The sequence below is a fragment of the Rhodopirellula europaea 6C genome (assembly GCF_000338295.1).
Classification (GTDB): domain Bacteria; phylum Planctomycetota; class Planctomycetia; order Pirellulales; family Pirellulaceae; genus Rhodopirellula; species Rhodopirellula europaea.
On sequence record NZ_ANMO01000173.1, the window covers coordinates 1 to 57,671 of the forward strand.

Annotated in this window: 49 protein-coding genes and 1 pseudogene (1 of these 50 running past the window's edge); 23 read left to right on the forward strand and 27 right to left on the reverse strand. The window is 55.9% G+C overall.

Translation table 11 applies throughout. The features are described 5' to 3' along the window. The 4 genes from RE6C_RS17965 to RE6C_RS17980 form a co-directional block, all read left to right on the forward strand. Nucleotides 1–776 (forward strand): putative inorganic carbon transporter subunit DabA (locus tag RE6C_RS17965; protein WP_039962468.1); only part of this gene is annotated, 776 nt, incomplete at its 5' end. After that, nucleotides 773–2,182 carry a proton-conducting transporter transmembrane domain-containing protein gene (locus tag RE6C_RS17970; RefSeq protein ID WP_008658797.1) on the forward strand — a complete coding sequence of 470 codons (1,410 nt, stop codon included), beginning with the start codon at nucleotides 773–775 and terminating at the stop codon, nucleotides 2,180–2,182. The genes RE6C_RS17965 and RE6C_RS17970, both read left to right, overlap by 4 nt. Before the next feature lie 12 nt (nucleotides 2,183–2,194). Beyond that, nucleotides 2,195–3,655: a proton-conducting transporter transmembrane domain-containing protein gene (locus RE6C_RS17975; RefSeq protein WP_008658799.1), complete on the forward strand. Its 1,461-nt coding sequence runs from the start codon at nucleotides 2,195–2,197 to the stop codon at nucleotides 3,653–3,655. Between the two features lie 126 nt (nucleotides 3,656–3,781). After that, a complete protein-coding gene (locus tag RE6C_RS17980) occupies nucleotides 3,782–5,122 on the forward strand; it encodes a sugar porter family MFS transporter (protein ID WP_008658801.1) in 1,341 nt (446 codons plus the stop codon). A 6-nt stretch (nucleotides 5,123–5,128) separates the two neighbouring features. Here RE6C_RS17980 and RE6C_RS17985 read toward each other — a convergent pair whose 3' ends face one another. The 3 genes from RE6C_RS17985 to RE6C_RS17995 all read right to left on the reverse strand — a co-directional run bounded on the left by RE6C_RS17985 (nucleotide 5,129) and on the right by RE6C_RS17995 (nucleotide 7,530). Further along, the gene (locus tag RE6C_RS17985; RefSeq protein ID WP_008658802.1) at nucleotides 5,129–6,055 is read right to left on the reverse strand and encodes a GGDEF domain-containing protein; all 927 of its coding nucleotides are present in this window, start codon (nucleotides 6,053–6,055) and stop codon (nucleotides 5,129–5,131) included. An 82-nt stretch (nucleotides 6,056–6,137) separates the two neighbouring features. Then, nucleotides 6,138–7,187 (reverse strand): threonine aldolase family protein, encoded by a 1,050-nt coding sequence (locus tag RE6C_RS17990; protein WP_008658803.1) that lies wholly within the window; start codon nucleotides 7,185–7,187, stop codon nucleotides 6,138–6,140. A gap of 40 nt (nucleotides 7,188–7,227) precedes the next feature. Next, nucleotides 7,228–7,530 carry a DUF2853 family protein gene (locus tag RE6C_RS17995; protein ID WP_236618315.1) on the reverse strand — a complete coding sequence of 101 codons (303 nt, stop codon included), beginning with the start codon at nucleotides 7,528–7,530 and terminating at the stop codon, nucleotides 7,228–7,230. 173 nt (nucleotides 7,531–7,703) lie between these two features. Here RE6C_RS17995 and RE6C_RS18000 point away from each other — a divergent pair, with 173 nt between their 5' ends. Then, nucleotides 7,704–10,802, forward strand: coding sequence for a DUF5060 domain-containing protein (locus tag RE6C_RS18000; protein WP_236618316.1), 3,099 nt, complete (start codon nucleotides 7,704–7,706; stop codon nucleotides 10,800–10,802). Here RE6C_RS18000 and RE6C_RS18005 read toward each other — a convergent pair. Then, on the reverse strand, nucleotides 10,791–11,990 hold the full coding sequence (locus tag RE6C_RS18005; RefSeq protein ID WP_236618317.1) for an ATP-grasp domain-containing protein: 1,200 nt from the start codon (nucleotides 11,988–11,990) through the stop codon (nucleotides 10,791–10,793). The genes RE6C_RS18000 and RE6C_RS18005 overlap by 12 nt on opposite strands. Nucleotides 11,991–12,204: 214 nt before the next feature. Between RE6C_RS18005 and fae the strand changes: the two genes are divergently transcribed. Both fae and RE6C_RS18015 read left to right on the forward strand, forming a co-directional pair. Then, nucleotides 12,205–12,702 (forward strand): formaldehyde-activating enzyme, encoded by a 498-nt coding sequence (fae, locus tag RE6C_RS18010; protein WP_008658809.1) that lies wholly within the window; start codon nucleotides 12,205–12,207, stop codon nucleotides 12,700–12,702. A 63-nt stretch (nucleotides 12,703–12,765) separates the two neighbouring features. After that, nucleotides 12,766–13,692, forward strand: coding sequence for a bifunctional NADP-dependent methylenetetrahydromethanopterin dehydrogenase/methylenetetrahydrofolate dehydrogenase (locus tag RE6C_RS18015; protein ID WP_008658810.1), 927 nt, complete (start codon nucleotides 12,766–12,768; stop codon nucleotides 13,690–13,692). A gap of 110 nt (nucleotides 13,693–13,802) precedes the next feature. Here RE6C_RS18015 and RE6C_RS18020 read toward each other — a convergent pair whose 3' ends face one another. After that, nucleotides 13,803–15,548, reverse strand: a complete 1,746-nt coding sequence (locus RE6C_RS18020; protein WP_008658811.1) for a hypothetical protein — start codon at nucleotides 15,546–15,548, stop codon at nucleotides 13,803–13,805. A 586-nt stretch (nucleotides 15,549–16,134) separates the two neighbouring features. Here RE6C_RS18020 and RE6C_RS18030 point away from each other — a divergent pair. Beyond that, complete coding sequence (locus tag RE6C_RS18030; RefSeq protein WP_008658813.1) at nucleotides 16,135–17,046, forward strand: dihydrodipicolinate synthase family protein; 912 nt, start codon at nucleotides 16,135–16,137, stop codon at nucleotides 17,044–17,046. A 131-nt stretch (nucleotides 17,047–17,177) separates the two neighbouring features. Here the strand turns inward: RE6C_RS18030 and RE6C_RS18035 are convergent, their stop codons facing one another. The 3 genes from RE6C_RS18035 to pyk form a co-directional block, all read right to left on the reverse strand. Beyond that, a complete protein-coding gene (locus tag RE6C_RS18035; protein ID WP_008658814.1) occupies nucleotides 17,178–17,558 on the reverse strand; it encodes an Hsp20/alpha crystallin family protein in 381 nt (126 codons plus the stop codon). 104 nt (nucleotides 17,559–17,662) lie between these two features. Further along, nucleotides 17,663–18,088, reverse strand: a complete 426-nt coding sequence (locus RE6C_RS18040) for an Hsp20/alpha crystallin family protein (protein ID WP_008658815.1) — start codon at nucleotides 18,086–18,088, stop codon at nucleotides 17,663–17,665. Between the two features lie 302 nt (nucleotides 18,089–18,390). Further along, on the reverse strand, nucleotides 18,391–19,821 hold the full coding sequence (pyk, locus tag RE6C_RS18045; protein WP_008658816.1) for a pyruvate kinase: 1,431 nt from the start codon (nucleotides 19,819–19,821) through the stop codon (nucleotides 18,391–18,393). A 196-nt stretch (nucleotides 19,822–20,017) separates the two neighbouring features. On the opposite strand from pyk, the gene RE6C_RS18050 reads away from it, so the two are divergent. The 9 genes from RE6C_RS18050 to RE6C_RS18090 all read left to right on the forward strand — a co-directional run bounded on the left by RE6C_RS18050 (nucleotide 20,018) and on the right by RE6C_RS18090 (nucleotide 29,378). Then, the gene (locus tag RE6C_RS18050) at nucleotides 20,018–20,641 is read left to right on the forward strand and encodes a hypothetical protein (RefSeq protein WP_236618318.1); all 624 of its coding nucleotides are present in this window, start codon (nucleotides 20,018–20,020) and stop codon (nucleotides 20,639–20,641) included. A gap of 37 nt (nucleotides 20,642–20,678) precedes the next feature. After that, nucleotides 20,679–21,758 (forward strand): biotin synthase BioB, encoded by a 1,080-nt coding sequence (gene bioB, locus RE6C_RS18055; RefSeq protein WP_008658819.1) that lies wholly within the window; start codon nucleotides 20,679–20,681, stop codon nucleotides 21,756–21,758. Between the two features lies 1 nt (nucleotide 21,759). Beyond that, complete coding sequence (locus RE6C_RS18060; RefSeq protein ID WP_008658820.1) at nucleotides 21,760–22,584, forward strand: SDR family NAD(P)-dependent oxidoreductase; 825 nt, start codon at nucleotides 21,760–21,762, stop codon at nucleotides 22,582–22,584. 102 nt (nucleotides 22,585–22,686) lie between these two features. Then, nucleotides 22,687–23,163: a ribonuclease HI gene (gene rnhA / locus RE6C_RS18065; protein ID WP_008658821.1), complete on the forward strand. Its 477-nt coding sequence runs from the start codon at nucleotides 22,687–22,689 to the stop codon at nucleotides 23,161–23,163. Nucleotides 23,164–23,270: 107 nt separating this feature from the next. Continuing rightward, nucleotides 23,271–24,821, forward strand: coding sequence for a phytoene desaturase (locus RE6C_RS18070; RefSeq protein WP_008658822.1), 1,551 nt, complete (start codon nucleotides 23,271–23,273; stop codon nucleotides 24,819–24,821). A gap of 163 nt (nucleotides 24,822–24,984) precedes the next feature. Further along, nucleotides 24,985–25,863 (forward strand): phosphatidylinositol-specific phospholipase C/glycerophosphodiester phosphodiesterase family protein, encoded by an 879-nt coding sequence (locus RE6C_RS18075; protein WP_008658823.1) that lies wholly within the window; start codon nucleotides 24,985–24,987, stop codon nucleotides 25,861–25,863. Between the two features lie 201 nt (nucleotides 25,864–26,064). Beyond that, nucleotides 26,065–27,627: a Gfo/Idh/MocA family protein gene (locus RE6C_RS18080; RefSeq protein ID WP_008658825.1), complete on the forward strand. Its 1,563-nt coding sequence runs from the start codon at nucleotides 26,065–26,067 to the stop codon at nucleotides 27,625–27,627. Between the two features lie 30 nt (nucleotides 27,628–27,657). Further along, entirely contained in the window at nucleotides 27,658–28,728 is a 1,071-nt protein-coding gene (gene mtnA, locus RE6C_RS18085; RefSeq protein WP_008658827.1) for an S-methyl-5-thioribose-1-phosphate isomerase, read from the forward strand. A 404-nt stretch (nucleotides 28,729–29,132) separates the two neighbouring features. Beyond that, complete coding sequence (locus RE6C_RS18090; RefSeq protein ID WP_039962482.1) at nucleotides 29,133–29,378, forward strand: carbon storage regulator; 246 nt, start codon at nucleotides 29,133–29,135, stop codon at nucleotides 29,376–29,378. Between the two features lie 273 nt (nucleotides 29,379–29,651). Here RE6C_RS18090 and surE read toward each other — a convergent pair whose 3' ends face one another. From surE to RE6C_RS18110, 4 genes are all read right to left on the reverse strand, one after another. Beyond that, a complete protein-coding gene (gene surE / locus RE6C_RS18095; protein WP_008658830.1) occupies nucleotides 29,652–30,497 on the reverse strand; it encodes a 5'/3'-nucleotidase SurE in 846 nt (281 codons plus the stop codon). A gap of 49 nt (nucleotides 30,498–30,546) precedes the next feature. Next, nucleotides 30,547–31,269 (reverse strand): hypothetical protein, encoded by a 723-nt coding sequence (locus RE6C_RS18100; RefSeq protein ID WP_008658831.1) that lies wholly within the window; start codon nucleotides 31,267–31,269, stop codon nucleotides 30,547–30,549. A 167-nt stretch (nucleotides 31,270–31,436) separates the two neighbouring features. Then, nucleotides 31,437–32,450 (reverse strand): mechanosensitive ion channel family protein, encoded by a 1,014-nt coding sequence (locus tag RE6C_RS18105; RefSeq protein WP_008658833.1) that lies wholly within the window; start codon nucleotides 32,448–32,450, stop codon nucleotides 31,437–31,439. Nucleotides 32,451–32,559: 109 nt separating this feature from the next. Further along, nucleotides 32,560–33,675 carry a GNAT family N-acetyltransferase gene (locus RE6C_RS18110; RefSeq protein WP_008658834.1) on the reverse strand — a complete coding sequence of 372 codons (1,116 nt, stop codon included), beginning with the start codon at nucleotides 33,673–33,675 and terminating at the stop codon, nucleotides 32,560–32,562. 98 nt (nucleotides 33,676–33,773) lie between these two features. Between RE6C_RS18110 and RE6C_RS18115 the strand changes: the two genes are divergently transcribed. Continuing rightward, complete coding sequence (locus RE6C_RS18115; protein ID WP_008658835.1) at nucleotides 33,774–35,294, forward strand: PDZ domain-containing protein; 1,521 nt, start codon at nucleotides 33,774–33,776, stop codon at nucleotides 35,292–35,294. A gap of 9 nt (nucleotides 35,295–35,303) precedes the next feature. On the opposite strand, the gene RE6C_RS18120 is transcribed toward RE6C_RS18115, so the two are convergent. The 3 genes from RE6C_RS18120 to RE6C_RS18130 all read right to left on the reverse strand — a co-directional run bounded on the left by RE6C_RS18120 (nucleotide 35,304) and on the right by RE6C_RS18130 (nucleotide 38,853). Next, a complete protein-coding gene (locus tag RE6C_RS18120; protein ID WP_008658837.1) occupies nucleotides 35,304–36,203 on the reverse strand; it encodes a triphosphoribosyl-dephospho-CoA synthase in 900 nt (299 codons plus the stop codon). Then, nucleotides 36,193–37,128: an alpha/beta fold hydrolase gene (locus tag RE6C_RS18125; protein ID WP_008658839.1), complete on the reverse strand. Its 936-nt coding sequence runs from the start codon at nucleotides 37,126–37,128 to the stop codon at nucleotides 36,193–36,195. Before RE6C_RS18125 ends, RE6C_RS18120 begins: the two co-directional genes overlap by 11 nt. A gap of 126 nt (nucleotides 37,129–37,254) precedes the next feature. Then, nucleotides 37,255–38,853: a CehA/McbA family metallohydrolase domain-containing protein gene (locus RE6C_RS18130; RefSeq protein ID WP_008658840.1), complete on the reverse strand. Its 1,599-nt coding sequence runs from the start codon at nucleotides 38,851–38,853 to the stop codon at nucleotides 37,255–37,257. Between the two features lie 157 nt (nucleotides 38,854–39,010). On the opposite strand from RE6C_RS18130, the gene RE6C_RS18135 reads away from it, so the two are divergent. Further along, nucleotides 39,011–40,003, forward strand: coding sequence for a DnaJ C-terminal domain-containing protein (locus tag RE6C_RS18135; protein WP_008658842.1), 993 nt, complete (start codon nucleotides 39,011–39,013; stop codon nucleotides 40,001–40,003). Between the two features lie 10 nt (nucleotides 40,004–40,013). Here the strand turns inward: RE6C_RS18135 and RE6C_RS18140 are convergent, their stop codons facing one another. From RE6C_RS18140 to RE6C_RS18155, 4 genes are all read right to left on the reverse strand, one after another. Continuing rightward, entirely contained in the window at nucleotides 40,014–41,444 is a 1,431-nt protein-coding gene (locus RE6C_RS18140) for a DUF1559 domain-containing protein (protein ID WP_008658843.1), read from the reverse strand. 95 nt (nucleotides 41,445–41,539) lie between these two features. Beyond that, nucleotides 41,540–43,264 carry a DUF1559 domain-containing protein gene (locus RE6C_RS18145; RefSeq protein ID WP_008658845.1) on the reverse strand — a complete coding sequence of 575 codons (1,725 nt, stop codon included), beginning with the start codon at nucleotides 43,262–43,264 and terminating at the stop codon, nucleotides 41,540–41,542. Nucleotides 43,265–43,346: 82 nt separating this feature from the next. Next, nucleotides 43,347–43,892 carry a cysteine hydrolase family protein gene (locus tag RE6C_RS18150; RefSeq protein WP_008658847.1) on the reverse strand — a complete coding sequence of 182 codons (546 nt, stop codon included), beginning with the start codon at nucleotides 43,890–43,892 and terminating at the stop codon, nucleotides 43,347–43,349. A gap of 227 nt (nucleotides 43,893–44,119) precedes the next feature. Then, a complete protein-coding gene (locus RE6C_RS18155; protein ID WP_008658848.1) occupies nucleotides 44,120–45,562 on the reverse strand; it encodes a sulfatase family protein in 1,443 nt (480 codons plus the stop codon). Nucleotides 45,563–45,891: 329 nt separating this feature from the next. Here RE6C_RS18155 and RE6C_RS18160 point away from each other — a divergent pair, with 329 nt between their 5' ends. Both RE6C_RS18160 and RE6C_RS18165 read left to right on the forward strand, forming a co-directional pair. Continuing rightward, nucleotides 45,892–47,535 carry an FG-GAP repeat domain-containing protein gene (locus RE6C_RS18160; protein ID WP_008658850.1) on the forward strand — a complete coding sequence of 548 codons (1,644 nt, stop codon included), beginning with the start codon at nucleotides 45,892–45,894 and terminating at the stop codon, nucleotides 47,533–47,535. Continuing rightward, nucleotides 47,532–48,857: a tetratricopeptide repeat protein gene (locus tag RE6C_RS18165; RefSeq protein WP_008658852.1), complete on the forward strand. Its 1,326-nt coding sequence runs from the start codon at nucleotides 47,532–47,534 to the stop codon at nucleotides 48,855–48,857. The genes RE6C_RS18160 and RE6C_RS18165 overlap by 4 nt, the downstream gene beginning before the upstream one ends. 15 nt (nucleotides 48,858–48,872) lie before the next feature. Here RE6C_RS18165 and RE6C_RS18170 read toward each other — a convergent pair whose 3' ends face one another. Then, nucleotides 48,873–50,144 (reverse strand): thymidine phosphorylase, encoded by a 1,272-nt coding sequence (locus RE6C_RS18170; protein ID WP_039962473.1) that lies wholly within the window; start codon nucleotides 50,142–50,144, stop codon nucleotides 48,873–48,875. A 261-nt stretch (nucleotides 50,145–50,405) separates the two neighbouring features. Here RE6C_RS18170 and RE6C_RS18175 point away from each other — a divergent pair, with 261 nt between their 5' ends. Then, nucleotides 50,406–51,608 (forward strand): type IV pilus twitching motility protein PilT, encoded by a 1,203-nt coding sequence (locus tag RE6C_RS18175; protein WP_037253787.1) that lies wholly within the window; start codon nucleotides 50,406–50,408, stop codon nucleotides 51,606–51,608. Next, nucleotides 51,609–52,949 carry an ATPase, T2SS/T4P/T4SS family gene (locus RE6C_RS18180; protein WP_008658857.1) on the forward strand — a complete coding sequence of 447 codons (1,341 nt, stop codon included), beginning with the start codon at nucleotides 51,609–51,611 and terminating at the stop codon, nucleotides 52,947–52,949. Between the two features lie 341 nt (nucleotides 52,950–53,290). On the opposite strand, the gene RE6C_RS18185 is transcribed toward RE6C_RS18180, so the two are convergent. The 7 genes and pseudogenes from RE6C_RS18185 to atpA all read right to left on the reverse strand — a co-directional run. Continuing rightward, nucleotides 53,291–53,590, reverse strand: coding sequence for a hypothetical protein (locus tag RE6C_RS18185; RefSeq protein WP_039962475.1), 300 nt, complete (start codon nucleotides 53,588–53,590; stop codon nucleotides 53,291–53,293). Further along, nucleotides 53,580–53,789 carry an addiction module protein gene (locus RE6C_RS18190; protein ID WP_008658860.1) on the reverse strand — a complete coding sequence of 70 codons (210 nt, stop codon included), beginning with the start codon at nucleotides 53,787–53,789 and terminating at the stop codon, nucleotides 53,580–53,582. The genes RE6C_RS18185 and RE6C_RS18190 overlap by 11 nt, the downstream gene beginning before the upstream one ends. Before the next feature lie 71 nt (nucleotides 53,790–53,860). Further along, a pseudogene (locus RE6C_RS32965) lies at nucleotides 53,861–54,109 on the reverse strand (hypothetical protein); the annotation flags it as partial. A 271-nt stretch (nucleotides 54,110–54,380) separates the two neighbouring features. Continuing rightward, entirely contained in the window at nucleotides 54,381–54,767 is a 387-nt protein-coding gene (locus RE6C_RS18200; RefSeq protein ID WP_007327186.1) for a F0F1 ATP synthase subunit delta/epsilon, read from the reverse strand. A 3-nt stretch (nucleotides 54,768–54,770) separates the two neighbouring features. Further along, nucleotides 54,771–56,210 (reverse strand): F0F1 ATP synthase subunit beta, encoded by a 1,440-nt coding sequence (gene atpD, locus RE6C_RS18205; RefSeq protein ID WP_007327184.1) that lies wholly within the window; start codon nucleotides 56,208–56,210, stop codon nucleotides 54,771–54,773. A 149-nt stretch (nucleotides 56,211–56,359) separates the two neighbouring features. Continuing rightward, entirely contained in the window at nucleotides 56,360–57,250 is an 891-nt protein-coding gene (atpG, locus tag RE6C_RS18210; protein WP_008658863.1) for an ATP synthase F1 subunit gamma, read from the reverse strand. Between the two features lie 21 nt (nucleotides 57,251–57,271). Then, a protein-coding gene (atpA, locus tag RE6C_RS18215) for a F0F1 ATP synthase subunit alpha (RefSeq protein WP_007337274.1) crosses the window boundary here: on the reverse strand, nucleotides 57,272–57,671 show its 3' portion. Its footprint extends 1,124 nt past the window's final position; only the last 400 of its 1,524 coding nucleotides appear in the window; the start codon falls outside the window, past its right edge; the stop codon is at nucleotides 57,272–57,274.

A 57,671-nucleotide genomic window follows, 5' to 3' on the forward strand; every position in this document is an offset into this window, starting at 1 on the left:
GAGCCCGCAACGCTCACGAACGAGCCCGCCGGTTTGAATCGGCACCGTTGGATTTGACGCCGCACGAAGCTCTCGAACATGTCGAGGAACGCGCGGAAGATTTGTCGCAAGCACGACCGGAATACAACCACGCGACCAGTGCATTGGTCACGGTGGGTCGGCGTGATTGGTCACGAGGTTTGTTCATGGACCGCCGAGCATTCGTGACCGAATACGATCCGGCGGTGGACGACGAAAACGGACACATTCTCACTCGCATTTTGCAAGCCGCGATTCCTGTATGCGGTGGCATCAGCTTGGAATACTACTTCTCGACCGTGGACGTCGAAGGGTACGGGTGTGGTTCGAAATTGCCGCACAATGTGGCTTCCATGGTTGGCGTGATGACGGGTGCGGCCAGCGATTTGCGACCGGGGCTGTCGCAGCAAATGGTTGAGATTCACGAACCGATGCGAATTTTGTTTGTCATCGAAACCACCCCGGAGATGCTGCGAAGAATCATTTCCGAAAACGAAGGCATCCGGCGAATGGTCGAAGGCAACTGGGTTCAGCTCGCCATCCTCGATCCATCGACCTCCACCGTTCAGCGATACATCAACGGACACTTTGAACCACACATCGTCGCCGATCGTGAGATCCCAACGGTCCAGTCTTCGATGCATTGGTACCGTGGTCAGCGCGACCACCTCGGGTTTGCGACCGTCCAAGAACCAGAGATCAAAACACCTGTGAGTTCATCCGAATCCGACGCAAACACATCGGAGGTTCTGGTATGAACACCCTGGACATCTTCTTCCATGTTTTGGGCACCGCCGTTGTCGCCAGCCCCGTGCTGCTGCTTGCGGTCATGGGTTTGACATTGCTGTTCAATCGACCGCTCAGCGAAACAACGACGGTTCGAATCACCCAGACCTCGGTGTTGCTTTCCCTGATTCCCGCGATCGCGATTTTGATCACGATGTTGGCGACAGGGATCCGCAACGTTCCGATCGAGTTTGGGAATTGGGTGACGATTCCCGAACAAGCCTTTCACTTTCACTTGAAGTTCACCTTCGATCGCCTGAGTATTCCGTTCTTGATGCTCTCGTGTGTGTTGTGCGGTGTCGTCGGAGAGTTCACGCGACGATACTTGCATCGCGAACAGGGCTTTGCGCGGTTCTTCTTGTTCTACGCCATCTTCTATTGCGGGATGGTTTTGTCTTCGTTGGCGGGCACCATCGAAACGCTATTCGTTGGATGGGAGATGGTGGGACTGTCGTCGGCTCTGTTGATCGCCTACTTCCACGAACGTGAAAATCCGGTTCGAAATGGCCAACGCGTTTGGACGATTTATCGGCTCTCGGATGCCGCCTTGTTGATCGCCGCGATCACGATGCATCACATGGTCGGTGAGGGCGACTTTGGCGGGCTGATGAATTCAGGAATCTGGCCGGAAGGAACCGCGGCAGTGACTTCATCCCAAGCTTTGCTGGTTGGAACGTTGCTACTGATCGGTGCAGCGGGGAAATCGGCACTCTTTCCATTCAGTGGTTGGTTGCCGCGTGCGATGGAAGGACCAACTCCGTCGAGCGCAATCTTTTATGGGGCTTTGTCGGTGCACTTAGGTGCCTATCTGTTGCTTCGTCTCAGTCCTTTGTTGGAAGCATCTCTCGCATTGCAAATGATGGTGCTATCCCTCGGAGCGATTTCGGCTATCGGAGGTGCCTTGATGTCTCGAGTACAAACCGATGTCAAGACATCGCTCGCGTATGCGTCGCTGACTCAGGTTGGGATCATCGTCGTCGAAATCGGATTGGGTCTGCGTTACCTCGCACTCATTCACATCATGGGACATGCGACCTTGCGAACGATGCAGTTGCTCAGGGCCCCCACTCTGCTTCGCGACTACAACGACCTCGAGAACAAGATCGGGTCTCGCTTGCAGCAACAACCCTGGTCAGGCGTGGGCTGGTTGCCAAAACCAATCCAACGTTGGTGTTATCGATTCGGATTTGACCGAGGCTTCATGGACATCGCTCTGGATCGCTGGATCGCCGGACCTTTCGTGGGTTGCTTCCTCGCTTGCAATCGAATGGAAGAACGGATCACTCGCTTTCTTTCGCGAGAACCTGAGCCGAACGTAGATAGTGATGAGTCAGGTTTCGACGACAGCATGCCACAAGACATCACCACCGCCGCATAGGAATCTCCTTCGTTGTCCGAACTGCATTTCCCATGGATCGAATGTTCGATTCTCGTTCCGCTGCTCGGCGCGGTGTGGCTGCAACTTCGCAGTAACAATGAACGCGAGCTGCGCGACACAGTTGTCATCTGCGTTGCGACATTGTTGCTGACGATCGGCGAACTGGTCGACTTCACCATGGTCGGCACGTTCGAAGCGCACGATCACTGGCAATTCCTCAGCTGGATTTTTCCTCCAGACGTTTTTGTGATCGACGAGCTGAGCGCGTTTCAACTTCCGTTGGCTGCGTTGATTTTCATGGTCATCGTGCTATCGACGCTCCGCACCAAAGCCCCGCGTTTCTCGCTTGAGTTGGCATTGATTTCAGAATCATTGGTGTTGGCAACGTTCAGCTGTCGCGCGTCATGGGCATTGATCGCATTGCTGATCGCTTCCACCATTCCGCCTTTCTTAGAACTGCGACGTCGCCAGCGGTGCACACGCATCTATTGTTTGCATATGGGCCTTTTTGCCGCTCTGTTGGTCGTTGGCTATGGATGGTTGATGCTGTCCGACTCCGGCACCACCGCCATTCTGATTCCGGGTGCGTTGCTGACCGCCGCGGGACTGCTTCGAAGCGGCATTTTCCCGTTACATCTGTGGATGACGGATCTGTTTGAAAAGGCCACCTTTGGCACCGCGATTTTGCACACAACTCCGTTGGTCGGCGCGTACGCGGTGATGCGATTGGTTTTGCCGATTGCGCCTTCTTGGGCATTGCAAAGCATCGCGGTCTTGTCCTTGTTCACGGCGGTGTATGCCGGTGCAATGGCATTGGTGCAATCGGACGCTCGCCGAATGTTTTGTTTTTTGCTTCTGTCTCAGTCCTCGCTGATTTTGGTTGGACTGGAATTGGTCACTCCTACCGGACTGACCGGTGCGTTGAGTTTGTGGTTGTCGGTGGCCATGTCGTTGACTGGATTTGGAATCACGTTGCGATGCATCGAAGCGAGAATCTCTCGTTTCTCGTTAGATGAATTCCACGGTCTCTATTCGCAGATGCCGATGCTGGCAGGATTCTTCCTATTGACCGGGCTCGCATCCATTGGATTCCCTGCAACGATCGGGTTCGTTGGAATGGAACTGCTGATCGAAGGTGCGGTGGAGGTCTATCCGTTGGTCGGAACGATGGTGGTGATCGCGACAGCGTTTTGCGGCATCGCAGTCTTACTCGCCTACTTTCGAGTTTTCACCGGTCACGAAAACCGAACGTTGGTTTCGATGCGGGCTCGCCCTGCCGAACGTTTCGCGATTCTGCTGCTGACGTTGTTGCTGCTCGGCGGCGGTTTGTACCCACAACCAGGAATCGCTTCGCGTTATCACGCCGCGAAAGAACTGACGCGTTTGCGTCACGACACTCCACCGGGTGACGTGCCAGCCCATGCCGCGTCGCGCGGGCACATATCCCCGGCGGCGGCGAACATACCCGAATGAAGTCTTGCTAGACTTTGGAACAGCGGTCACGCAAACGGTCAGTCGGCGCGAAATCATTGGCGCGGCGGCACGACGGTTGGGTAGCGTGCGTCCAACAAGCAACGTTCCAACACCGGGCAATCGAAATTGAATCAGCGTGTTTTTCTGTGGAGTTTGACGTCGTCCTTGGCGGGGTTTCTGTTCGGCTTTGACACGGTCGTCATTTCCGGAGCCGAAAAAGCCATCCAGGGTCTGTGGGCGTTGGGTGATTTCCAACACGGTCTCGCCTTGAGCGCCGCGTTATGGGGAACCGTCATTGGATCGTTGATCGGCGGTTGGCCGACTGACAAATTTGGACGCAAAACGACCTTGCTCTGGATCGGGATTCTTTACTTGGTCTCAGCGATCTGGTCAGGTTTTGCAACCGACGTCTTTTCGTTCATGATCGCCCGCTTCATCGGCGGTTTGGGCGTGGGAATTTCCACCGTTGCGGCTCCGCTCTACATCTCCGAAATCTCGCCACCGGAACATCGCGGGACGCTGACTGGATTGTTCCAATTCAACATCGTCTTTGGAATCATGGTCGCGTTCGCATCCAACTACCTGATTGGTACGTGGGGCGGCGAGAATGCTTGGCGATGGATGTTGGCGGTGGAAGCGGTCCCCGCGTTGATATTCACCGCCATGTGCTTTTCGTTGCCATTCAGTCCTCGATGGTTGATCGCGGTCAAGAAGGACCAAGCAGCCGGCATGTCGGTTTTGAAGCAGTTGCGTCCAGAAGCGTCCGATGACGATGTGCAAAAGACGGTCGATGAAATCGTCGCGTCCGTCCGTGCCGAGTCGGACCTGACTCCCGCGGAACCGTTTTGGAGCCGGCGATTGTTCACTCCCATATCCATCGCTTTCTTGGTCGCGTTCTTCAACCAGCTTTCTGGCATCAATGCCGTGCTGTACTTCTCGCCGCGAATCTTTGAGTTGGCCGGGATGGGCGAACAAGCCGCTCTTTTGCAATCGATCGGGATTGGCGTCACCAACCTGATCTTCACCTTTGTGGGTTTGTACTTGATCGACCGATTGGGTCGTCGCACGTTGTTGCTGATCGGATCGGCGGGCTACGTCCTCTCACTTGGAACGTGCGCGTACGCCTTTCAGTCCGAAACGTTCAGCATCGTTCCCGCATGCATTTTTGCCTTCATCGCGGCGCACGCGATGGGGCAGGGTGCGGTCATTTGGGTGCTAATCTCGGAAGTCTTTCCCAACGAACATCGCGCCGCGGGTCAATCACTGGGCAGCTTCACGCACTGGATCTTTGCGGCATTGCTGACGCTTGTTTTCCCGGCCGTGGTGGAAACGTTCCATCCCGCTGCCATCTTTGGGTTCTTTTGCTTCATGATGGTCTTGCAAGGACTTTGGGTCATCACGATGCTGCCAGAAACCAAAGGTATCTCGCTGGAGCAAATGGAAGCGAAACTCGGAATTCGCGTCTGAGCGAGCTCAGGCAATCTGGCCGCTGCACACGGGCCGAATAGCAGTCTCGATCTTGCACTGATTGCGCCCGCCTTTCTTGGCGGCGTACAGGGCCAAATCCGCCCGGCGAAAAGCAGAACGGCTGTCATCAGAAGCCAGCACACATGTACCGCCGACACTGACGGTCACCCGAATGTCTTCGGGGTGGAAGTCCAACTGCTCGATCGCTTTGCGATGCTGCTGTTGAAGGGTTCCGAGTTCATCAATGGTGGTGTTGCCAAAGATGATCGCGAATTCTTCGCCACCGATTCGAGCCACCAGATCACCTGGGCGACTGGCGTCACGAAGCGCTTCGCCAACCTTGCAAATGACGTGGTCGCCTAAATCATGTCCGCGGGAATCATTGATTGATTTGAAACAGTCGATGTCGACGATGGCCACGCAGAACGGCACGCCGCTTTCGGAAAGTGTTTCCAATCGATTTTTGAATTCGATGTCGCAGCGGCGACGATTCGCGATTCCCGTCATCGAATCCAGAAGGGAAGCCTCTTGGAGTTCCAGCATCTGTCGCTGACGCAAAATGGCATGGATCGTCAATCGTGTCAGCAAGTGATCTTTCAGGTCATTCTTGGACAAGAAGTCCTGAGCCCCCGCTTCGATTGCGGCGAACCCGGTTTCCACGCGATCGTCGCCGGTTTGGACAACGATAGGAATCGATGTGACTCGTTCTCGAATCGCGCGAATCGATTGCAGTCCGCTGCTGTCGGGCAATCCTAGGTCCAGCAGGACAACGTCGAATTCCGATTGGCCGGTCTTCTCAAGTGCTTCGCTGAGCGAAGACGCTCGGACGATCTCGGAATCGAACATCTTGGAGCGTTGGAAGACTCGTGTGATGAACATCGCATCCGAGTCATTGTCTTCGACCAACAACAAGCGAAGTGATTCGATGGGCATAGGTTGGGATCAGTCCGTGAAATGGGTGCCGAGGTTTGAGAGTCTGGTCAAACGTAGGACACAGTCGGGACTTCGAAGGCAACTAGCCCAGTAAACCTAGGAATTGGTCAATTTCGGCGGGATCCGTGCAGAACGAGGTCACGAATCGGTACATGGCGTGCCCCTCAGGTGGGTCCGTCGTGGAGTCGTTCGGCGTCGGCCAAGGATAGAAACGAGCCCCCGCGGTCTGCAAACTTTCCGCTCGCGACTTTTCCATCACCACGAACACTTCGTTGGTTTCGTTCTGCCAAGCGAGTTCCGCGGCGGAAGACTTTTCGATTCCGGCGGCCAATCGGGATGCCATCTTGTTCGCGTGCCGAGCCAAACCGAGCCAAAGATCATCATCTAGGTAGGCATGGAATTGAGCTGCAATGAAGCGAGTCTTCGAAAACAACTGCGCCGCTCGTTTCCGAATGAACGGCATTTGCTTGGCCAACTCGGGTCGAAAGAAGATGATGGCTTCCGCACACCAGCAACCGTTCTTTGTTCCACCAAACGACAACACATCCACACCCGCTTTCCAAGTCATCTCCGCGGGCGTCAGATCCAAATGGACGAGTGCATTCGCGAAGCGGGCACCGTCCATGTGAAGCGGCAAGTCGTGGTCGTGGACGATGCCGCTGATCTCCTTCAATTGATCAACGTTGTAGACCGTGCCCACTTCGGTCGCTTGCGTGATGCTGACCGCCATCGGTTGTCCGTGGTGAACAAAGTTCGGATCGAACCGCCGCAATTGCTTTTGCAATGCCCGTGGGCAGATCCTTCCCAGGTCTCCTGAGACGGGAGCCAAACGAGCTCCCGAGGTAAAGAATTCAGGAGCCCCACATTCATCTTCGATCAGGTGGGCGTCACGGTGACAGAGCACAAAGCCACCCGGTCGGTTGACGGCGGACAGAGCCAACGAATTCGCGGCGGTGCCGGTACCGACAAAAAAGACTTCGATATCGGTCTCGAACAAATCGTTGAAACGTTGTTCGAGCCGTTGATCCAGGTCACTCGTCCCGTAGGCGGGCGACATCCCCTTCGCGTGGCGGCTCAAGGATTCCGCAATTGGATCGGCGGCACCGGCCCAATTGTCACTGGCAAAAAACATGAACCGATACCTCGCGAAAATTTAGCGCATTAGAAAATCATCATCCCGCCACTCGGCTCATCGTATCGCTTTCCTGAGCCAACAAATAGTAGAACGTGACGCGGCATTTTGACTTGTCACCCTGCATGATTTTGCAGACCTTCGCGATGGCTGCGTCGGCTTCTTCGGATGTCAAATCGAGGTTCACGGAACAATAGCCACGTTTAATACTCTCCAACTCTTCCGGGTCGGTAGCCGCGACGATTGCCGAGTCACGGTTCGCTAAAGCCAACCGTAGATGGTTGGCCAAAGATTCCACCGCGTCTTCGCTGGGATTCGGCACGTACTTTTTGACGTTGGCCATGTATTTTTCGATGTCCATCTGTCTCTACTTCATGGTTAAAAGGAGCGGAAGCGACCACCCGTTTGTAGTGGACTGCGATCGTCGAAACAACCTTGCAAGCGATCGCTGTTAATTCTGCAACCACTGAACTAGATTGGTCGCTCCCATCACCCCTCCCGAGGAGCCCTAACACCATGCAAGTGTGTAGATTACGCAAATTCCTTACGCGGCAAACCGTCTTTGCTTTGGCTGTCACAGCCACGTGGTGCGTCAGTGCCACGGCCCAAAAGCCAGACGCTGTCTTCACAGAAGCAAACGGGTTTGTGAAAGTCGAAGCGGAAGACTTTGCTTCACAAACCAACACCGACAAACGTGCCTTCTATCTGACAACCGCTGAATCGGCTCCTTCGGTCCAACCCGATGGGGATCCTTCTCATGCGTCCGATGCCAGTGGCGGAGCGTACTTGGAAATCTTGCCGGATACGCGGCGGACACACGCTGACAAACTGATTCACGGAACCAACTTTTCGCCGCAACCCGGCAAAATGGCTGTGCTGACCTATCGCGTGAATGTACAGACTCCCGGTCGCTACTACGTTTGGGTCCGAGCGTATTCGACCGGCAGCGAGGACAACGGTTTGCACGTTGGCATCGATGGCACCTGGCCCGATTCAGGGCAACGGCTGCAATGGTGCCAGGGCAAACACTCCTGGTATTGGGACAGCAAGCAACGAACCGAGGCTCAACACTGCGGTGAGCCCGGCAAGATTTTCCTCGACATTCATGAGCCCGGCGAACACAAAATTCATTTCTCCATGCGAGAAGACGGGTTTGAGTTCGATCAATGGTTGATGACGACCGACAGCAACTTCCAACGACCTCCGGCGGGCAAGTCGAACAAGCCCAAGGAAAATGCCACCGCACAAGTCCTTTCGCTTCCCGCAAAGGAGTTTGAATTTAAATCTGGTGGTTACTATTTGGACCAAGGCAAATGGTTGGCAATCAATCCTGATAAAAACCAATCCGCTGCTGCGAAGAAGGTCTTTCCTTTCCCCAGCGGTCGCTATGACGTCACGTTGAAAGCGGTCGGCGAGAACGACGGTCAATCCACCTACTTGGTTTCGGCTGACAAAGAATCGGTTGGATCCTTCACTTGTCCGATGGCGGACCAAACCTTCGCCGAAGGCAAACAGTTCCATAGAACGTTTGCGAACGTTCAGATCACCGAAGGAGCTGAATTAGAAGTCAGTTCCAAGATCGCATCCGCAGATGGAGCAGAATACAGTCGTGCCCGTTGGAGCGAACTGACGTTTACTCCAGCCAATGAATCGACCGCGAAGGCGGCAGCCAATTTCGCGAAAGAGCACAACCTCGTTGCCGCGAAGGCAGCCACTGAGTCCAAGTCCAATGATCGCGCCGGCAGCCCCACGAAACCGGTCAGTGATCAACCGCTTCAAATGCCTCGCGAAAAAGATGGCGATGGTAGCGTTCAGGTCACCGGTGAAAAACGCATGTGGCACAAGGTCACCGTCACCCTCAACGGTCCCTACGCTCACGAGCAAGACAACACTCCGAACCCATACTTGGACCATCGGATGGAAGTCGAATTCAAACATGAGAGCGGCAAGCAATACTTGGTACCGGGATACTTTGCCGCCGACGGCAATGCTGCCAACACGTCCGCGGAATCGGGCACCAAGTGGCGAGCAAATTTTGCTCCCGATGAAACAGGCGAGTGGACTTACACCGTTCGTTTCGAGACCGGAAAGAATGCTGCGATCAATCGCGATGCATCGGCCGAAGCGGTCTCTCCATTTAATGGAAAGACCGGCAAGTTCAATGTCGCAAAGACGAACAAGTCCGGACGCGACTTCCGTGCTCATGGTCGACTTCAATACGTCAACAAATCGCACCTCCAATTCGCGGGAACCGGCAAGTACTTCCTCAAAGCGGGTGCGGACGCTCCCGAAACGCTACTTGGTTATGCCGAATTCGATGGAACCGTCGCTGGCAAACCCGGCAAAGTTCCATTGAAGAAGTATCAACCGCACCTTGGCGATTGGCGTCGGAGTGACCCGACTTGGAAAGACGGACAAGGCAAGGGATTGATCGGTGCGGTCAACTACCTTTCATCAAAGGGTTGCAACGCGTTTTCTTTCCTGACCTACAACGCGGGCGGTGACGGCGACAACGTTTGGCCGTTCATCCACCGTGATGACAAACTTCACTATGACTGCAGCAAGCTGGATCAGTGGGGCATTGTCTTTGATCATGGAACTCAAAACGGCATGTACCTGCACTTCAAGTTGCAGGAAACCGAGAACGATGACCATCGACAAGGCCAGAAGGCCAATGGCTTCAAGCCCGAATCGCTTGACGGTGGCAAACTCGGCTCCCAGCGAAAGCTGTACTTGCGAGAGATCATTGCTCGATTCGGCCACAACTTGGCCTTGAACTGGAACCTCTCCGAAGAGACCACACAAACCACCGACGAACACCTCGCGATGTTGAACTACATCGAAGAGATGGATCCGTACGGACACAATCGTGTCTTGCACACTTTCCCCGGTGAGCAAGACAAGAAGTACGATCCGTTGCTCGGTGACAAGTCGAATTTGACCGGTGTGTCTCTGCAAAACAGCCACATCAAAGACACTCACTGGCAAACGGTGAAGTGGAGCGAGAAAGCCCGCGAGGCTGGAAAGCCTTGGGTGGTGGCCTTTGACGAATCGGGATCGGCCGCCCACGGTCAGTGCCCCGACCTTGGTTACCGTGGCTACGACGGTCACGACAAGACCGGCAAAATGACCTACACCCAGCACGAAGTCCGCAAGCAAACGTTGTGGGGCAACTTCATGGGCGGTGGCGGCGGAGTCGAATACTACTTCGGCTACCAATACGCTGAGAACGATCTTGGCTGCGAAGATTGGCGAAGCCGCGATCAAAGCTGGGACGCTTGCCGGGTCGCCATTGAGTTCTTCCAAAACAACTCCATTCCGTTTTGGGAGATGGTCAACGCTGACGAGTTGGTGGGCAATGAGAAGCACGACAACTCGAAGTATTGCTTGGCCAAAGCCGGCGAAGAGTACGTCGTTTACTTGCCCAACGGTGGTACCACCTCGATCGACTTGAGCGATGCGAACGGCGAGTTCCAAGTTCATTGGTACAACGCTCGCATCGGCGGCGATCTTCAATCGGGGTCCGTCAAAACGGTCTCCGGCGGTGGTTCCGTTGAGATCGGGAATCCTCCCGCGGATGCAGATCAGGACTGGGCGGTGTTGCTACGGAAGTAGTTCGCCTTGAACAATCCGAATGGCCCGGCGCAATTGCGCCGAGGCCATTTTTTTTGCGCGGTCATCAACTCGAAACAACAAGGTCAGGATCGGTTCACTGGTTGCGATGCGCGTGCGTTCCGGCGGTAGGTCAGCAAGTTCGATGGTGATTGATTCTGCACGCCACCGCTTTCGAATCGTCGAAACGTCGACGATGCCTTCTTGGCCGGCAAACACGATTCGCTTGATCCACTGAGTGCGGGTGCTCGACGATGACCAATCTGTTGACTCGGACAGCCAATTCAATCGGGTTGCGGGGTCACCACCATCGATCGCTTCGAGGTGCATTCGCATCAACGAATCGTCCGGGCCAACCCATCCAGCATCGGTTGCCCATCGCTCGATCACTTCGCACGACGCACTCGGACGAGCATTCAGTTCCAACAGACACCATCGTCCCGAGGCATCGCGAATGAAGTCGAGGTTGAACAATCCACGAAGCGAGAACGACTTTGCGACTTGTTCAATCAGGGTTTGCAAATGACGCCAGGGCACCTCGCTGACACCGACGCCCCCGATTTGTGAGACCGGTCCTCGAGAGCCAGAGTAGACAAACGGCCGATCACCGAACCTTTGGTGCAGCCCAACGGTGAGCCCTAACATGCGAGTCTGGTTGGCACTCGCGATCGCCACCAACCCGTACGAGCGCCCGGTGATGCGTTGCTGCAGCCATCCATCACTCGATTCTAAAATTGACTCCGTGGATGTCGGTACCGAACGAATCCCCATTCCTCCGGTCGAGTTGGCCTGCTTCCAAAGCCAGCGAATGCCTCGCCCCGACGTCTCGGCAATCAGGTCGGCGGCGGAAACGTCATCGCAATTCGATCCCGCCAAACGGCATCGTCCGGCGGAGCACTGGTAGGTGAGCGGCGTCGCAACGGGGAATTCGCCAGAATCTGACGCAGCGGCGATTTCGCAAACGATGGCTTGCAGGCGATTCCATTGTTGCCAAGAATTTCCCCCGCCGGAAATCTGGAGTCCGCCGACACGAATCACGCGTGCGGCATGCAAATTCGCGACTGATTCGATCTGTTGCGCCAGATTTTCCTGGGATTCTTCGCCAACCCGAAAAGGATGAAATTGGTCGCAAACCATTCGGGTGTCAGAATCGCCAAACCAATCCAGACCAATGACGCGGGAATTTGGCATGCCACGCCGCAGTGACTGCGCAGCCCAGCGGACAGATGCCCCCGCCAGCAGAATCGCGGGGCGGTTTTCACCGTCGCGGGGGTTTGTTACCGTTTCGAGCCTGCCCGACCCACCCATCGCCATTGGTGTGTTCATCCTGCGTGTGGGGTAAGGACCATGTGTTCCCACCGGTAACTCTTTGGGCGTTTGTTTCCCCTCTCAAAGGCATCTTGTCATGCAATTCCACATTGGTGAATCCCTCGTCGGTGACGGCAACGAAATTTCTCACATCGATCTGATGATCGGTAGCAAGGACGGACCTGTTGGCGCCGCGTTCGCCAACGCTCTGGCAAACCAAAGCGAAGGCCACACCAACCTGTTGGCCGTTCTTGAGCCCAACGTGGCCGTGAAGCCATCGACTGTGATGGTGACCAAGGTCACGATCAAAGGCATGAAGCAAGCCGTCCAAATGTTCGGACCTGCTCAAGCCGCCGTTGCACAAGCCGTTGCCGATGCCGTCAGCGAAGGCATCATTCCAAAGGACCAGTGCGAAGATCTGGTTTGCGTCTGCGGCGTGTTCATTCACCCAGCAGCCGAAGATGACGAAAAGATCTACAAGTACAACTACGAAGCCACCAAGGACGCGCTGAAGTCGGCGATGCAAGGCAAGCCATCGGCAGACGACATGCTGGCGAAGAAGGACACCGCAGCTCACCCATTCAAGGGCTTCTGAGCCAACGCTTTTGTCCAAAGCAAACGACGAACAAGCTTCGGGTGAGAACCCGGAGCTTTTCTTTTGCCTTCAAAGAAGTTCTCCTCAACAGCAACGGTCGCGAAGATGTCTAAGAAAATCCTTCTTCAACTGGACGTGGATCCTCATCCCAGCTCGTTCGACGCCGTGGTTGCGGTGGATGCGGGCGTCGATCACTTGCTTCCGTACGGCAACGTGGAAAGCGAAGCAGTCGAATCGCTGGTCCACGGGGCCATGTTCACGCGGGGCGGCGACGATCTGAAGAACACGGCTCTGTTCATCGGCGGGAACGACGTTGTGAAAGCCGAATCAATCTTTCGCAGCGTCCAAAAGGCTTTCTTTGGTCCCGTCCGCGTGTCGGTGATGCTGGACGCTTCGGGATGCAACACGACCGCCGCCGCTGCGGTCGCCTCCGCCTCCAAACACGTGTCGCTGAATGATTGCACGGCGGTCGTGCTGGGAGGCACCGGCCCGGTTGGCCGTCGTGTCGCACAAATGTTGGCACGACAAAACGCCAACGTGTTGCTGACAAGCCGATCTCTGAACCGAGCCGAAAGTGCCTGCAAGGAGATTGGCGAGCAGGTCAGCTCAGGCAACCTCGAAGCCGCCGCTCCCGAGAACCAAGACGACTTCAAAGCGTTGCTTGAACGAGCCGATGTGATTGTCGCCAGCGGAGCCGCCGGCGTGGAACTGGCTTCGAAGGAGTTGATCCACAGTTTGTCCGAGCTACGAGTTGCCATTGACCTCAACGCGGTACCGCCCGCCGGGCTCGGTGGCGTCGAGGCGTTCGACAAGGCCAAACCGCTTCACGAAGGCCAGGAGGATGGTCCCGTCGCGTACGGTCCGATCGGTGTCGGCGGTTTGAAGATGCGGACTCACAAAGCCGCCATCGCCAAACTGTTCACATCGAATTCGCTGGTCCTGGACGCGGACGAGATCTACGACCTGACGATCGAACAAATGAATCGTTGAGCGTCGAGACGCGAACACGACACCTGTAGAAATGCGAAAAGGCGAGTCTCGAAAGACTCGCCTTTTTTGATGCACTGGCTGGTTCGCGAAAACCAAATAGTGATGAAAGCCTACAGTTCGCGGGCGTAGGTTGGGTTCCAACGAACGCGGTGCGAGATGTTACGGATGCTGGCAGGTTGGCCATAGGTTCCGCGGCGTTTCCAGTTGGCTTCTCGATCACCCAGTTCAGGCTGCTCGACTTCGTCCGAATCTTGGGGATCAAACAAGTGATCGTAGTTGTCGGGCAGATCACTATCAGGTAGGTCGCTGTTGGAGTCGGGCTCGGGAGCACCAAACTCAACTTTGCCCATTGTTGATTTGGGCTCGGATTCATCCGATTGATACGGAGCTTCCAGTTCCGTTTCTTCCGATTCCAAAATGGGTCGTGAGCTGATCACCGAACCGGGCTCGGTGATGATCGACGAACTGGGATAGCTCGACGAATACGGTACCGAGTCGACGATTGGATGGAACGACGAATAGCCACTCGTGATCGCCGGGCTGAAAGGGTCAGCGTATGACAATGGCACACGTTCGACCACGGTTCGCGGAACCATTTGTTGAACTTGATACTTTTGATATCGCGGAACCGAAACAGGTCGACGAACGACTTGCACGACTTCCTCTTGCTCGTAGTACTTCACCGTAATTGGTTCACGACGAGTCTTGTAGACCACACGATTCGTTTGAACCGGCACTTTGCGAACGACTTCTTCGGCGACCCAACGTTTGCTTTGCACCGGCACCTTGCGAGTGGACGTTTCCGTCACAGGACGCTGCACGATGTAGGGCACTTTCCGCACAGTGGTTTGTGGAACCATTTTGGTCGTTTGCACAGGAACGTTTTGCGTGACCACTTCGGTTTGCATCCGCTGCACGGTGACAGGGACGTTTTGAGTCACCATTTCCGACTGCATCCGAGTCACTTGGATCGGACGCTGGACTTGCTGAACTTCCGGCACGTACTGCGTCTGAGCGATTTGCTGATTGACGTAATTCGGGCGATAAACCATTTGCGTTTGGACTTGCGGCGGCGTGACCACGGGAACCGCGGTTGCAGCACCTCGAGGATACGCCAGCAATCCGAGTGGCCCAGGTTGGTAGTAGGCTCGGGGATTCCAACCCAAACCGTATTGCAGTTGGCTTGGGGTGACGGTCGTCTGTGGCACATAACCACCCGCGTCGACCGTTTGCTGCTGCACCGTCGTGACGGGTCGATAGGAGGTGACTTGCTGTGTTTGCAACTGGGTCTCAGTCACAGGTCGTTGAACCATGTACTGCTTTTGAACCATTTGCGTTTCGGTGACCGGACGCTGCACTTGGTACTGCTTTTGGTACATCTGCGTTTCCGTCACGGGACGGTAAGTCGTGACACGTTCTTCGCGTTCCGCCGTTTCATTGACGTAGCGAGTTTGTGTCACGGTTTCTTCGCGATACGAAGTTTCCGTCACCGGTTTGTAGATTGTGTAGCGTTCTTCGCGGAACGAGGTTTCGGTCACCGTTTCTGGGACGGTGATCTCACGTTCTTCAACGCGTGTTTTCAGGACGGGCCGATAACTTTTGACCTCTTCCTCAACGTACTGCGTCTCGTAGGTCAATCGTGTTCGCTCAACCAATTCGGGCTGCATGATCGTTTGGGACTGCAAGCGATATTGCGGCGTGAAGCAGCATGCATCCTGAGCCGATGCGGTGCCGGCTGCCAGCAAGCAACTCAGCGCGGAGAGCTTGGCAAATTTCGATGACAGAACAGTGGGATTCATGCGTTCATTCAAACAGAGGTCTTTGAGGCGAAGGCCGATACGAGTCGAAACGGTCATGGTGGCATGTCTCAAAAAGGAAAACCTGGGTGCGGCACCGAGGTCTCAATGCTTCGAGACGACAGGTGTACAGACCCATGGGTCACAGCCGGATTGTTGCAATGGCGAGCCCAAAGGAAAGGGTGAACCATCGGCGCGGCAGGCATCCTTGGGGCCAAAACAGCCGCACAAATAAGAGTAGGCAAGACTTAAGCCATTTGCAGAAAAAACCCGTGAAAAACGACACTTTTGCGACCTCCCCGGGGTGGCAACTTCGCTATTTTGCCGAGACCGTCTCGCCAAACACACAGGCGTTGCATTTTCGCAACATCGCACAATCCACCCAAGTCTCCCGTTCGTTCAGAGCGTCATTTTCGATCGGCACCGCACCCGAACATCGAAGCAAAAGCAAGCGGTCATCCAAAACCCAAGAGTCCCGTTCGCCGGTGGGATCGCTGCTCCCGTCGCTTCCGGGTGAAGGAGAAGTTACTTTGTGGGCCAAGATTTGACTGTTCTCCTTTTGCCCGCCGCCGGACATCCACGTTTTCCGCCGCGTCGTCTGTCAGCGGGCCCCACCGATCACTTCCCCGCCCCCTGAGTTCCCACCATGAAAACTGGACCGTTCAATCCCAACCTGTTGTCAGAATCCGTCTTTGCCGTGCCACCGTTGGCTCGTGACGCGGACTACCAAATCGATGCGGACGAAAACGAAAAGATCATTCGCTTCCTGGAAGCCGGTGGTGTCCGTTCGTTGCTGTACGGTGGCAACGCGGTTCTCTACCACACCAGCTTGGCTGACTTTGACGATCTGCTCGGGATGATCTCCGACTCAGCCGGTCCGGATACGACCGTGGTGCCATCGTTTGGTCCATCCTTTGGAATCGCGTCGGACCAAATCAACATCCTTCAAGAGTTTGATTTTGGAACCGCGATGCTGTTGCCGTCGCGCGACATCGTCGATTCGGCGGGCATCGCAACCGGCATCCGCAAGTTGTCCGAACAATACGGCAAACCAATCGTCGTCTATCTGAAGCACGACCGTTGGTTGTCTCCCGACGATTTGAAGTCGCTAGAAAGCGACGGCGTGATCTCATGGATCAAATACGCAGTCGTTCGCGACAATCCCGCCGAAGACGATTATCTCCGCGAAGTCCTGGATGTCTTTCCTGCGGAGCGAGTTGTCAGCGGCATCGGAGAACAACCCGCGATCGTTCACCTGCGTGACTTCGGCATCACGGGATTCACCAGCGGTTGTGTTTGCGTCGCACCTCGCAAGAGCATGGACATGCTTGGTTCCATCCAAGGCGGTGACATGGAAATGGCAGAATCGATTCGGCAATACTTCCAGCCGCTCGAAAACCTTCGCGATGGGATTCACCCGATTCGGGTTCTGCACGAAGCGGTTGCACTTGCCGGCGTCGCAGAAACGGGCCCGATCCAGCCCATGCTCAGCAACGTCTGCGACGAAACCAAATCGAAGATCCAAGAAGCTTTGCGGACGATGAAGCTGATCAGCTGAGCCGAAGGCCGTTTCAAAGCGGGCCTTCACAAGAGCCATCTAAATCAGAAGCCTTCCAATACAAAAGACCGTGCGGTCATCCCGCACGGTCTTTCTCATTGACACCCACACCAAATCGACGATCACCGGTCTCAGCGGACCTGGACCTCGATTCGACGAGGCTTTGCTTCTTCGGATTTTGGCAAGTGCAGTGTCAGCACGCCGTCCTTCAACTCGGCAGTGATACCGGCCGCGTCAATCTTTTCACCGATCGTAAAACTTCGTTGGAAGTCACCGACTTCGTACTCGGACTGCAGGCAGCGGTCCGCTTCGACATGACGCGCAACCCGTCCGCGAACGGTCAACAATCGGTTCTCAAACTGGATGTCCAAATCCGCGGGGTCAACACCGGGCAAATCGCCCAACAGCGTCAACGCCTGCTCGCCTTCCCAGATATCGAATCGCGGCGTGAACATTTTGCCGCGGTTGCTGTTCTGGGTCTGTTCTTTCGAACGATCCTTTGGACGAACCATTGAGGTCGTCTTTTTATCTGACCCATTGGAATGGGTCGTCATGGCAGTGCTCATGAGTTTCTCCAATCAATCAATTAGGGTTGGGCCAAGGTAAAACCAATCGGTCAGTTCGACTGAACTTCAATTCGGCGTGGCTTGGCCGTTTCGCTTTTTGGCAACGTGATCTTTAGAATACCGTGCTGGAAGTCTGCCGAAACTTGATCGGCATCCACGTCCGCAGGCAATTCCATCGTTCGATGGAAGCTTCCAAAGCCACGCTCCTGACGATGCCAAGTCCCGCCTTCCATCTCCGGAGCGGATCGTTCGCCTTTGAGAGTGAGCTGATTCGCATCGACATAAATCTCAAGCTGCTCGGAATTGAATCCGGGCAACTCGGCCTCGACGTAGACCGTGCCTTCGTCTTCCCAAACATTCAGTGCGGGAAAGGTGACAACGGATGTGGGGGATGAACCACCTCGAGAGAACAAACGATCCATCTCACGAGAAAGTTGGCTCAATTCGTTCCAGGGTTCCCAACGAGTCGCTAACATTTTTGATCCTCCGTCTACACGAATGTGCAAGCAAAGTTTGTTGATTCAGTTTCCTTCGACAGCGAATGTCAATCTGACAGGCGGCGTCGTTTGAGAACTGCAAAATGCAACGAGTGTGCCAATCGATGGCGAAGCGACCTCAAATTCAGGCCCTCAAAAACGAACCAAACCGTGAACCGGAGTCGTTCGTAGAACTGGGTTTGGACCGACGCGACGGAAGACCATCGCGATGGATCATGAGCCGAAAATTGGCTTGTTGAGGAAGAGCGGCGTGAGTTTAAAACTCACGACCAAGCGGTGGTCTACTGGACCTGACGCAATTGCAGCGTGTCGATGATTTTCTCATCGGCCAAAGCGTTGGTGATGACCCCCAACCAAACCCCCGTTTTGCACCAACCGCTTTCCTTCAGAACTTCCAGTGCGTTGGTGATCGTTTGATCGTGATCTTCGGAGAACTCCATGAAGAACGGCTCCACACCCCAAGGCAGCATCAAGTGACGGAACGTGTGTTCGACGTCCGTGAAGGCGAAGATCGGCACGCCTCGAGGACGCAGGGCACCCAGGACGTAGGCGAGAAAACCGCTGCGAGTGAAGACCACAATTCCTGAATCGCCCATCTCCTGTGCCAAAGTGCACGCCGATCGCAGCATCATCGATTTGGGTTCGCGAAGCACTATCTTCGAGTTCAATTGGCGGCTGACCGTTGGCTCAATGCTGGCGACAATGTTTTGCAGCACACCTACGGACTCCAGTGGGTATTTGCCCGTGGTCGTTTCGCCCGACAACATCACCGCGTCGGCTTGTTCACGAATTGCATTGGATACGTCAGACACTTCCGCACGAGTTGGAACCGGTGATTGGATCATCGATTCGAGCAGGTGCGTGGCGATGATGACGGGTTTGCCGTCTTCTTGGCAGGCACGGATCAAATCGGTTTGAACAAGTGGCAATCGGTGGTAATCGATTTCAACGCCAAGGTCACCGCGAGCGACCATAATCGCATCGGATTGCCTGATGATCGCCTTCATGTTGCGAACACCAGCTTGGTCTTCGATCTTTGAAATGATTCGCGCGGGTGATCCGTGTTCGTCCAAGAAGGCACGAAGCGTGCGGACGTCTTCGGCTTGGCGAACAAACGACAGTGCAACGAAGTCGATGCCCGCTTTGACACCCGCCGCCAAATCGGTTCGGTCTTTGTCCGTGATCGCGGGCAAGTTGACTTGGACGCCCGGCAAGTTGATGTGACGTCGTGATTCCAGAACGCCCGGTGTGATCACGCGACAGCGGACCGTGGTCGCGTCTTTTTTCAGCACATGCCAGTGCAACAAACCACTATCAACCAAGATCGTGCTGTCTAAATCAATCGCACCAGGCAGCCCCGGGTAATTCACACTCACTCGAGGAGTTCCGTCAGACTCAGTGGTTGACTGATCCGCGCAGTCTTCGGTGAACAGAACCAGCTCGTCGCCGGCTTTCAGCTCAATTGCATCCTCAACGGCACCGGTTCGAATCTCGGGGCCTTTGATGTCCATCATCACCGCTACGTGACGACTGATGTCCTTGGACACCTTTCGAATTCGTGCGACGATATCGCCGACCCACTCGGGCGTTCCGTGCGCCATATTGAGTCGCATGACATCGACGCCCGCTTCGATCAACGCCGCTAGTTTTTCAGGGGACTCGGTTGCCGGGCCGATCGTGGCAATGATTTTGGTGTGACGGTAGTCCTGCACGGTTGCGTCTCAATGAGCGGAAATAAGTGACGAGGCGGCGAAGTGTCGCGGGCGAAGGCTCCACAAACAAGCAGTCGGCCAACCAACGGCTATCATTACACCAGTGACTGCTTTGTTGGTCACATTTGCCTCCGTTCGCCAGGCGGGTCACAATGCCGGGCAGCTTCCGAACATTCGCGATTTTGGATTTCGCACGATGTCACCTCTTGAAATGCAGCCTACGTTCTCTATGGACTTTCCGGTCTCATCGGATGTCCTTGTGAGCCGAGTGCGGTCGGCGATCAAGTCGCTTGGATCGAACACCCGGGCGGTCGCCGCGGGCAAGTGCATCGAGATTGCTCCGCCGAAAGCGGAGACTCGATTCTGGTCGCCTCATTTGTCGGTCCAAATCGGAGACGCGCCGGCGAGCTCTGACGCTCAAACCGAAGTCACCTCGTCCACGGGTTCTCCCAACGATCAATCGCATTGCCAGCTATTCGGACGTTTTTCGCCGAGACCGGAGATCTGGACCTTCTGCATGTTTTTGTACCTCGTGATGGCAATGGTTCTGTGTGGCGGTTTGCTGGTTGGGTACGTGCAGTGGAGCCTTGGTGCGTCTTTGACGGGGCTTTGGCTGGTACCAATTTCGCTGGGCGTTATCGCTGGATTGCACGTGGCGAGCTTGGCCGGGCAGGGATTGAGCCGCCATCAAATGATTGAATTGCGTGAGCAGTTGGATCAAATTTTGGCTTTGGCCATCCAAGAAACTCCCACTACGGAACGCCCCGGCTTGTCGACGGCAGACCAAACGCCGACGATGCGGGTCGAAATTACGTCCTGATCTTCCTCATCTCTTTCCCCGCTGACCCCCTGGTTCCATGAGCGTTGCTGATTCCAGTGCTGCCGATTCTGTTGCTGCCCCGGACACTGCCGACACGTCATCGTCCGTCGGTGTGTTTTCGCCTCCGGGATACTACGACGCATTGGCTCAACAAGTCCTCGACGGCACGCCGATCACCCGTGAGCAAGCTCTGGCGATGTTGGAAGCGTCCGACCTGGACGTGCCCGCGATCATCTCGGCCGGTTACCGAATTCGTCATCAGTACTTTGGCAACACCGTCCAGCTGTACTTTTTGATGAACGCCAAGAGCGGTTTGTGCCCCGAGGATTGTCACTACTGCAGCCAATCCAAGGTCTCCGACGCTCCCGTTCCCAAGTACAACATTCTCAAACGAGATGCGTTGATGGACGCCGCCAAAGTCGCGGCCGAACGAGGTGCGAAGACCTACTGCTTGGTAATCTCCGCTCGCGGACCAAACGAACGCGAGATGAAAGCGGTCGAGGAAATCGTTCCTGAGATCAAACAGAAATACAACTTGGACATCTGCGCCTGCTTGGGGTTGCTGGATGAATCTCAAGCGGCTCGGCTGAAGGCTTGTGGTGTCGACCGAGTCAACCACAACCTCAACAGCAGCGAAACGCACTACGAAAAGATTTGCACAACCCATACATACGAAGACCGCGTTCAAACGCTGCGTCACGTTCGCGATGCGGGCATGGAAATGTGTAGCGGCGGCATCATCGGGATGGGTGAATCCAAATCCGACATCGTGTCGATGGCGTTCGATCTCAACGAGCTTGGTGTGCAATCGATTCCCGTCAACATTCTCAACGCGATCGACGGCACGCCTTTGGAAGGCACCGCCGCGCTGACTCCTCAAGACGCGCTCAAAGCACTCGCCATGTTCCGGTTCGTGAACCCCGATCGTGAACTGCGGATCGCCGGCGGTCGCGAACTGCACTTGCGTCAGTTGCAACCGATGGGGCTGTACGTTGCCAACAGCGTATTTGTCGGAGACTACCTGACGACGCAAGGCCAAGCACCACAAGCGGATTACGACATGATTCGCGACCTCGGTTTCGATGTCACCGGTTCGTGCGAAGAGATGAGCGTCTGAGGTGGAAACCACCGATCGTCGTTCACGATTGCAAGACGTTTTTGACACCGATGATCCGGTTGCCATCGTCACGGGCAGTGGTTCGCCGCGGGTCGGCCGCGTCATCGCGGAAGAGCTTTCGCGGCGTGGTTGCCATGTCGCTTTGCACGCCAACACCAGCATCGACGAAGCCCAGCAAGCCGCCTCGCAGTGGCAGCAACGATTCGGCCGCGAAGCAATCGTCGTCCAAGGATCGCTCGAAGAAGATGCAACCTGCGACGCGATCATCGATCAAACGCATCAGCACTTTGGCCGGCTCGACATTCTGGTCAACAGTGCGGCGATCTGGACGCCAACACGATTTGAGAACATCACCGGTGAAGAGATACGACGGTACTTCCAAATCAACTCCGTCGCGTCGCTGCTGTGCGCCCGAGCTGCCGGCCGACACATGGTCGCTCAATCGAGTGGCGGCTGCATCATCAACCTCGGTGACTGGGCCACCGTTCGACCGTATGCCGAACATGCCGCTTACTTTCCCAGCAAAGGCGCGATCGAGGTCATGACCCGGTCGTTGGCTGTAGAACTGGGTGCCAACAACGCTCGTGTTCGAGTCAACTGCGTTCAACCAGGACCGGTGTTGCTGTCCGATGATGTCTCACAGGAGATAGTCAACGAGCTGGCAAATAGCACCCTGGCTCGGCGAGTTGGAACGCCCGAAGATGTCGCTCACGCGGTCGGATTCTTCTGCGAAAACACATTCGTCACCGGAGTCTGTTTGCCGATCGACGGCGGTCGCAGCATCTTTGCACCGGATGGCCTTCAGATCGGTCGCAACACCGGATGAATCTGGCATCGCTAGACTGTCGCGACGCTCTTCCCGCGACTGAAATTCTGCAATCCAAATCATGCAACACGGACGCACCTCCACCCAACGGAATGAACCAAGATGACCGATTCAACAACCACGACTCCCTTCAAACCCGTGGAGCTGTACACCGATGGTGCCTGCAGCGGGAACCCGGGGCCGGGTGGATGGGCGTTTGTGTTGCGTTGCCCGCGAACGCTGAAAGAGATTCAGCGATCAGGCGGTCAACCTCACACGACCAACAACCAAATGGAATTGATGGCGGTCATCCGCGGGCTCGAGGCTCTCAAAGAACCCTGCGCCGTCGATCTGTACTCCGACAGCAAGTACGTCGGGCAGGGGATGTCAAGCTGGATGGCCGGCTGGAAAAGTCGCGGCTGGAAACGTAAAGACGGTTCTAAGTTGGTGCCGGTCAAGAACGTCGAACTGTGGCAAGAACTCGATCGGCAAATGCAAGATCACCGGGTGACGTACCACCACGTCAAAGGTCACGCCGGGCACACCGAAAACGAACTGTGCGACCAATTAGCGGTCGCGGCCTACCAGCAGTATCTCTAACACTGGTCGCACGCGTAAGATGAGGCAGCTTGCCGCTGTGAGCGCCGAATGCTCGCTTTGCGAATCGGCGATCGGTTTATGTTCTTCGTTTGGTCAGTAAGGTTGTCATGTCCCAAAAGAAAGTCGTCATTGTTGGGGCCGGACCTGGTGGATTGGCCTCAGCGATGCAGCTCGCCGCGGGCGGTTGCGATGTGACCATCCTGGAACGCCGCGGCCAGGTCGGCGGCCGGACGTCCGCGATCGAAATCGATGGTTTCCGTTTCGACTGCGGCCCCACGTTTTTCCTCTATCCACGCGTGCTCGACGAGATCTTTCACTCGACCGGTCGCGACTTGATGGAAGAGGTCCCGATGGAGCGTTTGGATCCGCAGTATCGGCTGACATTCGGTGGCGGCGGTCAACTGGACTGCACCCCTGACATGGACGAGATGGATCGCCAGATCGCTCAGTTTTCACCGCAAGACGTTGGGCAACTGAAGCGGTACATGGACGACAACCGGATCAAGCTGGAAAAGTTTCGCCCGATCTTGGAATCACCGTTCCATTCCGCGATGGACGTGATGAAGCCGTCCTTGCTGGGTGCGGCCAAACACCTGCACCCGTTCCGCACGCTGGGCAAAGAACTTGAACGATACTTCAGCGACCCACGTCTAGTCATCGCGTTCGCGTTCCAATCCAAGTACCTCGGGATGTCGCCATTCAACTGCCCGAGTTTGTTCAGCATCCTGTCGTTTCTCGAATACGAATACGGCGTCTTCCATCCCATCGGCGGCTGCAGTCGCGTCAGCGAGAAGATGGCCGAGATCGCCGAAGAGATGGGCGTGAAGATCCGGCTGAACGAACCAGTCGATTCAATCGAAATGGAAGGCCGACGAGTTCGTGCGTTGCATACTGAAAACGATCGCTACGACGCGGATGCGTTTGTCGTCAACGCCGACTTCGCGGACTGGATGACAAAGACGGTTCCCAACACGTCTCGCAAACGTTGGTCGGACGAACAGATCGCGCAGAAGAAGTTCTCCTGCAGCACTTACATGTTGTACCTGGGCGTCGAAGGCCTCTACGAAGATCTTCCGCACCACAGCATCCACATCAGCAACGACTACAATCGCAACCTGCGTGAGATCGAAACGGATCACGTCCTCAGCCAAGATCCCTCGGTGTATGTCCAGAACGCGGGCGTGACCGATCCAACCTTGGCACCCGCCGGACACAGTTCTCTGTATGTACTGGTCCCCGTCACGCATGACACCGAAAATGTTGACTGGTCAAAAGAAGCCGCCGGTTTTCGCGAATTGACTCTCGACAAACTTGGTGAACTCGGCCTGACCGATGTGCGTGATCGAATTCGAGTGGAACACCAAATCACTCCTGACGATTGGCAAAGCGACTACTCGATCTACAAGGGTGCAACGTTCAACCTGGCACACAACTTGGGTCAAATGCTTCACATGCGACCACGCAATCGCTTTGAAGAACTCGATGGCGTTTATCTGGTCGGCGGCGGAACTCATCCGGGCAGCGGATTGCCGGTGATCTATGAATCCAGTCGCATCAGTTCGCGATTGTTGCTGCAAGACTTGGGGATCGACACGGGCTTCATCGACGACTCCGCCCGCGGTGTGCCGCCGCGTCCCGAACCAGCTGTAGTGGCATAAGCTTCCAAGCTGTGATTCTCATTCCAACGAATGGATACATTGCCACGAAGCCTTCACGAAGAATGACACTACCAACGCTGGCTCACAACGTTGGCTCGCAAAGCAGCTAGAATCCTGGGTCTGAACTTACATTCCAGATCCATGCATTCATCACGAGCCCCACGTGAACATTCGATCTCCATTGCCACGCCGAACAAGCGTCTCCGCTGCTGTTCCCTTCTGCATCGCGGCCTGCTTCGTCAGCCTTGCCACCACCATGTGCTCGGCCCAAACGTCCGCATCGAACTCAACGGTTCGTCCGTCGCATCCCAAAGCTCACGCGCACAACGACTACTTGCATGAGCGTCCGCTGCTGGACGCCCTCGACAACGGATTCCGCAGCATCGAAGCAGATATCTTTTTGGTCGATGGTGACCTCTGGGTCGCACACTCCACTGCAGAACTCTCCGCCGATCGAACGTTGAAAGCGTTGTACCTCGATCCGCTGCGTCAGCGGATGCAATCCCACGCGAATGATTCCTCGGACTCTTTCCAAAGCGTCGAAGGCGATGGCCAACCCGTTACGCTGTTGATCGATTTGAAGTCCGAAGGAGAGTCCACCTACCGCGCGCTCAATCAACTGCTTTCGAAGTACGAAGATGTGTTCACGCATGTTGATTCCGATGGCGTGCATCGTCGCGGGGTCACGGCGATCATCAGCGGCAATCGCCCCATCGAATTGGTCCAGTCGGACTTGCCGCGGTTTGTTGGCGTGGACGGGCGACTCAGTGATTTGAAGAGCGACTACTCAGCCGACCTGATGCCGTTGATCAGCGATCATTGGGGCCGCAATTTCCAGTGGCGAGGCAAAGGCGACTTGCCCGCGGCCGACCGAGAAAAGCTGAGCCAGATCCTAAAACAAGCCCACCAGAAAAATCGCCGGATTCGGTTCTGGGCCACGCCTGACCACGAATCCGCCTGGGAGGTCCTGCACGAAGCCGGAGTCGACCTGATCAACACGGACGACCTCGAAGGACTCAACCAGTTCCTGCAGTCGAAGTGATGGATCGCGGGCCAGCGACACTTGAGGAAATCCGGGCTTCGCCTCCGAATCGGCCTGATCGACGAGATTCCTTAGCCGGAGCGTAAAATTGCGAGTCTTGGAACTTTGACGGCACAAGGTGGATGAATACGCCGCACGAAGCGTGCATAATGTGCATGCTTCCCCGTTGTCCCACCTTCCTCTCCTTTCCATAGGCCCGCCATGAAATCTGCCCCAGCCTCCTCCACCCGTGACTCGCGAATCAGTCGTCGTCAGTTCACCGCGACCGGAATCGCGGTCGGGGCGGCCATTGGTGTTCACACCAGCCGATCCGCTTCCGCCCAAGCCACCTCGCCCAACGAAAAACTTGGCGTGGCAATTTGTGGCGTCAACAGCCGCGGTGGAGAACACATTCGCGGATTCGACAAAGACCCCCGCACCGAAATCCGAGTGTTGGTCGACATCGATGAAAAAGTCGGCAACAGCCGCGCTGACAAGGTCGCTGACCTGCAAGGACTTCGCCCCAAAGTCGTCAAAGACTTTCGCGAAGCCTTGGACATGGACGATGTGCAGATCTTGACCAGCGCCACGCCCAATCACTGGCACGCGTTGATGGGTGTCGAAGCGATGCAGGCGGGCAAGGACGTCTACATCGAAAAACCGATCAGCCACAACATTCACGAAGGCCGTGCCCTCGTCGCCGCAGCAGCCAAGTACGGCCGCATGTTCCAAACCGGTACCCAGTGCCGTAGCAGCTCTGGCATTCGCGAAGGCATGCAGTTCCTCGCTGATGGTGGAATCGGCGAAGTCAAGCTTGCCCGTGGCCTTTGCTACAAACGACGCAAGTCGATCGGCCCATTGGGTGACTATGAAATTCCCGCGGGCGTCGACTTCAATCAGTGGAGCGGACCGGCCACCTACACCGATCCCAAACTGACGCGTCAGCGATTCCATTATGACTGGCACTGGCAACGTCACTACGGCAATGGCGACTCGGGCAACCAAGGTCCTCACCAAACCGACGTTGCACGTTGGGGATTGGGTCTGGATCGTCACCCCAACGCGGTGCTGAGCTACGCCGGCCGTTTGGGTTACAAAGCGGAACGCAAAGACCCCGACTACGTCGATGCTGGCGACACCGCCAACACTCAAGTATCGATTTACGATTACGGCGATAAAACGATCGTGTTTGAAACTCGCGGCCTCAGCGTTGACGAGTCGGCCGACCAAGAAATCAACGAGCTGTTCGGCTACAGCAAAGGCAACAAGATCGGCGTCATCTTCTACGGTGAAGACGGCTATCTCGTTCAAGGTCCCAGCTACAGCCGTTGTGCCGTGTTCGATAAAGAACGCAAATTGGTGCGTGAATTCAAGACGACATCCAACGTCGGTGACGCCCACTTTGCGAACTTCCTCGATGCGGTACAGTCTCGCGACGCCTCCACGCTTCATGCGGATGCGCGCTGCGGTCACCTGTCGGCTGCGGTCGCTCACCTGGGCAACATTTCGTACTACGTTGGTCAAGAAAACCGGGTCGATCCCAAAACGATCTCCGAGTCACTCGCGAATATTTCGTCTCTGGATGACGATCAAGCCACGCTCGACCGAACGCTTCAGCACCTTCGGGACAACAACGTTGATCCTGAAAAAGAGCAGCTGTCGCTCGGCCCCGTGCTGAAGTTTGATCCCGAGTCGGAAAGCTTTGTCGACAACGACGAAGCCAAAGCGATGGAAACTCGCGAGTATCGCGACGGGTTTGTCGTTCCCAGTGCGGCTGACGTTTGATTTTCCAAACCTCTCGCAACGGTCCCTGATGTGAACGAAGCTGAAACGATTCGATATCACGCCGCCCACGATGGGCGGCCAGCAGAACTGGATCTGCTGGATCAAACCAAGTTGCCTGGAACGCTAACGCGTTTGGTTTGCACAACCATCGACCAAACGCACGATGCGATTCAACGTTTGGTCGTTCGCGGTGCACCCGCCATCGGCATCGCCGCCGCTTACGGGGTCACCCTGACTCCGGTTGATGCCTACGCAAGCGCGAGCCTGCCTGAAGTGCAGGCTCGGTATCGGCAAACGATCGATCATCTGGCGACCAGCCGACCGACGGCGGTCAATCTCTTCTGGGCCCTCGATCGCATGCGAGCGATCGTCGATGGTTTCGCCGGAGAAGTCGCCGAGCTTCGCGAGCAATTGGTGACTGAAGCCATTCGCATTCATGATGATGATCGGCAGATGTGTCGATCCATCGGCCGCAATGGCGCGACGCTATTGGCTCATTGCAAAAGCGTCATGACTCACTGCAACGCCGGATCGCTGGCAACTTCGATGTGGGGAACGGCCCTGGCACCGATGTACCACTTGCACGAGTCCGGCCACACGCTGGAGGTGTTTGCCGATGAAACGCGGCCGCTGCTTCAGGGAGCCCGTCTGACGGCCTGGGAACTTCACCAAGCCGGGATCCCGGTCACCGTCTGCACGGACTCCATGTCCGGCAGTTTGATGCGGCAAGGCCGAGTCGACGCCGTCATCGTGGGAGCCGACCGAATCGCGGCCAATGGAGACGTCGCTAACAAGATCGGAACCTACCCGCTGGCGGTGCTGGCCAAATACCACAACATTCCGTTCTACGTCGCGGCGCCGACAAACACGTTTGATGCCGAACTCGAATCGGGCGATCTGATTCCGATCGAGCAACGCAATGCGGACGAGGTTTCGTATCCTTGCGGGGCCGATTCACCTCGCCATACTCCAGAGGGGGTCACGGTCGTGAATCCCGCATTCGATGTGACGCCGGCGGAATTGGTGACAGCGGTGATCACCGAAAAAGGCGTGATTTCTGGGCCCGACACCACAAAAGTCCGGGCTCATCTCGATGCGTGACCAAACGTGTCACGCTCCTAGCTGATACTACTTGTGTGGACGAGAGAAACAGTTGTCTCAGGGTGAGACGGCCTCTCGTTTTGAAATGAGTTGAACGCGAGCTGGTTGGAACAAACTGTCATCGATCCAAACCAAGTCTGAAATCAAATCGATTTGCGAATGTAGCCATTTTCCGCTTAGAATGTGTTTTATGAGCATACGCGAATGATTTAAGAGGATTTGGAAGTTTAGGTGAACCTTATGGCGCAGATCTTGCTCATTAAAGTTTCCTCACGAGGGCATCGCCCCCGTGTTGCAAAGTGAAACGAGAACAACCCTCTCTTGTCTGAGACGTTGAACTCGAAAACCAACGCTTGAAACGATTTTCAAAACGCAAAAGCATCCCGCAGGGAAAGGATTCAGAAATGTTGGTACTTAGTCGAAAAGAAGGCGAAAAGCTGGTCATCGGTGACAACATCGTGATCACGGTCAACCGAATCGCTGGCAATCGTGTCGCAATCGGCATCGAAGCTCCTCGAGAAGTTTCGATCGTGCGTGGCGAATTGGATCAACGTGACAGCGTTGATCGGGCCAGCAAAGGCAAAGCGGGTGCTCCAAACTCGGCCATGCTTGACCACGATATCGCTGTCGCTGGTCAAGCCGAACGTTGATTGCCGCTCTCTCACACTGAGTCCCGTCCTTCCCTCTGTCTCGCCTCGCGGATCTTTTTCCGCGTCGATTGAGACCGAATTGGTTGGATCTTTGAAGCAGATGCTTCACGTGCCGAGGCTGTCCCAAGCCTTCACGTTGCGCCGGTGCGACACATCAGGTGTGCAATCAGGGACCAGTGTGAACATGCGGCTGGTTGGAAATCGTCCGCCGCATGAGATCTTTCGTTTCGCAAATTGCGAAAAGCGATTCGCATCTCCAGCGCGCTTCGTATCTCAAGCGGGATAGGGGCTGATCCGACTGATCGTCAGATTGCCTGAAAAACATCGCTCAACGTCCGTGCCCGAAGACCGGGGCCGTCCATGGAAATCCGATTGGATCTGGATCGGTTGACGTTCCACTCGCCTAGGCAATGCTTCCGAACCGGTCGCAGATTGAGACGCATCCGGAACATCCGCTGGATCTTTAAGCGTCCCGGCTCGCTGCATTGGCTTTCGCTCCACTTCGCAATCGAACATCGGCGGCAAATCCGTGTCCGGATCAATTGCTGGCAAATTGACGTTCCACAATTGTCCCGGTTGATGCTCGGAATCGTTTGTCGGCAATCCGCCGGCGGAATTGCCGGGCAACGTCACTTCGCGAAAGAATGAGTCCAAAACAGGCCTGAGCCATCGCCCCGTATGATCCCAAGTCTTGGGCACATCCGGACGTCGGTAGTGCGAAACCGCCATGCTGTGGACACCATGCAGTGCCGCTTCGCGGGCGGCGGCAAATGTTCCGCTGACCAGCAAATCAACACCCAGGTTGGCTCCCGCATTGATTCCTGAGAACACCAGCGAAGCATTGGGGCACAGCACCGTCATGGCAGAACGAACACAATCGACCGGAGTTCCGTCGACCGCGAACCATCGGGATTGCAGTTCGGTGACGGCCAAGTCTCGGGTGGTCGTCACGCTGTGCCCACACTCGCTGCGTCCTCGATCGGGTGCGACCACCGTGAGGTCATAGCGATCTTCGTTGTCGGACATTCGAATCCATTCCGAAATCGCCTGATGCATTGCAAGCAAACCGGGTGCATCAATCCCATCGTCATTGGTCAATAGAATCGCGGTGCGTTGCATCAGCGGATCAGAGTCTTTGGCCGGAAGTAGATGTTCGATGAGGTCTTGTTCAGCGAGGTTTGCGTCGAATCAACGCTTGCGTCGCCGACACCAACGAGGGCATTTCACTGGGACGAGGATCAGGCGGGATCTGAACAAAATAATTCGCGTCGATACCCATCACTTCCCGGCGTGTCGCTGATTGGCGTGGGTCTTCGTCCAAGAACAAAGACGCCATCTCGAAGTCGCGGTCCCAAAGAATTTGATCTGCCAGAGACTCGATCAATTCATCCCACGCCGCCGTGTCTAGCGAGTGCAGATCTGGGATCCGAAATTCCGTTGGCATCACCTCGTCGACATGAATGACTTCGCCCGTTTTACGTTCCATGCCCAGCAAGTCATCGCGGACCAGACAATCAATTGCCGCGTCCCGGATCAATTGCCGCCAGTAAACGTTTTCGACGTCCAACGACAAATCCATTTCCATCTCCACGTGATGGTGCAGCTCCGAAAACAGAGCTGCCACGGTGGCTTCGGCAATGGCGCTGAGCGGCATGCCCTCGGGCGTGGGCTCCAACAAGTGCTGCGCAACGTCATGCAACAAAGCAATCTGTTGTTCGCTGTGCAGATTGTCGAACAGTTCGATCCCGGTCTCGCAGGACCAATCCGTATCGGGCTGCCATTCTTCATCGAACTGCATCAGCAGATCTTCGAGCAACGACTCAATCAATCGCTGCATCAATTCCGCTTCGGCACCTTCGAGCGTGCGATCGCCTTGGCTGGTGTGCCACATGGTCGTACCGATTGATGGTGTGATGGAACGGCATCTAACGAAAAAAGGCCACCGATCTGACTCGGTGGCCTCAGCATACTTCACAGCATCACCGCCGGGCTAGCCGACGGCGATTCTGGTCATGGATTCGCCATTTGTTCATCGTTCCACGAAAGGGTGCATCAACCTCAACCAACCATGCGATCGGCGCCCCGTCGGGTCGGCCGAGTGCGTCCGGCTTTTTCAGCATTTGCAGCTGCGTCTGCAAATTGATGCACGTGCACATCCATTTGAGGGAACGGGATACCGATTTCGGCCGCATCCAGTTGCGTTTTGATTTCGCCAGTCAAAGCCTCGGTCATCGGCCAAAAATTTGAGCTGGCAACCCACATGCGGACTTTCCAATTCACGGCACTGTCACCCAAACCAGCCAGCACGACGGCGCTGCCTCGATTTTCGCCTTGGATCACATTGGCAGACAACTGATCGACCGCGTTTTGAAGTGCAGTTCGAGTGGTTTGCAAATCGGCGGAGTAGTCCACACCGACGGGCACTTCGACACGGCGATGTTGATGGTGACTGATGTTCTCAATCGTTCCACCCGCGATTGCGCTGTTGGGAACGATGATGCGTCGGTTGTCAGGAGTGTCCAACGTCGTCGTGAACAAATCGATTTCATCAACCTTGCCTGTCACGCCAGCCGCGTTGACAACATCACCGACTTTGAACGGCCTAAACACCAACATCAAAACACCGGACGCGAAATTGCTGAGCGTTCCTTGGAACGCCAAACCGACGGCAAAGCCTGCCGCGGCCAACATCGCGGCCAATCCGCCCAGAGGTGCACCCAACTTCGTCAGCACACCACCGACGACGGCGAACATGATCGAGTAGAAAACCATCTTGCCGACGAACTTGCCAAGCGTTTCATCCACGCGTCGACAAACCGGCCGACTGATGACTCGCATCAAATACTTGGCCACCAAGTATCCGATGAAGATGACAAATAAACCCAAACCCGCTGATAGAAGTGCGGGTGCGAGATGTGTGGTGGCGTAATCCGTCAAACCATCGAAGTTGCCTTCGGTCATTTGACTGACCAAGTCCGACGTTGCATCCGCAAAACTTGGAGTGGAAGGATCGGTGGCTCCCAAGTTCATCTCAGAAGCAATGGTGGATGGTGAGATACTGGTTTCGGTCATAGCGAATCACGACAGCGCACGGAGCGGAAATAGAAGGCACGTTCTGCAGAACGTCGATACCTCATTCCAGCGAGGGGATTCAAGATCGATGCACACTTGTTTCCTGTTCTCAGCTGGTTGTATTCCTCGCCCAAACCGACTCACGCAGAACAGTTTGCATCGGCAAACGCAGGTATGCATCGCGTGCCGGACGATTGGTTCGATCCACGGCAAGAATCATTCGCGAAGCGGACTCCTCACGACAGCACTCAAGCGCCAACGAAAGGATGTCACGCGAAAAACCACGACCGCGAGCCTCGGGAACTACACCCATGTAGACGACTTCCAAAACCGATGCCGAATCGCCGCCGTGACGTGCCATCAACAAGCATCCAATGGGATCGTCGCCCGGACGTTCGGACAACATGAACCAAAGATCCGGTGCGTAGGTTGGCACGCCTTGGTAGCCATCCATGATCTCCGCCGCGGTCCGAAATTGTTCTAGCGAGGGACAATCCATCGACCCCTGATATGTCAGCTGAACCAAAGCACGAATCGCCTTCATTTGCTCTTCGTCATCGACGTCGACGGTTCGGGCGTGCAATTGGGTCGGCGCATCCAACAAGTCAAAAGAAGACGAGTCAGTCAAATCGAGGGCGAGATACTCCAGGTCACCGACCTTGGAAAATCCCATCCACTCCGGCCACACACCCGACGAGTGGATGGACCGAGCGGAGTCGCCTTCCGCGAGCGATGGATCATCCGCATCAGAAGCGGAATCTTCCTGCGGCCAAGCGGTCGCCCACTGCAGAAATTTGATTCCTCGCTGCTGGCAAATCTGACCAAGTGTCCGGCCAAGCCCATCAGCCAATCGCGAATTCTGGGTTTCTGGGTCGATCATGCGAGCGGGCTGGTCCGCCGCGACAACGATTGGGCCGGCGTGCAGCACCGTCGCCATATCGCTGTTGGGTGTTCCCAGAACAATCGCGATCGCGTCGGAGCTCTCGCTGATCAGCAAAATCAGGTCGTCGGTGACTTGGCGTGAAATTGCCGACCGAATCTGGTCCGTCACCATCACCGCTCGAGCCGGCGGGATTTGAGCGAGTGCCGGCGGCAGCAGCGTGGGAAGCTCGGCCAGAGAAAATGGGCGAAAAAGCGGTATCCGGTCGGATGCATCGCCAGAATTGGTCGCTTGGGTGCCGTTGGAAGGCTCGTCAAACCCGAATTGGTTGGCGTTCCCCATCATTCTCTCTATGATCGATTGACCGCGTCCTTCCGCGTTCCCTCCCACCCGTCGGGAGGCAAATTGTCGAAGGAACCTTCAGTCCTAAAATTGAGATAAAAATGCTTCGATCACGTCGACGCTCGAACTGGATTCGCTGGGCCGTTTGCCTGTCGATGGTTTCGTGCATTCATGCGATCGACGCATCGGATGCGTCGGCTCAACGTCTGCTGGAACGATTGCGAAATCGCATTCAAACCCCGCCGCCGTCGCCGCTTCAACAACCACCGTACCAGAATCCTGCCACCACCAACCGCGCCAATTCGGGACGAAACCGAACGTTGGCCACACCGTTCCCAAGAACCAATTCGTCCGCCGATCGCCGAGCCCCGGCGACGCAGCGTCCCCCAGCCGCGACGAACAGGCAATCCACCGTGACGGGGCGTGGTGGTGAGATCGCGTCAGAGAACATCGAGTTCGGCATGCGAGTCTCGCCGGCGGTTGTCGGCGGATACCAAGGCCTCCGCGTCGATGGCTTTTCATCTGACTCTCGCGCCGATGAAGCTGGTGTTCGACCGGGAGACTTGATCGTATCGATTGGCAACTCGCGGACACGTTCGCTCGATGAAGCCGTTGCCGCTCTCGACGACATCCGGCCGACACCAGGAAAAGAACCTTTCGTCGCGATGCAATTGTTTCGAGGCGGTCGTTTGTACCGCGGAAATGTTCCGGCGATCGCCAATGAACGCATCTCAGCCAAACCACCGATCACACTTCCCGATGCCGGCCGAAGTGTTTTGGACGACTCCGAAGCAAACAGGAATCGTCCGCAGGACAACGAGTTTCCGGCGCCGCAACTCCCAGCACCTGCGACCAACCGTCTGCCGCCACCAGCCAACAACGCGGCCCCCACCCTCGCTCGTTCGCGCGGTTCACTTGGCATCGAAGTTCGCGATGCGACACCTCAACGTGGCGTCATGATTGTGTCGGTTCCTGATGGGACCGCGGGCAAAGTCTCGGGACTCGCCGAAGGAGATCGGATCGTCTCGGCATCTGGTCGTCTCATCCGTGGAACGGACGACTTGCTTCGTGAGATCTCAGTTCTTCAACCCGGTGACGAAATCGAGTTTGGTTTGATTCGCGGTGACGCGATGCTTCAAAAGCAAATTGAAATGGGCGGCCCAGGCGGCGAGCCCACGCGTTCCGCCATCGCCAATGCAACTCCCGCGGCAGCGGATACCAACGGGGAAAACACCGACGCGACCGAAGCAGCATCGAGCGGCTTCCTTGGCGGTATGGGATCGATGTTTGGCAAGATGCTCGGTGGCAACGCTTCGACAGCACAAGCACCCGCCAGCGAAGAGCTTCCTCCGCCGAACGCTGAACCCAAGGCGACATTCACGTTGCCAGCTCCCGCCGAGTCCCTGCCTTCGCCCAAGCCGACTGCGGAACCATCGGTCGAAGCCGATCCGTTGGCGTTGCCCAGCGATTCCCTCACACCGAGCGTCGAAAGTCTTCCGCCTGCAAAACCAGCTCCCGTGTCAAAACCAGAATCGTTGCCGGCTGAACCAAAGCCACCAACGGTGGAAGAGTTGCAACGCGAAATCCAACGTTTGAAGCAGCAACTGCAAGCGAAGGAATGACGTCGGAGATCAACCGCGCATCCGCAAGCAGACATAGACGGCAGCGGCAATGAAGTCCGCTGTCGTGCCAGGATTCAAACGGTGAGCTTCGCTCCGCAAATACACGTCGAACTCACTGATCGATTTGAGTCCCCCCGTGCGTTCGAACTCGTCCAAGCACCGCTTGGCTCTTTGGCGGACTTCTTGTTCGGTTTCGCGACCATTCTTCCGCGCGACCAAAGAGTCACCGCGATCAGCCAGCAATCGCAAATGAGCCAGCGAAATGCCTGATAGCAGATCGCCCGTTTCGCGGACGGACGCCACCACGATCGGCACAACATCAGCAAAGAAACTCTCAAAACCGTTCGCGTATTCAGCCGCGATCAAGTCGCGATCCTTTGCAGCTCGCATCCCGGACATCACGTCGAACGAATCGGTCAACGATTGAACATCCAGCGATGGGTCTTCCGGTTGATAGTCCCCATCCATGCCACCGGCCGACGCTTTCGCGATCGCTTGGCCCAACCGCTGACTTTGTTCTTTGTCGATGCTCAACAGAACGTTTGCTGTCGCGTCACGCCAATCATTCAACGTCCATGAAGAGCTTGTCGGCCGCTGCTGTTCTTCCGCCAACACGATCGGCCCCAACAGCAACGCGATTCCTAGATTGACGTTCGTGTTTGTCTTGCGTCGAGTTTGTTCGATCAACGAACAAACGCGATCGCCCAAACCCGATGAGGCCGCGGTCAGCTCACTAGCAGCGATTTCGGCGGCCGAAACAAAATCTGCAAAGCAAAGATCGTCAAACTTGGCGACCGGATGAACGTTGCCCGCTTTCGGTGCGGTCGCTTCCAACACGCAAGCGTACTGAATCGCATCGCCTGGACCGCCGAGTGTGTTCGCGATCCACTGCCACGGATCACGCCGCACCGATGCGCTCCTTGACGCGGGCGAGCAATGAATCAATCGCGGCCAAGGTTTCTTCGGGCGAGTCTTCGATCACATAGTGACCGGTCGTTGCCAATTCCGTGACTTCCGCATCGGGCCAAACGGCTTCGAAGCGTCGCAGACATTCCGGTCGAAAACACCAATCCTTCATTCCCCAAATCAAAGAGATAGGTAGCGACGCCAGGTCCGGCAGATCGGACTCCAACTGCCGCAGCGTCTTCATCGTGGGATGAGAATCATTCAAAGGTATGTCACGGACAAACCGATCGATCGCGACTCGGTTCTGCCAGTTGTCATAGGGAGCCAGCAACCCCGCTGCGACATCGGGTTTCATCTTCGTTCGCGACATGGCCATGGTGACCGCCGCGCGTGCGAACAAATTCAATCCGCGAACGGCGGGCGTGCCCAACACGGGCATCCGGCACGCGGCAATTCGCTGAGGCATGTATGGCGGTGGGAACGCAGCCGTGTTCAGCAACCCAATCCCAGCCAAACGTTCTCGGCGAGCATGCATGGCCGACAAACCAATCGCACCACCCCAATCGTGAGCAATCAGGATCACGTTCTTCAAATCCAACTCGTCGACCAACCGAATCAAGTTGTCTCGATGGGCGGCCATCGTGTACGGGAATTCATCCGCCGACGGTTTGTCACTGCGACCGCAACCGATGTGATCGACCGCGATCACTCGTTGCTGCTTGCCATACCGCTCGATGATTCGCCGGTAGTAAAAGCTCCACGTCGGATTGCCATGCACACAAACAAAGGTTGGCTCGCCATCGGAAGATCTGACATCGGAACTCGCGAGGTCAGAACCGGCCGCCGTATCGATGTAGCGCAAGGTGTGACCGTCGATGGATAATTCCGACGACGGGTGAGGAAACAGATCGCTGGCAAGATTCGTCATGGCGGCTAGTTTCGACGATCTGCGGCGATTTGACGAGAGGCGGCAATTCAAATCTCGGTCGCCATCCGCTTTCGATTCTCCAGGCGGTTCGAACCTCTCGCCGGCTGCCTCATTCAGCTGGCTTGTTCAAGATCCGGCCTTCTCGGCTCGTTCCGTCCAAAATTTGCGAGCCGCCCGAACGTAGGGCACGAATGCCTTCAGTTGGTCGGCCGGAAGCTTGGTCAATCGCTGCTCGGTTTCGCCCAACCACTCCTGAAAAAAAGCGACGCTGCGTGCGGAAATTCTTGGTTGCCCGCCAACCTGAAAATACCAAGGCGACGAAATCACCGCTCGGTAGTGGTCCTCGTGCAACGTCACCACTCGAACGGTCGCCCAGCCCGATTCCTTGATTTTCAGAGGAGGGATTCGTCCGCCCGCTTTCGCGAATTCGTCCAGCTTCGCTCCATAGTGCAAACGACCGTTGTGAATCACCTCGAGGTATTCAACCGGGTCGCGAACGTTCAGGACAACCTCCGCGGTCAGCTCCACGGATTGGTCACCGCTGACGTCGGCCGGATTGATCTCGAACACATGACTTGGCAAACGTCCCTCCAGATTGGTCCGCATCAATGGACCGTTGGTCGCGAAACTGCAACCGTCCCAAGCCGCGTTCCACCATTCTTCCATCGTTCCGACGGCGACCGCGTCTTCCCGCGAGTCAAACGAAGATGCCTGCGATCGAGCGGCAACATACAAACGGTTGTATCCCACCGGCGAGTCGCCTGGTTTATCGCCCGAGCCCGCCATCGGCGCCAGTCGAAAACCAGCGTCCAACAAATGCCAATGGATCTGCCCGGCATCGCGTCCAAGCTGAGTCGCGTCGGCTCGATTGGCGGGCTGCAACATGCGTCCGTCGGGAACACGAATCACCGATTCGTTCAGCTGCAACCAATCGCCGAGCACAAACACACCATCGATCTTCTCGCTGGCCAACCAAATCGGCAGCAGCCAACCGAACGGATTTTCGATCGCGACACGCGTGGAAGAATCGGCCGGCAGACTCGATAACCAACCGAGTGACGCCAGTTCCGGCGAAGCAAACTTATCCGTCGAAACTGGATTCCAACCGGAATCGTTCTGGTTTCGATAAAACGCCAAACCGCCGATGCAGTCGACATTGGTTTCAATCCACAATGGATCCGTAAGCCAACCATCAGGCGTTTGCACGGGCTCGTCGTCACCAAACAAGTTTTTCGCATTGCGACGTGGGATCGGTTTTTCAGTTCCGCGTCCGGCAACTTCAGAATCGCGGATGACGTTTGCCACATGCAGATCTTCCGCCGTCATTCGCATCGGCAAACTGTCCGCCGATCGAGGCACCAAGCAATCGCCACTGGTCCAGCCTTCTGGTCGCATCTGGACCATTCGCGGCAGCGCGAGTTGGTGCTCGTCTTCACTGCCGCGTTGGACGTCGAAAGTGCCTCGAAGGACTCGCGACTCGGGACCTCGCGTCAGCTTGAACTCGTATGCGCCGTCTTGCAGCGACAGCTCCGCGAATTCGTCCAGCACGAACCCGGGCCCTGACGACAGCGAACGACGCGGCGACACCGAAACGGACTTCGGCCGGGAAGTTCGCCGCACCGTGGCGGGTAGTTGTCGGGTCAGCTCCATGCGTGCGATCGTCGGTTCTCCCGTCGACTCGTCCACCACTCGCAGCGTCAGGTCGCCGTCAGCCCAAAGCGGCATAGGTGGGCAGAAACCACACAAAACCAGGGCAAAAAGGGGACAAATTGACTTCACGGCATTCCCCCATCGGTCTGTGGTTCGGTGTTTGCTATGGTGAATCCACAAAAGACTGTTCCTGTCAAAATGACACAATCGCCTTCAAAATCATTGACACGCTGTGGCCGAAGATCTGTATCAAACGCTGGGAGTTTCTCGCGACGCCGACAAGGGCGAACTGACCAAAGCCTATCGCAAGTTAGCCCGGAAGTACCATCCGGACATGAATCCCGATAACCCGGACGCGCAAGAAAAATTCAAACGCGTTCAGGAAGCGTACGAAGTCCTCAACGACGAACAAAAGCGTGCGGCTTACGACCGCTACGGATCCGACTTCGAAAAAATTCGCGGGGGATGGAATCCGGGAGCCGGCGGTGGTGGCGGAGCAGCGGGCCCATCATTTGACGGCTTGGATCTGGAGCAAATCTTCGGCGCAGCCGGTCGCGGGGGCGGAGGAGGAGGACAACCTGGATTCGAGAACGGGTTCAATGACTTCTTCGAACAAATCCTCGGTGGCGGAGCACGGGGCGGTGGAGGTTCACCATTCGGTGGTGGCCAGCGATCGGCACCACCGCAGCGCGGTCAAAACATTCGGCACGAATTGTCCGTCACGTTCCGCACCGCGGTGCTGGGTGACAAAGTCGAGTTCTATCTCGCTCGCGGTGGCAAACAAGAAAAATTGTCGGTAACGATTCCACCCGGTGTCAGTTCCGGCAGCAAAATCCGATTGCGTGAACAGGGACATCCCGGCCCCGGTGGCGCAGGTGACTTGATCCTCATCATTCAAGTCGACGACCACCCGTTCTACAAACGCAACGGCAACCATCTGGAACTCAAACTTCCGATCACAGTTGCGGAAGCTGTCTTGGGTGCCAAGGTCGACGTGCCAACTCCCGCGGGAACAATCACGCTTTCCGTTCCAGCGGGCAGTTCCAGTGGCAAACGTTTGCGTCTGAAAGGACAGGGCGTTCGCAACCCAAAGGGGACGGACGGCGACTTGATGGTCGAACTGCAAATTCAATTGCCTGAATCGATCGACGAAGAATCCAAGCAACTGATCGAACAGTTCGACGCTGCCAATCCAATGCAGCCGCGTGAATCGCTGAAGTTCTGATCGGCCTCGATCACTTCGGCGCAGACGCTGCTTCCAATTGTGATTCGTGCAACATCACCGCCTTGATGATGTGACGGTCGGACAGAGTGTTCAGAGGCACCCGGTGCAGGATGCCTTTGCCGTCTTCCAGTTCCACCGTTTCGCGATCGACGATCCGATTGAGCTTGGCCTTCAAATGATGTTTGCCATCGCGATCGGTCCAGGTCGTCCAGCGCTCCTCGGCAGCAACGGCCTGATTTTGATTGCGCTGCTCTCCGACAACTTCTTCGATGGAAGCATTGTTGGTGATTGGATTGGCCAAAACTTCCCTGGCGGCTCGACTTCCCATCGCGCCCCAGATTCCATACGGACTTCGTGATCCCGCTTGGGTATATTCACGACCAATTGACACGCCGGGCTGAGAGATATCCCCCGTGTCGATGCTGTCCCGAACAAAGATGGTTCGGCCATCCATCATCAAAGCATGCACGCCATCAGCGTGCCGACTGGATGCCGATGCAATCGGGTCCTCCATTCCCAAATCTGACAAACAGGTCGGCGAGTTGGGTGGCAAGACGGTTTGGAACCCACTGATCGCCAAAGCTCCGTCTGCCCAACGCGATCCCCGGCGGACGTCCCACCAATCCGTATGATTGCCGTCATGCGTCTTGAGGCACAACGATGGATTCAAGCTCAACCCTTTGATTCCTTGAGCGATGTGGGACTCCTTCGCGTCATTCTCATCCGGCGTGATCGTTTCGGACATTCCAATTGTATTGGACAACCCGTCCAAGAAGTCACGAAACTTCATTCGCCGATTCCCGCTGAACGCACCTCGCATACCCGCCTGCACGCGCCGCATCGATTCGGCATTTTTCTGGTCAATCTTCTCACCCATCAAATACGTTCCGTCGCCGTAGCTCCATACATAGTTGCAGAACGTAGCTGGATCGATTGCTCCGGGCGGCAGCTCGGGCATCGCCAACGTCGTCACCACGATTGTTTCTTGCTCCGGCACCTCGGGTTTCGTTTGCATATCGTCTGGACAACGCAAAGTCACAAATGCCGATGCCCAAGGTGTGTATTCCGTTGAATCAAACCAGGGCGCAGGGCCCATTGGTGGGAATTGCTTTCCGGTCTTAAGCGACACATAGGGATTCGCGATTTTTTCCCACAATGCCTGCTGTTCCAAAAAAGGCGAGAGCGCGACCAACGGGCTGAGTCGTCCTTGGTTGCAAGTGTCATCTTCTCCACCAACGGTTCCTCCCAAACCGGGCGGCAACTGATTATAAGCAGCGTGGTAGTTGTGCATCGCCAAGCCCAACATCTTGAGGTTGTTCGAACACTGAATATTTCGAGCAGCAGCACGCTGACGCAACATCACCGGCAACAACAAGCTGAATCCGACTGACACCACCACACCGACGATGATCAGATCTGTGAGAGTGAGCTTTGATTTCATCGGAGAACTCCAAAGGAAAAGACGGCGGCATCCGCACGGGGATGACTAAGTTCCAAGCTTGGCGACAGGGTTCAGATTCACTCATCCAGCTTCTTCTAGCGGCCCCCAAAAGGATCGTCGGCGGCCTCCATCGCACGCATGAACTGAATCGGCTGACGGCCACCGCGTTGATTCATCCTTGCATCAAAAACGAGCTTCCAATGACCATCCACAAATGCCCAACTGAAGGGTCCCCTACCGGCTGCCAAAGCCTCTGGCAGCTTCTCAAGCACCTCCGGATTGGCCGTTTTCAAAGTGGCAAGTAGTTGATCGTAATCGGTGATCAGCGCACCTCGCTGTGTCCGTAACATCCCCGCTATCATTGCAACACCCGAAGGATGACCTCCCTGCTGCCCATCGCCGAAAGCAACCCATTCACGAGCAAATGTTTCGAACTGCTTGTCTTCCAACAATCCAAGCTGAGTCGACAAATGTTCGACCAACAGCTTTGCTTCTTCCAGCTTTCGTTGGCGATGAGTTTCAACCGCTCGGTAAGCGTCTTGGCTACTGAATTTCGACAGTGCCAACCGACGAATGGCACCTTGTTCGGACATCAAGACCAACACACCCTTGTCGGTCAAATCCACCTGACGAGCCTGGATTTTTCCCGTTCCTTTTGCCGCGTGCCAAGTTTCCAGTTCAAGCTTCGCAAACTCAGCGAGTTCTTCTTCGGTGAAAGTGCGTACCGGCTCAGACAATTCGCTAGGATCGAATCGGTCCCGGGCCGCTCTTGTCCCCATCGCACCCCAAACCCCGTACGGACTCTTGCTGCCCGGGGGAAGAGTCTTGCCATTGTCCAAGTGTCCTTCGGCAACACTCGGCGAATCCTGATCACCCACATCAATGGAACTGCTCGCGAATCGCACGGCTCCGTCCGCCATCAACACGTGAGCTCCCTCACCGTGCAGACTGGATGCGGACATCACGCCTTCGAGTTCACCTTTTTCCGATGTCGCTGAGCGAGAATTGGGTGGCAAAATGGTTTGAACACCCACTGACAACAGCGATCCGTCAGCCCAACACGCACCGCGTCCCTCAGGCCAGTATTTGGTTTGATCGTCTTCGTGAACATCGATGCAAACCGCGGGTCGCTCAATCAATCCGGGGATATTTTTGGCGACTCTCACACCGCCGATTCGGGCTTCACTCATCAGCAACGTATTGGACAACCCATCCAGCACATCGCGAAAACGAAAGACCATTTGATAGCCAAACATGCCTCTTAAAGCACCGGGCGTTCGTCCATAGGGTGGCATTTCTTCCAGCGGCGATGCCCCGACATTCATGACCGCGTCGCCATAGTTGATCGTGTAACTGGCGACCGTCGGAAAATCCTTTGCGGTTGGATCAGCGGGACAAACCAACACCTCGGGCCGTTCGTTCCAAGGTGTGTAAACCTTTGGATCAAACCATGGAACCGGGCCCATCGCCGGGAAGACCTTCCCATTGGCTCGCAATGGGTTGGAGATTTTTTCCCACAACGGTTGTTGTTCAAAGAATGGAGTCAAACCCACCAGCGGACTCAAACGATTCGCGTTGCCCAATGTCGGCTCGTCCGCACTTCCGGAGGATGTTCCACCGCATCCCATCGGCATCATGCTGTAAGCCGAATGGTAATTGTGCAGGGCCAACCCCACCTGCTGGAGATTCATCTCGCAACTGGACCGTCTCGCATTTTGTCTCATTCGAGGGACAACGCCGGCCAGCAACACCAAACCCACCATCGACGCAACACCGAGCGTAATGACATCGACAAACCTTAAGTGATACTTCGTTCCCATGACTTCATCCCACCTAAAAAGAAATCTGAGCGTGACGTACGTGTTCAATTCGTGGCAAACGCGTTGGCGTCTCTCCACTCGCTTACAAACGTCCCGACCATTCGTTTCGATCAATCACGTCACTGATAAACATCTGCTGAGCCACCAAGATTGACTCATGCAACTGTTCCGCTGTCACTGAACCAGCCTTGTTGGAAACATCCAACGTCCCCGTCGCATCGCTTAGAAATTCGACCTGATACCCACGGTGAAAGGCTTGGCGAGCCGTCGTGTCACAACAAACCTGTGTCATGTAACCGGCGATACTGACGGTGTCGACGTCGTTGGATTTCAGAAAATCGTCGAGGCCCGTGTTGGTGAACGAACCTGGCAAGGCCTTGTCGATCAACGCATCTCGGTGCCGCGACTCCACCTCGGGATGCAATTGCCACATCTCGCTGTTCTTGCAGAACACGGGTGAATCCGGATCGGGTTGATGGTGACGAATCACCGCCGTTGGGATCTTTGCGTCTCGGGCTTGGTCCATGACTTCCAAGATCGATTCCAAGTGTCCGACCGGGTGTCGAATCGGAAACGCACCATCGAAGTATTCACGCTGGACATCGATGACCAACAAAGCTCGCTTCATTCGTTCGCCTTTGAAAAAGCAGAAAAGGGGGGAGGGCGGTTACACCCTGAAGGTGATCATGGCGTCTGAGCCGCTGAAATGCAAATTTCTGCGTTTCAATCGAGCGGGCAGAGATCTTCAAAACCCATGAACCGGTCAGTCATCGGCCACGATCACAAACAGAAATGGCGACAAACACAACGCGGCTGAATCATCAAAAGGCTCCGCCGCGTCGACTTCACACGGTCTCAGGGTTGGATCTGCAACTTTTGCAAATCGCTCCGCAACTTACCTTCGCTCAGCTGAGGATCTTTCATCAGATCTCCATAGCGAAGCAGCGAACGCGCCAACCTTGCGGCAATCGCTTGATTCTCCGGCTTGCCGATATGGTTCGTGGTTTCGTGCGGATCCTCTTTCAGATCAAACAGCCATGGTTGATCGTCCGCCGAGACAATCAACTTGTACCGATCCGTGACCGCGGCGATCCAAGCCGCTTTACTGGAAGCAGCCCGCAAAAACGTGACACTGTTTCGATGGGATTCCTGGTCGGACGTATCAATGTCTCGAAACCATTCCGATAGATCTCGTCCCTGCGTTCCCTCAGGCACTTCCTTCCTCAGCAGCGACAACAAAGTGGGAGCAAAATCGACGGTGCCCATCGCTTCATCAATTCGCAATCCGGCCGGCACGAGCCCCGGTGCCGCGACGATCATCGGGACCTTCGCACTGCCTTCGTATGGGTTGCCTTTGTTCAGGCGGCCATGTTCATAGCACAGGTCGCCATGATCCGAAGTGAACACCACCACGGTTCGCTCGGTCAAGCTGAGTTCATCGAGCAGAGCCAGCAGCATGCCGACATTGTCGTCGATGCATCGAACCATTCCAAAGTATTGCGTCATCAACCTCGCATTGAATCTCTGTTCCGCATTGCGATTGGTCCCCGGCAACCAACCTGGTTTCGTCCCGTCCAACTGAAACGTCATCGGTGGCCGGACCGGCATGTCTTCAAACATGGTGTCGTAGGGCTGACGGACCGTGTTGGGACCGTGAGGATCAGGCAGCGACAGGTGATAACAAAACGGTTCTTGCGAATGCTCACGAATGAAATCAGCAGCTCGATCGCACAACCAATCCGTACTGAAAGTCTCCTCATCCGCTCCGTCCAGGTCGTAGTTCGGCTGCCCCTTCTTGTTCGTCGCCGCAACGATCGGTTGACCGTTTTCAAAGTCGAATTTCTTCCAGTGGCCGCGGTTGAACATGTATCGATTGTCAGAAAAACCGAATTGGCGTTCCGGTCCCCATTGAGGTTTTCCGGGTCCGTCCAAATGCCACTTGCCCGCATAGCCGGTTGCGTAGCCGTCTCGCCGCAGAACTTCCGCGAATGTGACCATGTCACCGCGAAGCGGTCGGTCGTTTTGGTAAGCACCTGTATTTTGTGGGTATCGCCCCGTGAAAAAAGCGGCTCGCGATGGCGTGCAAACGGGAGACGTCGCGTAGAACGACGTGCAAATCGCTCCGCGTGCAGCGATGGAATCGATGCTGGGTGTTTCAACCACGGCACCTTGGCCCCAAATCTCAGCTTCCTCGATTGGCAACGTGTCGCGGTAACAACCCAACGTCCGAAAGTTGTGCTCATCGGTTTGGATGATCAACACGTTTCTCGGTTGGGCACCAGCGGAAACTGACAACACAGCCCCCCATAACAAACAACCTGTGAAAACGATCACCAGCCCCCTTCGAATTCGCGAGCAAAATGAGGGGCAACTGCGATGACTCACAGCCACGAATTTAAATCCAAAGCCGAGGTTGATGGGTGACATTGCGTTTCTCAACGGGAACGAATAGAAGGCCCCACTTTAGCTGATTCGAATTCACTGCGGTTTCCATACGAACCGAACGTTCGACGTCGAAACTCAATGAGGATCGGAATCCGCGGCATTCAATTCCGAGGTGCACGCTAAGATGAGTAGCCAGCTTTGTTGCCATTTGAATCAGCCGTTTCCCGGACCTCGCTCAATCCATGCAACCTGTTCCTGATCCTTTCTTCCGTTTGCTGCCATTGCATCTCATCCTGGTGTCATCCTCCGCCACGATTTTCGCTCTGGTGGGTTGCGACACCGGCAACAGCGTCGATCCACAACTCGTCAATCGCTTGATCGCCACCCACACCCATTCGCGGCCAACCGATGCGGAATCGATCCGGGCATTTTGCGGCGACTGCCACGCATCGCCCGATCCCGGAATTTTTGAAAGGGAACGATGGGAAGAGGAAGTCGACCAAGGGTTTCGATTGTATCGAGAGTCATTGCGAGACGATTTGGTGCCGCCCGATCGAGACGCCACCCTGGCTTACTACCGCGATCCATCGCCCGAAAAATGGGACATGCCCATTCCGAATCGCACCATGGACAACCGCTTCGAACGACATGTTGTCCAGTGGCCAACCAAACCCGCCCTCAGCGCGGTCTCCAGTGTGCTGAAGCTGCCCGATCAGGATGGCAATCCGACGTTGGCCCTGACCGACATGTGGACAGGCGCGGTCGCAAAATTCACAGCCAAGCGACCCGACATCGCATCGATCCATGTTGAGCGGATGGCATCCGTCGCGCACGCATCGCACGTGGCAAAATCGGATTTGGACGGCGATGGACAAACAGATTTCTTGGTCGCCGACCTCGGAACTCACAACCCTCAAACCGAACACGAAGGCAACGTGTGGTGGTTGCGACCGCTCCAAAATGACGCCGGTCAATCCATTTCAGACACCCCGTCTGACGTGAACTACGAGCGAATCCCTTTGCGACTCGCCATGTCACGCGTCGCCGACGCACAGCCGATTGATTACGACGGCGATGGGGACCAAGACATCTTGGTGGGCGATTTCGGTTTGCATTTCGAAGGAGGACTGCATCTGGCTTTGAACCAGGGCAACGACACCGAAACAGGTATCCCTCAGTTCGAGTGGCAGACTCTCGATGAGCGACCGGGCATCATCACGATTGAAGTGTTGGACTTCGATCAGGATGGCAAGCAAGACTTTCTCACTCTCCTGACTCAACACTACGAGGCGATTCAATTCCACCGCAACCTGGGCGATGGAATCTACGAAACCATCCTGTTACATCAAACGCTTAACCCGGCCTATGGTTCGAGCAGCATGAAAACCGTGGACTTCGATCAAGACGGTGACTGGGATGTATTGGCAACCAACGGCGACACGTTCGATGACTCCCTGGCAAAACCTTATCACGGAATTTGGTGGCTCGAGAACAATGGTTCTTACCCGCTGACGCGTCACGAGGTGGCAACCATGCCAGGTTGTTACCACGCCTCAACCGGCGACTTTGACCACGACGGTGACCTCGACATTGCAGCCACGTCTTGGTTGGGCAAGCAAGAGATCGCACGCTACCCTGCAGACTCCTTTGATGGACTGGTGTGGTTCGAAAACATGGGCAAGACCACAGAGGACTCAAGCTTCACATTCCAACGCCGCACTCTCGAAATGAATCGCTGCCAAGCTGCAACGTTAGAAGTCATCGATTGGAATGGTGACGGTCACGAAGATCTGTTGGTGCCCCAATCGGTCCTGGCATTTAACGTGACTCAGCCTCTTGTTGTATGGATCAATCGTGGCGTTGCGACCAAGGAGCCCAACGAATGAGTTCCACGAAACCGCATCGTCGCCGATCCCGACCGAGTTCGCCTTCTACAACACCCGTTGCTTCTTCTTCATCGACACGGTCTCGCAAACCAATCCTTTTCGCGATTGCCGCCTGCGCGGTCGGTTTGCTGATCTCGCTGCTGTTGCCTTCTCGATTGTACTGGCATCGTTACCAAACCCAACTTCGCAACACCAACTATGCCGCCGCGACCAAGGCACTCGAGTCCGCTGAACGTTGGTGGGCATCGACGGCCAGCGTCATCTTGGCAAACGCGAACATTCTGGCGCAGCAAGGATACGACGACCGCGCGATGACGGCGATCGTTGCCGCCGAGAACATTGGCGCGGACCCAGCGATCGCCTCCGCAATGAAATCTCGACTGAAATGGCAAAGCGGAAATCTTGATTCACGAGCCCAACAATACGACACCCCCGGTTTCACGCCGGATGATTACGCTGCCATTGCAATGGGATACATCGTTCGAGGAAACGACGCCGACGCCGCGAAGGTCACGCAGACTTGGCAACAACGAAATCCCCAAGACGCCTCCGCAGAAGTTATCGCGTCATTGATCGCTCAGAACCGCGAAGACTCCGATCAAGCCGGAAAACTTCTCCGAGACGCGATCCGAAAAAATCCCAAACATGTGACCGCCCGTTTTGAGTTGGCACAGCATCAATACGATCAGCGAAACTTTGATGCCGCCTTGGCTGGTTTTGAATCGGTGATCTCAACGCTTTCACCATTCGTCCCAGCTGGCGATCGCGTTTCGATCAATGGAGAACAACTTCACGCCTCCCAATTCATTCGCGCGTTGATTTTGCAAGAACAAGATCAAATCGATGAGGCGGAAGACCAATTCCAAAAGTTGCTCGAAACCTTCGAAGACGATTTCGCGATTCGGTACTCTCTGGCCAACATGTATGCCTTGCAAGGAAACGGCGATAAAATTTTAGAGACGCTTGAGCCAATCATTCATCGATTCCCCGAAGATATCTCGCTGAACTATTTGATGGCCACGGGCGAAACGCTTCGCGGCAACGTTGCCCTGGCAAACGACTGGATCGATCAGTATTTAAAAGCCCGACGTCAACTGAACCAACTCTTGGAAGCCGAACGCATCCGAGGCAATCGTCCGCCCGATCCCGAGTTTTCTATGCTGTTGGCGGAAACCTACTTGCGTTTCAAATGGGACGACGCAAAACCGTGGTTGGATTTGGCGGCCTCTTTGCAACCTCGATCACCTCGCGTGCGACGCGGTTACCGGCAGTTCTACGAGAACTCCGGTAACTTCGAACACGCCGCCCGATACAGCGACTGATGACGGTCCTCGCCTTCATTCATTGCGGCTAAGAGGAAGAATCAATGGCCGAGCGGGCACGAGAGATTCCGACAAATGAACCGGTGCGATGGGCGGACAAGGCTTCGGGCCTTCATACACCGTCCACAATGGCTGGCCTTTTTCGACGCGGTCGCCAACGCGAACGTGCAGATCGATTCCAACCGACGGTTCCACTGGATCGGATGTTTTGCGTCGACCACCGCCCATCGAAATGATCGCGTCGCCGATCGCGGGGCAATCAATCGTTTCGACCCATCCGGAACGCTCCGCGACAGTGTCGCTTTGTTTGCCCAGCGGCAGATGACCGGAAAGCTTGCCGCCTTGTTCGTGAACCATGCGTTCAAATCGTTGCATCGCTTCGCCCGAATCGAGTTTGCGGGCCAACAATTCCTCCGCCGCTCGCAGATCATCGGCTTGTTTGGTTGCCACCAGCAACTCGGCCGACAATCGCAGCGTCAACGCTCGCACCTCTTCCGGTCCACCGCCGTCGAGCACATCGAGTGACTCGTTGACTTCGTTCGCATTCCCGATGGCTCGTCCGAGTGGCTGATCCATGTCGGACAGAACGGGGATGGTCGGCAGCCCGGCTTCGGCACCAACTGCTTGCAGAGAATCCGCCAATTCGGTTGCTTGCTGAATGGTCGGCATGAAGCCAGCCGATCCAACCTTCACATCCATCACCAGGGCATCCAAGCTTGCTGCCAGCTTCTTGCTCAGAATGCTGGCCGTGATCAGCCCAACGGATTCGACGGTCGCGGTGACGTCGCGCAGTCCATACAAACGACGGTCCGCTGGTGCAATCGACTCGGTGGCTCCGACGATGAAGCACCCCACTTCCTTCAGGACTCGGCTGGATTGTTCAATCGACAGCTGTGTTTGGTAGCCCGGAATCGATTCCAGTTTGTCCAGCGTCCCACCGGTTCGCCCGAGGCCTCGACCGCTGATCATCGGCACGTCCACTTCGCAACACGCGAGCAACGGAGCCAAGATCAGCGAGACTTTGTCGCCCAGCCCTCCGGTGCTGTGTTTGTCGACTCGAGGCCGATCGTTGACCCGGGGCAGACGTACACCACTGTCGACCATGCACCGGGTCAGCTCAGCCGTTTCGCGTCGGTCCAGTCCGCGGAAGAAAATCGCCATCGCGAGGGCTGACATTTGGTAATCCGTGACCTCGCCGCCACAGTAACCCTCGATCAGGAACCGCCATTGGTCGGCATTCAGGACCCCTCCGTCCCGTTTGGTCCGGATCAAATTGGCGGTCAGCATCGAGCACTTGCCTTGCGAAAGACTGAAGAAGGACGGTTGAGTCAAACGGGGCGAGCGGGCGTCGCGGAGGTGATGCGCCGAGGCCCGCTGGAAAACCATGGGATGACATCCTACAAACATCTGGCTTGTCTTTCGACAATTGGCCTTGATCGACTAAGCTAAGGCCCGGGTTCAACCTGAAGATTCTTTTCCTCCTTCCTCCGATTCACGGGGAATTTCGCCATCCCGGTGAACATTCCCGGTCACGCGAGATCAAAACGAATGGCACACGGCGCAGCGAAAAAGGTTCCCGCAGGCCCCCCCCGCGATATGTCGCCCGATGCGGTCGCAGCGCGGCTGAAAAGCAGTTTGCTGCAGGAAAAGAAGGAACTCGAAGTCGACAAAATCTTCCGGGCACTGGTCAAACTGGAAGGTTCAGACCTTCACCTGAAAGTCGATCAGCCACCCATGGTTCGCGTCGGCGGTGAACTCAAACCGCTCAATCGGGGACCAATCGGAGCCGAAGAAATGGTGCGGCTGCTGCTCCCGATGATGGACGATCGCAACCTGATCATCTTCGAAGAAGAAGGCGGGGCTGACTTTTCATACCAATGCGAAGTCGACGGCGTCCGCTGGCGATTCCGGATCAACATGCTGAAATCGCTGGGCAACATCGGTTTGGTCGCTCGCCGGATCAGCAACTTCATCCCCGACTTTCGCGGCCTCTTCCTGCCCGACTCGATCGAAAACCTTTGCCACTACGAACAGGGCATGGTTCTGCTCGCCGGAGTCACGGGCTCGGGAAAAAGTACCACGATCGGTTCGATGCTGAACTACATCAACAGCATCTATCGAAAACACATCCTGACGCTCGAAGACCCGATCGAATTTATCTTCACGGAAGACAAATCGCTGATCAACCAACGCGAAATTGGTCAGGACGTCGTGGACTTCTCCGTCGGAATGAAACACGCCGTGCGGGAAGACCCCGACATCATTCTGGTCGGTGAGCTTCGGGACGAAGAAACGTTCATGACGGCGATTCACGCTGCCGAAACAGGTCACTTGGTTTTCGGAACGATCCACGCCGCGAGTGCCTCGACCTGCATCGGCCGGATCCTGGACTTGTTCCCCGAAGAAATGCACAACGCCATCCGCAGCGCCATCGCCTTCAACATGAAAGGCATCGTCGCCCAGAAATTGCTCAAGAGCATCAAGCCCGGCGTCTCGCGAGTGCCAACCTGCGAAGTGATGACGTTCTCGCCGATGATTCGCAAACTGGTCCTCGAAGGCCACGACAACAAACTACCCGATGCGATTCGCATCGGTGCCGAAGACGGCATGCAAGACTTCACCATGAGTTTGAAACAATTGATCGACGACGAATTGATTGATCGGCCGACCGCGTTCGCAGTCGCACCGAACAAGGACGCGCTGAAGATGGCGCTCAAGGGCATCGACGTCAAAGCACCAGGAATTCTGTAAGTGGCAAAGCAATCCAACGAAGAAGTACAACTCTGGCAAACCGTCGCTCCCGTGGAATTCGTTCCTCGGATCAAAGACAACAACGAATTGCAAGCGTTGCTGATCAGCACCCGCCAAGGCGCCGGCTATGCCATCGCCGGCGGCCAAATTGCGCACGCGATCACTTCGCGAGCCACGCACATCCTGATGGACTTTTCCAAGTCCGCTTGTGCGATTCGCTATCAAATCGACGGGGCCTGGGAACAGCTTCCGCCGCTGGATCGCGAAAGCGGCGACGCAATGCTGTACGCGTTGAAGCAACTGTGCTTGATGAATCCGGCCGATCGTCGTGGCAGCCAAAAAGGCGGCATGCGAGTCAAATTGGTCAAGGACAAGTACCAATTCAACGTTCAATCACAAGGCGTGCCCACCGGCGAGCGTGTGATCTGTCGTCTGGAAGCCGAAGAGATGCCGTTCAAGAAATTGGGCGACCTCGGCATGCGGGACAAAATGATCGAACAGTTCAAAGAGAAACTGAACGGTTCGGGCAACATCGTCCTCATCACGGCCAAAAAGAGCGAAGGTGTTTCGACTTTCTGGAACGTCGCCATCAGCGCCGCCGACCGGTTGGTCCGTGACTTCCAATCGTTCGAACCTGCGGAATCACCCGAACCCGAGATCATCAATATCTCGCCCAACTTGTTCGGTGGAGACACGGGGAAAACCGAACTCGAGATGGTCAACCGAATGGTTCTGCGTGAACCGGACGTGTTGATGTTCCCCAACCCGCCGCAGCCTGAATCACTGAAGGTTGCGTTGGAACAAGTCGTCGCGGCCGACCGACAAGTCATCCACCGGATGGCGGCCGAAAGTGCCATGCCCGCCTTGCTCACGTTCCTGGGCCGTTACCCGGAATGTCGCAGCCTGATCGCAAACAACATCGGCTGTGTGATTCATCAGCGACTGGTTCGACGTTTGTGTGACAACTGTAAAGTCGGGTTTGAACCGCCCCCAAAGCTGCTCGCTCAACTGGGCATCCCCGCCGGTCGAGTTCCGTTGCTCTACAAGCCGTTCATCCCGCCGCCGATCGAACAACAAGTCGACGAGAACGGGCGGCCTGCGCCAATCACACCGTGCCCCGTCTGCAACTCACGAGGCTACCACGGTCGCATCGGGCTGTACGAACTGCTGACACCAGGCCCGCAACTTAAAGCGGCCTTGGCCAAGTCTCCAGATGCCGGCCAGTTGACCGCGATCGCCAAATCCGAAGGTTTCCGCCCCGTCCAATCCGAAGCCGTCCTCACGGTCGCGCGAGGACTGACTAGCCTCGACGAACTCAAACGAGCCTTCGCCAAACGCTAGCCCGCCATTCCGGACACGTCGCCCCACATTGGCACAAGCAGCTCCACCCTTCGTAGGCCGGATCGCAGCGGAGCGACGGACTCTGCATGGCAGCACTCACCTTCGTTCCACTCAACAAGGCCGGAACGTTGCTGACTAGCAGCATCGAACGATCCGTGAGCAAGAACGCTACCGCAGTTCTCTGGCGCAGTGGTATGGTTAATTTACCTCCGTCCCCTTTGATCGTTCTCAGAGGACTCGAGCTTCGGCTAGACGACGCGTTTTGAACTGCGACGAACGAAGCAACATGAAGGAGAAAGCGATTCAACCGTCGCATCCACGTGATGTCAAATCTTTGTTGGTTATGGCATCGTCCGGTCGAACCAATCCGCCTGATCGGACGCGGCGTGACGCAAACCATAGATCGAAGGAACGCCATCATCAGAAGCAAAGACAACAACGTAAGGAAACCGGTCAACCAGTGCGCCACGGAAATCACCGCCGATCCGACCAAATGAGTCGGGGCGATTGACGACATCGCGTATCGCAGACCGCACGTTAGCCCGGAAGCGGTTGCCGAGCGTGGAAGCAATCGAATCGTAGTAAGAACAAGCAGTAGCCAAGTCGACGGCGAAGAATGGATGGTAGCGTTCAGTCGCCATCGACACGTCGCCAGACTTCGTCAGCGTCAATTGCGATAGAAGGGTCCACAAGCATTTCGTCACGCCGACGTTGCATTTCGGCAAGCTCGTCAGGTGGTAGCGTTAGCGGTGCCGAAGCAGCCAAGTCGTCCCAGAGTTGCGTTACGATCGCGAGCTTCTGGTCGGGAGGTAGAGAACGAAGTGATTCTTGCAGCGTCATGGTTGCGTCCTGTAATGAGCAAGCGTTCATTGTACCACGCTAAATTCCCGTGGCGAACGGACGAAAAATGCACGAGAAGCGAAAGTTGCCAGCCACTTTCTCGGCTCACTCCACTGAGCACAAATATCCGGCCGATTGCGGAGGATCTGGTGCATGTGGTTGCTCATTATCGCGTACGAAAGAACGTCGACGGCGAACACCGACGCCAGAGCCTCCATCCGCCGACAAATTCATTCTTTGCGAAACGAGAAATCCTTGCCGGTTGCGTGATCAATTCCAGCCAGAAAGGCCCGGCGGACACATCGCTGAGGCCGCGGCATGGCTGTGCTCTCTATCTCGGAACCGACTGACAAGACATCTCTACCCTAGGCAGCGGAATTCAGGAGCCAAGGTTTGGTGGGTGGCAACAGCCAGCAGACCTATTCTTGGCGAATCCGGCTACGTGGGTGGAGCTAAATTGTGCCAACCATGATCCGGGGAGGTTGGAAAACTGGGCCGCAACGATTCAGAGGTCCGACTCGGCGCAAACAAAAACACGTCAGCGAGAACTGACGTGTGGATGTTGTTTCTGATTCGAAGCTTTGGTGAAGCTTAGCGGCTGGCTCGCAGTTGCCCGCGAGCTCGACGCACGGCGGCGTCTTTGATTTGAGCTTGCTCGGGAGTGCTGCTGGGCATGTCCAACGCCTCCGCCAAGGTCTTGGTCGCTTCGTCATTGTCGAGCAAATCCACAGGGATCGCTCGGCCAGTCAAAACGTTCACGACATCATCTTCGACTTGGGCGAAACCCCCGTCGACGAAGTAACGTTCGGGTCCGCTGACCGTTTGCAAACGCAATACACCGTAGCCGAGACGGCCAATCATCGGTGCACGACCGCGCTGAACGCCCAGTTCGCCATCGAACATCGGCAAGGCTACAAAGTCAGCTTCCCGATCCAATTCGGTTCGTTCGGGCGTGACGACGACACATCGAATGGACATCGGTTACTTGGACTCCATCTTCTTGGCTTGCTCTTCGGCTTGCTCGATCGCACCGACGTACATGAACGCTTGCTCGGGCAAGTGATCGTACTTGCCGTCACAGATTCCTTCGAAGCTGCGAATCGTGTCTTCGAGCGACGTGATCTCACCAGGTTTGCCGATGAAGACTTCTGCGACCAGGAAGGGCTGCGACAGGAATCGTTCGATGCGGCGTGCGCGGTGAACGATGGTCTTGTCTTCTTCGCTGAGTTCGTCGACACCGAGAATCGCGATGATGTCTTGCAGCTCGCGGTAACGTTGCAAGATCGTTTGGACGCGGCGGGCGATCGTGTAGTGACGGTCGCCGACGTACTGAGGGTCCAAAATTCGCGAGTTCGAAGCCAACGGGTCGATGGCAGGATAAATCCCTTTTTCCGAAATCGAACGCTCAAGATAAATGAACGCGTCGAGCTGACCGAACGCCGTGGCCGGTGCGGGGTCAGTCGGGTCATCGGCAGGCACGTAAACGGCTTGCACCGATGTAATAGCACCTTGCTTGGTCGAAGTAATCCGTTCTTGCAGGGCACCCATTTCAGTTGCCAGCGTGGGCTGATAACCCACAGCCGATGGCATCCGTCCGAGAAGTGCGGACACTTCCGAACCCGCTTGCGAGAAGCGGAAAATGTTGTCGACGAACAACAGCGTGTCAGCACCGGTTGTGTCGCGGAAGTATTCCGCCATTGTCAGTGCGGACAAAGCAACACGAAGACGTGATCCTGGTGGCTCGTTCATCTGACCGAACACCATGCAGGTTTGCTCGATCACGTTGCGGCCGGTCGAACCGATCTCGGTTTCTTGCATTTCCAACCAAAGGTCGGTGCCTTCGCGAGTTCGTTCACCCACACCGGCGAAGACCGAGTAACCACCGTGGCTCGATGCAATCCGAGCGATCAGCTCGGTCAGAATCACGGTCTTGCCCAGACCCGCACCACCGAACAAACCAGCCTTACCACCACGAACAAACGGGGTCAAAAGGTCAACAACCTTGATGCCCGTTTCGAACAACTCCGTGTTCGTCGACAGTTCGTTGACGGGAGGAGCTTGACGGTGAATGGGCCAGTAATCGTCGGCTTGGACATCACCACGTTTATCGATGGGTTGACCGAGAACGTTGAAGACGCGGCCCAAGGTGGCTTTTCCGACAGGAACCGAAACTGGCTTGCCAGTGTCGACGACGTCCATGCCTCGCATCATGCCTTCGGTCGAGCCCAAAGCAATCGCACGAACGCGACCACCGCCGAGGTGTTGCTGCACTTCGCCGGTCAGGTCAATCGTGACCCCTTTGTGCTCGCTTTGGATTGTCAAAGCGTTGTAGATCTTTGGCAGTTGACCTTCAGGAAACTCGGCATCAAAGGTTGAACCGATGACTTGAGTGACGCGGCCGGTGGCGGTTGCAGTGGACATGAGGGAGAAGCTCCTAGCGGTTAGCTACTAGCAATTAGCTTATGAATTGAATGGGGTGGTGTGTTTGCTGTTACGATTCGTCATTTGAAAATCGATGTCTCAAGTAGCTAGTGGCAAGTCGCTAGAAGCTCTCAAGCTGCCCGAGGGCATTAGCCTTCCAGGGCCTCGACACCGCCGATGATTTCCATGATTTCGCCGGTGATTTGACTTTGACGGGCTCGGTTGTAGGTCATCGACAACTGTTTGATCATATCGCCAGCACTCTCGGTGGCTCCCTTCATCGCGATCATTCGAGCGACTTGCTCGCTCACCGCAGCATCCAGGAAACACTTGAACAACTTGACTTTGAAACTGGTCGGCACGACCTCTTCCAAAATGCTTTCCGCCGATGGAAGGAATTCGTATTCAGCATTGGTGTCGTCTGAACCAGCCGATTCGGAATCCGATTCGTCAGCCAGTGAACCAAGTGGAAGCAAGGTTTCGATCACGGCCTCTTGCTTCGATGTGCTGATGAACTTGGTGTAGACGACATCCAACCGGTCAATTTTGCCGGTGATGTATTCGGCCAAGTAACCTTCAGCGATCTTCTCGACGTCGTCGTATGCAGGTTGATCTTCGAACTGCAGGAACTGCTGTTCGGTGTCGATGCCACGAAACTTCAAACCGTTGACACCGCGTTTGCCGCTGGCGTCGATGATGACGTTCGGAATCGATTCGCGAAGCGATTTGATGCGGGGCAGAGCGGTTCGCAAAATCGACGCGTTGTATCCGCCGCACAAACCACGGTTGCTGGCCAGAACCAGAACGCGAGTCGTGTTGATCTTTTCGCGTTGTTCCAACAGCGGGTGCTGCACGTCCAACCCGGCATCAGCGAGCCGCGAGACGATTTTGGTGATCTGCTCGGTGTAAGCCGTGGCCGCGGCAGCGCGGTCCATTGCTTTTTTGTACCGAGCCGTTGCGATCAGCTCCATCGTCCGCGTGATCTTGCGGATGTTGCGAATCGACTTGCGTCGTTTATCGAGGGCACGTGCGTTGGCCATGAATCACTCCGCCTTTCGGGTTCAGGCTGCAGGGGTGGCGGGTTTGTAGACAGTCTTGAACTCTTTGACCGCCGCAACGATGCGTTCAGCGATTTCATCGCTCAAGGCTGGCGTCGCGGTCAGATCGCTGATCAACGAGCTGTGCTTGTCATGGACGTATTGCAACAATTCCTTCTCGAACCTTTGCACTTCTTTGACAGCAACGTCATCGAGGTGACCGTTCGTACCGGCATAGATGCTGATGACTTGCTCAGCGACCGAAAGCGGTTGGTACTGAGGTTGTTTGAGCAACTCGACCATGCGGTAACCACGATCCAGTTCGGCCTGGGTCGCCGGATCCAAGTCGGTACCGAGCTGGGCGAATGCTTCCAAAGCACGGAAGGCAGCCAACTGAAGACGCAAACCTCCGGAGACCTTCTTC

Excerpts from the sequence above, each read along its gene's own strand:
- RE6C_RS17970 (WP_008658797.1), top strand. The coding sequence starts at position 773 with ATGAACACCCTGGACATCTTCTTCCATGTTTTGGGCACCGCCGTTGTC.
- RE6C_RS17985 (WP_008658802.1), bottom strand. The coding sequence starts at position 6,055 with ATGCCCATCGAATCACTTCGCTTGTTGTTGGTCGAAGACAATGACTCG.
- RE6C_RS17990 (WP_008658803.1), bottom strand. The coding sequence starts at position 7,187 with ATGTTTTTTGCCAGTGACAATTGGGCCGGTGCCGCCGATCCAATTGCG.
- RE6C_RS17995 (WP_236618315.1), bottom strand. The coding sequence starts at position 7,530 with ATGGCCAACGTCAAAAAGTACGTGCCGAATCCCAGCGAAGACGCGGTG.
- RE6C_RS18000 (WP_236618316.1), top strand. The coding sequence starts at position 7,704 with ATGCAAGTGTGTAGATTACGCAAATTCCTTACGCGGCAAACCGTCTTT.
- RE6C_RS18005 (WP_236618317.1), bottom strand. The coding sequence starts at position 11,990 with ATGCCAAATTCCCGCGTCATTGGTCTGGATTGGTTTGGCGATTCTGAC.
- fae (WP_008658809.1), top strand. The coding sequence starts at position 12,205 with ATGCAATTCCACATTGGTGAATCCCTCGTCGGTGACGGCAACGAAATT.
- RE6C_RS18020 (WP_008658811.1), bottom strand. The coding sequence starts at position 15,548 with ATGACCGTTTCGACTCGTATCGGCCTTCGCCTCAAAGACCTCTGTTTG.
- RE6C_RS18030 (WP_008658813.1), top strand. The coding sequence starts at position 16,135 with ATGAAAACTGGACCGTTCAATCCCAACCTGTTGTCAGAATCCGTCTTT.
- RE6C_RS18035 (WP_008658814.1), bottom strand. The coding sequence starts at position 17,558 with ATGGTTCGTCCAAAGGATCGTTCGAAAGAACAGACCCAGAACAGCAAC.
- RE6C_RS18040 (WP_008658815.1), bottom strand. The coding sequence starts at position 18,088 with ATGTTAGCGACTCGTTGGGAACCCTGGAACGAATTGAGCCAACTTTCT.
- RE6C_RS18050 (WP_236618318.1), top strand. The coding sequence starts at position 20,018 with ATGTCACCTCTTGAAATGCAGCCTACGTTCTCTATGGACTTTCCGGTC.
- bioB (WP_008658819.1), top strand. The coding sequence starts at position 20,679 with ATGAGCGTTGCTGATTCCAGTGCTGCCGATTCTGTTGCTGCCCCGGAC.
- rnhA (WP_008658821.1), top strand. The coding sequence starts at position 22,687 with ATGACCGATTCAACAACCACGACTCCCTTCAAACCCGTGGAGCTGTAC.
- RE6C_RS18070 (WP_008658822.1), top strand. The coding sequence starts at position 23,271 with ATGTCCCAAAAGAAAGTCGTCATTGTTGGGGCCGGACCTGGTGGATTG.
- RE6C_RS18080 (WP_008658825.1), top strand. The coding sequence starts at position 26,065 with ATGAAATCTGCCCCAGCCTCCTCCACCCGTGACTCGCGAATCAGTCGT.
- RE6C_RS18090 (WP_039962482.1), top strand. The coding sequence starts at position 29,133 with ATGTTGGTACTTAGTCGAAAAGAAGGCGAAAAGCTGGTCATCGGTGAC.
- surE (WP_008658830.1), bottom strand. The coding sequence starts at position 30,497 with ATGCAACGCACCGCGATTCTATTGACCAATGACGATGGGATTGATGCA.
- RE6C_RS18100 (WP_008658831.1), bottom strand. The coding sequence starts at position 31,269 with ATGTGGCACACCAGCCAAGGCGATCGCACGCTCGAAGGTGCCGAAGCG.
- RE6C_RS18105 (WP_008658833.1), bottom strand. The coding sequence starts at position 32,450 with ATGACCGAAACCAGTATCTCACCATCCACCATTGCTTCTGAGATGAAC.
- RE6C_RS18110 (WP_008658834.1), bottom strand. The coding sequence starts at position 33,675 with ATGATGGGGAACGCCAACCAATTCGGGTTTGACGAGCCTTCCAACGGC.
- RE6C_RS18115 (WP_008658835.1), top strand. The coding sequence starts at position 33,774 with ATGCTTCGATCACGTCGACGCTCGAACTGGATTCGCTGGGCCGTTTGC.
- RE6C_RS18125 (WP_008658839.1), bottom strand. The coding sequence starts at position 37,128 with ATGACGAATCTTGCCAGCGATCTGTTTCCTCACCCGTCGTCGGAATTA.
- RE6C_RS18130 (WP_008658840.1), bottom strand. The coding sequence starts at position 38,853 with ATGCCGCTTTGGGCTGACGGCGACCTGACGCTGCGAGTGGTGGACGAG.
- RE6C_RS18140 (WP_008658843.1), bottom strand. The coding sequence starts at position 41,444 with ATGAAATCAAAGCTCACTCTCACAGATCTGATCATCGTCGGTGTGGTG.
- RE6C_RS18145 (WP_008658845.1), bottom strand. The coding sequence starts at position 43,264 with ATGGGAACGAAGTATCACTTAAGGTTTGTCGATGTCATTACGCTCGGT.
- RE6C_RS18150 (WP_008658847.1), bottom strand. The coding sequence starts at position 43,892 with ATGAAGCGAGCTTTGTTGGTCATCGATGTCCAGCGTGAATACTTCGAT.
- RE6C_RS18160 (WP_008658850.1), top strand. The coding sequence starts at position 45,892 with ATGCAACCTGTTCCTGATCCTTTCTTCCGTTTGCTGCCATTGCATCTC.
- RE6C_RS18165 (WP_008658852.1), top strand. The coding sequence starts at position 47,532 with ATGAGTTCCACGAAACCGCATCGTCGCCGATCCCGACCGAGTTCGCCT.
- RE6C_RS18170 (WP_039962473.1), bottom strand. The coding sequence starts at position 50,144 with ATGCTGACCGCCAATTTGATCCGGACCAAACGGGACGGAGGGGTCCTG.
- RE6C_RS18175 (WP_037253787.1), top strand. The coding sequence starts at position 50,406 with ATGGCACACGGCGCAGCGAAAAAGGTTCCCGCAGGCCCCCCCCGCGAT.
- RE6C_RS18185 (WP_039962475.1), bottom strand. The coding sequence starts at position 53,590 with ATGGCGACTGAACGCTACCATCCATTCTTCGCCGTCGACTTGGCTACT.
- RE6C_RS18190 (WP_008658860.1), bottom strand. The coding sequence starts at position 53,789 with ATGACGCTGCAAGAATCACTTCGTTCTCTACCTCCCGACCAGAAGCTC.
- RE6C_RS18200 (WP_007327186.1), bottom strand. The coding sequence starts at position 54,767 with ATGTCCATTCGATGTGTCGTCGTCACGCCCGAACGAACCGAATTGGAT.
- atpD (WP_007327184.1), bottom strand. The coding sequence starts at position 56,210 with ATGTCCACTGCAACCGCCACCGGCCGCGTCACTCAAGTCATCGGTTCA.
- atpG (WP_008658863.1), bottom strand. The coding sequence starts at position 57,250 with ATGGCCAACGCACGTGCCCTCGATAAACGACGCAAGTCGATTCGCAAC.